This is a genomic window from Nocardioides sp. QY071 (assembly GCF_029961765.1).
In the GTDB taxonomy this organism is placed as follows: Bacteria; Actinomycetota; Actinomycetes; order Propionibacteriales; family Nocardioidaceae; genus Nocardioides.
Genome location: NZ_CP124681.1, coordinates 2,773,616 through 2,829,373 on the forward strand (window position 1 = coordinate 2,773,616; position 55,758 = coordinate 2,829,373).

Annotated in this window: 56 protein-coding genes and 1 tRNA gene (2 of these 57 only partly in view); 19 read left to right on the forward strand and 38 right to left on the reverse strand. The window is 72.6% G+C overall.

The features are described from left to right. The 3 genes from arc to QI633_RS13360 form a co-directional block, all read right to left on the reverse strand. Positions 1–829, reverse strand: partial view of a proteasome ATPase gene (arc, locus tag QI633_RS13350; RefSeq protein WP_141798744.1) — the 5' portion only. 935 nt of this gene lie to the left of the window's left edge; the window shows 829 of its 1,764 coding nt (coding positions 1–829); it begins with the start codon at positions 827–829; its stop codon lies beyond the left edge, outside the window. Between the two features lie 130 nt (positions 830–959). Further along, a complete protein-coding gene (locus QI633_RS13355) occupies positions 960–1,841 on the reverse strand; it encodes a tRNA (adenine-N1)-methyltransferase (RefSeq protein WP_186348247.1) in 882 nt (293 codons plus the stop codon). A 101-nt stretch (positions 1,842–1,942) separates the two neighbouring features. After that, complete coding sequence (locus QI633_RS13360; RefSeq protein WP_282429269.1) at positions 1,943–3,073, reverse strand: site-2 protease family protein; 1,131 nt, start codon at positions 3,071–3,073, stop codon at positions 1,943–1,945. A gap of 75 nt (positions 3,074–3,148) precedes the next feature. On the opposite strand from QI633_RS13360, the gene QI633_RS13365 reads away from it, so the two are divergent. Then, positions 3,149–4,063 (forward strand): PD-(D/E)XK nuclease family protein, encoded by a 915-nt coding sequence (locus QI633_RS13365; protein ID WP_141798742.1) that lies wholly within the window; start codon positions 3,149–3,151, stop codon positions 4,061–4,063. Here QI633_RS13365 and QI633_RS13370 read toward each other — a convergent pair. Together QI633_RS13370 and QI633_RS13375 are read right to left on the reverse strand one after the other, a co-directional pair. Beyond that, positions 4,026–4,679, reverse strand: coding sequence for an HAD family phosphatase (locus tag QI633_RS13370; protein ID WP_260805966.1), 654 nt, complete (start codon positions 4,677–4,679; stop codon positions 4,026–4,028). The two genes, QI633_RS13365 and QI633_RS13370, sit on opposite strands and share 38 nt — an antisense overlap. 9 nt (positions 4,680–4,688) lie before the next feature. After that, positions 4,689–6,143 carry a PLP-dependent aminotransferase family protein gene (locus QI633_RS13375; protein ID WP_282429270.1) on the reverse strand — a complete coding sequence of 485 codons (1,455 nt, stop codon included), beginning with the start codon at positions 6,141–6,143 and terminating at the stop codon, positions 4,689–4,691. Positions 6,144–6,403: 260 nt separating this feature from the next. Between QI633_RS13375 and QI633_RS13380 the strand changes: the two genes are divergently transcribed. Further along, entirely contained in the window at positions 6,404–7,066 is a 663-nt protein-coding gene (locus tag QI633_RS13380) for a LysE family translocator (RefSeq protein WP_282429271.1), read from the forward strand. 9 nt (positions 7,067–7,075) lie between these two features. Here QI633_RS13380 and metH read toward each other — a convergent pair whose 3' ends face one another. After that, a complete protein-coding gene (gene metH, locus QI633_RS13385) occupies positions 7,076–10,777 on the reverse strand; it encodes a methionine synthase (protein WP_349016732.1) in 3,702 nt (1,233 codons plus the stop codon). Between the two features lie 146 nt (positions 10,778–10,923). Between metH and QI633_RS13390 the strand changes: the two genes are divergently transcribed. Further along, positions 10,924–11,772, forward strand: a complete 849-nt coding sequence (locus QI633_RS13390; protein ID WP_141798739.1) for a PAC2 family protein — start codon at positions 10,924–10,926, stop codon at positions 11,770–11,772. A 111-nt stretch (positions 11,773–11,883) separates the two neighbouring features. On the opposite strand, the gene mshC is transcribed toward QI633_RS13390, so the two are convergent. Genes mshC through QI633_RS13410 form a run of 4 tightly spaced genes read right to left on the reverse strand, consistent with a single transcriptional unit; the run spans position 11,884 to position 15,183 of the window. Then, on the reverse strand, positions 11,884–13,119 hold the full coding sequence (mshC, locus tag QI633_RS13395) for a cysteine--1-D-myo-inosityl 2-amino-2-deoxy-alpha-D-glucopyranoside ligase (protein WP_141798738.1): 1,236 nt from the start codon (positions 13,117–13,119) through the stop codon (positions 11,884–11,886). Between the two features lie 22 nt (positions 13,120–13,141). Continuing rightward, complete coding sequence (locus tag QI633_RS13400) at positions 13,142–13,882, reverse strand: SCO1664 family protein (protein ID WP_260805963.1); 741 nt, start codon at positions 13,880–13,882, stop codon at positions 13,142–13,144. Then, on the reverse strand, positions 13,879–14,445 hold the full coding sequence (locus QI633_RS13405; protein ID WP_141798737.1) for a DUF3090 domain-containing protein: 567 nt from the start codon (positions 14,443–14,445) through the stop codon (positions 13,879–13,881). Before QI633_RS13405 ends, QI633_RS13400 begins: the two co-directional genes overlap by 4 nt. 9 nt (positions 14,446–14,454) lie before the next feature. Then, positions 14,455–15,183, reverse strand: a complete 729-nt coding sequence (locus QI633_RS13410; RefSeq protein WP_141798736.1) for a histidine phosphatase family protein — start codon at positions 15,181–15,183, stop codon at positions 14,455–14,457. A 30-nt stretch (positions 15,184–15,213) separates the two neighbouring features. On the opposite strand from QI633_RS13410, the gene corA reads away from it, so the two are divergent. Next, on the forward strand, positions 15,214–16,194 hold the full coding sequence (corA, locus tag QI633_RS13415; protein WP_141798735.1) for a magnesium/cobalt transporter CorA: 981 nt from the start codon (positions 15,214–15,216) through the stop codon (positions 16,192–16,194). Positions 16,195–16,296: 102 nt separating this feature from the next. Here corA and QI633_RS13420 read toward each other — a convergent pair whose 3' ends face one another. After that, entirely contained in the window at positions 16,297–17,139 is an 843-nt protein-coding gene (locus QI633_RS13420) for an undecaprenyl-diphosphate phosphatase (protein WP_260805962.1), read from the reverse strand. An 87-nt stretch (positions 17,140–17,226) separates the two neighbouring features. On the opposite strand from QI633_RS13420, the gene QI633_RS13425 reads away from it, so the two are divergent. Continuing rightward, on the forward strand, positions 17,227–18,180 hold the full coding sequence (locus tag QI633_RS13425) for an aldo/keto reductase (protein ID WP_282429273.1): 954 nt from the start codon (positions 17,227–17,229) through the stop codon (positions 18,178–18,180). Between the two features lie 47 nt (positions 18,181–18,227). Next, a complete protein-coding gene (locus tag QI633_RS13430) occupies positions 18,228–18,410 on the forward strand; it encodes a DUF5703 family protein (protein WP_174245278.1) in 183 nt (60 codons plus the stop codon). A gap of 14 nt (positions 18,411–18,424) precedes the next feature. On the opposite strand, the gene QI633_RS13435 is transcribed toward QI633_RS13430, so the two are convergent. From QI633_RS13435 to QI633_RS13445, 3 genes are all read right to left on the reverse strand, one after another. Continuing rightward, the gene (locus tag QI633_RS13435) at positions 18,425–19,645 is read right to left on the reverse strand and encodes a methyl-accepting chemotaxis protein (RefSeq protein WP_282429274.1); all 1,221 of its coding nucleotides are present in this window, start codon (positions 19,643–19,645) and stop codon (positions 18,425–18,427) included. After that, positions 19,642–20,196 (reverse strand): PAS domain-containing protein, encoded by a 555-nt coding sequence (locus tag QI633_RS13440; protein ID WP_282429275.1) that lies wholly within the window; start codon positions 20,194–20,196, stop codon positions 19,642–19,644. The genes QI633_RS13435 and QI633_RS13440 overlap by 4 nt, the downstream gene beginning before the upstream one ends. A 92-nt stretch (positions 20,197–20,288) precedes the next feature. Further along, positions 20,289–21,632, reverse strand: a complete 1,344-nt coding sequence (locus QI633_RS13445) for a M20/M25/M40 family metallo-hydrolase (protein ID WP_141798730.1) — start codon at positions 21,630–21,632, stop codon at positions 20,289–20,291. A gap of 40 nt (positions 21,633–21,672) precedes the next feature. Between QI633_RS13445 and QI633_RS13450 the strand changes: the two genes are divergently transcribed. Beyond that, on the forward strand, positions 21,673–22,368 hold the full coding sequence (locus tag QI633_RS13450) for a hypothetical protein (protein WP_141798729.1): 696 nt from the start codon (positions 21,673–21,675) through the stop codon (positions 22,366–22,368). Here the strand turns inward: QI633_RS13450 and QI633_RS13455 are convergent. From QI633_RS13455 to QI633_RS13470, 4 genes are read right to left on the reverse strand one after another with little or no spacing between them, the layout of a single operon-like run. Continuing rightward, a complete protein-coding gene (locus tag QI633_RS13455; RefSeq protein WP_141798728.1) occupies positions 22,331–22,840 on the reverse strand; it encodes a YbaK/EbsC family protein in 510 nt (169 codons plus the stop codon). The genes QI633_RS13450 and QI633_RS13455 overlap by 38 nt on opposite strands. Beyond that, complete coding sequence (locus tag QI633_RS13460) at positions 22,837–23,457, reverse strand: LysE family translocator (protein WP_141798727.1); 621 nt, start codon at positions 23,455–23,457, stop codon at positions 22,837–22,839. The genes QI633_RS13455 and QI633_RS13460 overlap by 4 nt, the downstream gene beginning before the upstream one ends. A 9-nt stretch (positions 23,458–23,466) precedes the next feature. After that, positions 23,467–25,143: a GMC family oxidoreductase gene (locus tag QI633_RS13465; RefSeq protein ID WP_282426063.1), complete on the reverse strand. Its 1,677-nt coding sequence runs from the start codon at positions 25,141–25,143 to the stop codon at positions 23,467–23,469. Next, positions 25,140–26,609, reverse strand: a complete 1,470-nt coding sequence (locus QI633_RS13470) for an NAD(P)/FAD-dependent oxidoreductase (RefSeq protein ID WP_282426064.1) — start codon at positions 26,607–26,609, stop codon at positions 25,140–25,142. The genes QI633_RS13465 and QI633_RS13470 overlap by 4 nt, the downstream gene beginning before the upstream one ends. 70 nt (positions 26,610–26,679) lie before the next feature. Between QI633_RS13470 and QI633_RS13475 the strand changes: the two genes are divergently transcribed. The 3 genes from QI633_RS13475 (at position 26,680) to QI633_RS13485 (ending at position 29,400) form a co-directional block, all read left to right on the forward strand. Then, complete coding sequence (locus tag QI633_RS13475) at positions 26,680–27,651, forward strand: AraC family transcriptional regulator (RefSeq protein WP_282426065.1); 972 nt, start codon at positions 26,680–26,682, stop codon at positions 27,649–27,651. A gap of 70 nt (positions 27,652–27,721) precedes the next feature. Then, a complete protein-coding gene (locus QI633_RS13480) occupies positions 27,722–28,786 on the forward strand; it encodes a serine/threonine-protein kinase (protein WP_282426066.1) in 1,065 nt (354 codons plus the stop codon). Then, positions 28,783–29,400 (forward strand): hypothetical protein, encoded by a 618-nt coding sequence (locus QI633_RS13485; RefSeq protein WP_282426067.1) that lies wholly within the window; start codon positions 28,783–28,785, stop codon positions 29,398–29,400. The genes QI633_RS13480 and QI633_RS13485 overlap by 4 nt, the downstream gene beginning before the upstream one ends. A 23-nt stretch (positions 29,401–29,423) precedes the next feature. Here the strand turns inward: QI633_RS13485 and QI633_RS13490 are convergent, their stop codons facing one another. The 5 genes from QI633_RS13490 to QI633_RS13510 form a co-directional block, all read right to left on the reverse strand. Next, a complete protein-coding gene (locus QI633_RS13490) occupies positions 29,424–29,996 on the reverse strand; it encodes a DUF488 domain-containing protein (protein WP_141798721.1) in 573 nt (190 codons plus the stop codon). 84 nt (positions 29,997–30,080) lie between these two features. Then, positions 30,081–30,169: transfer RNA gene (locus tag QI633_RS13495), tRNA-Leu, on the reverse strand. A gap of 72 nt (positions 30,170–30,241) precedes the next feature. Continuing rightward, a complete protein-coding gene (locus QI633_RS13500) occupies positions 30,242–30,871 on the reverse strand; it encodes a class I SAM-dependent methyltransferase (protein ID WP_282426068.1) in 630 nt (209 codons plus the stop codon). Positions 30,872–30,874: 3 nt separating this feature from the next. Continuing rightward, positions 30,875–31,123, reverse strand: a complete 249-nt coding sequence (locus tag QI633_RS13505) for a hypothetical protein (RefSeq protein ID WP_141798719.1) — start codon at positions 31,121–31,123, stop codon at positions 30,875–30,877. A gap of 88 nt (positions 31,124–31,211) precedes the next feature. Beyond that, positions 31,212–32,156, reverse strand: coding sequence for a helix-turn-helix domain-containing protein (locus QI633_RS13510; RefSeq protein ID WP_141798718.1), 945 nt, complete (start codon positions 32,154–32,156; stop codon positions 31,212–31,214). A gap of 108 nt (positions 32,157–32,264) precedes the next feature. On the opposite strand from QI633_RS13510, the gene QI633_RS13515 reads away from it, so the two are divergent. From QI633_RS13515 to QI633_RS13525, 3 genes are all read left to right on the forward strand, one after another. Beyond that, entirely contained in the window at positions 32,265–32,633 is a 369-nt protein-coding gene (locus QI633_RS13515; RefSeq protein ID WP_282426069.1) for a DUF4267 domain-containing protein, read from the forward strand. 62 nt (positions 32,634–32,695) lie between these two features. Continuing rightward, on the forward strand, positions 32,696–32,971 hold the full coding sequence (locus tag QI633_RS13520) for a Fe-S cluster assembly protein HesB (RefSeq protein WP_282426070.1): 276 nt from the start codon (positions 32,696–32,698) through the stop codon (positions 32,969–32,971). Between the two features lie 38 nt (positions 32,972–33,009). Further along, positions 33,010–33,603 carry a LysR family transcriptional regulator substrate-binding protein gene (locus tag QI633_RS13525; protein ID WP_282426071.1) on the forward strand — a complete coding sequence of 198 codons (594 nt, stop codon included), beginning with the start codon at positions 33,010–33,012 and terminating at the stop codon, positions 33,601–33,603. 21 nt (positions 33,604–33,624) lie between these two features. On the opposite strand, the gene QI633_RS13530 is transcribed toward QI633_RS13525, so the two are convergent. Both QI633_RS13530 and QI633_RS13535 read right to left on the reverse strand, forming a co-directional pair. Next, the gene (locus QI633_RS13530; RefSeq protein WP_282426072.1) at positions 33,625–34,482 is read right to left on the reverse strand and encodes a patatin-like phospholipase family protein; all 858 of its coding nucleotides are present in this window, start codon (positions 34,480–34,482) and stop codon (positions 33,625–33,627) included. Next, complete coding sequence (locus QI633_RS13535) at positions 34,479–35,036, reverse strand: nucleosidase (RefSeq protein WP_141798713.1); 558 nt, start codon at positions 35,034–35,036, stop codon at positions 34,479–34,481. The genes QI633_RS13530 and QI633_RS13535 overlap by 4 nt, the downstream gene beginning before the upstream one ends. A gap of 23 nt (positions 35,037–35,059) precedes the next feature. On the opposite strand from QI633_RS13535, the gene QI633_RS13540 reads away from it, so the two are divergent. Then, positions 35,060–36,085: a galactokinase family protein gene (locus tag QI633_RS13540; protein WP_282426073.1), complete on the forward strand. Its 1,026-nt coding sequence runs from the start codon at positions 35,060–35,062 to the stop codon at positions 36,083–36,085. A 281-nt stretch (positions 36,086–36,366) separates the two neighbouring features. Here the strand turns inward: QI633_RS13540 and QI633_RS13545 are convergent, their stop codons facing one another. From QI633_RS13545 to QI633_RS13555, 3 genes are all read right to left on the reverse strand, one after another. Further along, positions 36,367–37,584, reverse strand: a complete 1,218-nt coding sequence (locus QI633_RS13545) for an acyl-CoA dehydrogenase family protein (protein WP_282426074.1) — start codon at positions 37,582–37,584, stop codon at positions 36,367–36,369. Beyond that, positions 37,584–38,954 carry an acyl-CoA dehydrogenase family protein gene (locus QI633_RS13550; RefSeq protein WP_282426075.1) on the reverse strand — a complete coding sequence of 457 codons (1,371 nt, stop codon included), beginning with the start codon at positions 38,952–38,954 and terminating at the stop codon, positions 37,584–37,586. The genes QI633_RS13545 and QI633_RS13550 overlap by 1 nt, the downstream gene beginning before the upstream one ends. 71 nt (positions 38,955–39,025) lie before the next feature. Further along, on the reverse strand, positions 39,026–40,462 hold the full coding sequence (locus QI633_RS13555) for a hypothetical protein (protein ID WP_282426076.1): 1,437 nt from the start codon (positions 40,460–40,462) through the stop codon (positions 39,026–39,028). Between the two features lie 162 nt (positions 40,463–40,624). On the opposite strand from QI633_RS13555, the gene QI633_RS13560 reads away from it, so the two are divergent. From QI633_RS13560 to QI633_RS13570, 3 genes are read left to right on the forward strand one after another with little or no spacing between them, the layout of a single operon-like run. Further along, entirely contained in the window at positions 40,625–42,025 is a 1,401-nt protein-coding gene (locus QI633_RS13560; protein ID WP_282426077.1) for a hypothetical protein, read from the forward strand. A gap of 20 nt (positions 42,026–42,045) precedes the next feature. After that, a complete protein-coding gene (gene def / locus QI633_RS13565; RefSeq protein ID WP_141798707.1) occupies positions 42,046–42,651 on the forward strand; it encodes a peptide deformylase in 606 nt (201 codons plus the stop codon). Positions 42,652–42,675: 24 nt separating this feature from the next. Then, on the forward strand, positions 42,676–43,593 hold the full coding sequence (locus tag QI633_RS13570) for an alpha/beta hydrolase (protein WP_282426078.1): 918 nt from the start codon (positions 42,676–42,678) through the stop codon (positions 43,591–43,593). Positions 43,594–43,596: 3 nt separating this feature from the next. Here the strand turns inward: QI633_RS13570 and QI633_RS13575 are convergent, their stop codons facing one another. The 5 genes from QI633_RS13575 to mdlC form a co-directional block, all read right to left on the reverse strand. Beyond that, positions 43,597–44,088, reverse strand: coding sequence for a carboxymuconolactone decarboxylase family protein (locus QI633_RS13575; RefSeq protein WP_282426079.1), 492 nt, complete (start codon positions 44,086–44,088; stop codon positions 43,597–43,599). Continuing rightward, complete coding sequence (locus QI633_RS13580) at positions 44,088–45,203, reverse strand: dihydrodipicolinate reductase (protein WP_282426080.1); 1,116 nt, start codon at positions 45,201–45,203, stop codon at positions 44,088–44,090. The genes QI633_RS13575 and QI633_RS13580 overlap by 1 nt, the downstream gene beginning before the upstream one ends. A gap of 96 nt (positions 45,204–45,299) precedes the next feature. Continuing rightward, positions 45,300–46,688 carry an aldehyde dehydrogenase family protein gene (locus QI633_RS13585; RefSeq protein ID WP_141798703.1) on the reverse strand — a complete coding sequence of 463 codons (1,389 nt, stop codon included), beginning with the start codon at positions 46,686–46,688 and terminating at the stop codon, positions 45,300–45,302. Next, positions 46,685–47,932: an aromatic acid/H+ symport family MFS transporter gene (locus QI633_RS13590; RefSeq protein ID WP_282426081.1), complete on the reverse strand. Its 1,248-nt coding sequence runs from the start codon at positions 47,930–47,932 to the stop codon at positions 46,685–46,687. The genes QI633_RS13585 and QI633_RS13590 overlap by 4 nt, the downstream gene beginning before the upstream one ends. Positions 47,933–47,946: 14 nt before the next feature. After that, positions 47,947–49,545, reverse strand: a complete 1,599-nt coding sequence (gene mdlC, locus QI633_RS13595) for a benzoylformate decarboxylase (RefSeq protein WP_282426082.1) — start codon at positions 49,543–49,545, stop codon at positions 47,947–47,949. An 89-nt stretch (positions 49,546–49,634) separates the two neighbouring features. On the opposite strand from mdlC, the gene QI633_RS13600 reads away from it, so the two are divergent. Continuing rightward, complete coding sequence (locus QI633_RS13600; RefSeq protein ID WP_282426083.1) at positions 49,635–50,528, forward strand: LysR family transcriptional regulator; 894 nt, start codon at positions 49,635–49,637, stop codon at positions 50,526–50,528. A 64-nt stretch (positions 50,529–50,592) separates the two neighbouring features. Here QI633_RS13600 and QI633_RS13605 read toward each other — a convergent pair whose 3' ends face one another. After that, positions 50,593–51,408 carry an RNA methyltransferase gene (locus QI633_RS13605; RefSeq protein ID WP_282426084.1) on the reverse strand — a complete coding sequence of 272 codons (816 nt, stop codon included), beginning with the start codon at positions 51,406–51,408 and terminating at the stop codon, positions 50,593–50,595. Positions 51,409–51,418: 10 nt separating this feature from the next. Continuing rightward, positions 51,419–52,651, reverse strand: coding sequence for a uroporphyrinogen-III C-methyltransferase (gene cobA / locus QI633_RS13610; protein WP_282426085.1), 1,233 nt, complete (start codon positions 52,649–52,651; stop codon positions 51,419–51,421). A 71-nt stretch (positions 52,652–52,722) separates the two neighbouring features. Here cobA and QI633_RS13615 point away from each other — a divergent pair, with 71 nt between their 5' ends. Next, positions 52,723–53,250 (forward strand): YbhB/YbcL family Raf kinase inhibitor-like protein, encoded by a 528-nt coding sequence (locus QI633_RS13615; RefSeq protein ID WP_141798698.1) that lies wholly within the window; start codon positions 52,723–52,725, stop codon positions 53,248–53,250. Between the two features lie 209 nt (positions 53,251–53,459). On the opposite strand, the gene QI633_RS13620 is transcribed toward QI633_RS13615, so the two are convergent. The 3 genes in view from QI633_RS13620 to QI633_RS13630 are tightly spaced (at most 60 nt apart) and all read right to left on the reverse strand, a layout consistent with a single transcriptional unit that may run on beyond the window. Then, on the reverse strand, positions 53,460–54,611 hold the full coding sequence (locus QI633_RS13620) for an acyl-CoA dehydrogenase family protein (protein ID WP_141798697.1): 1,152 nt from the start codon (positions 54,609–54,611) through the stop codon (positions 53,460–53,462). A gap of 60 nt (positions 54,612–54,671) precedes the next feature. After that, positions 54,672–55,319, reverse strand: a complete 648-nt coding sequence (locus tag QI633_RS13625) for an FMN reductase (RefSeq protein ID WP_141798696.1) — start codon at positions 55,317–55,319, stop codon at positions 54,672–54,674. Beyond that, positions 55,316–55,758 carry the final stretch of an LLM class flavin-dependent oxidoreductase gene (locus tag QI633_RS13630; protein WP_282429306.1) on the reverse strand. It continues 712 nt past the right edge of the window, so the window shows 443 of its 1,155 coding nt (coding positions 713–1,155); its start codon lies beyond the right edge, outside the window; it ends in the stop codon at positions 55,316–55,318. The genes QI633_RS13625 and QI633_RS13630 overlap by 4 nt, the downstream gene beginning before the upstream one ends.

A 55,758-nucleotide genomic window follows, 5' to 3' on the forward strand; every position in this document is an offset into this window, starting at 1 on the left:
AGCCGGGAGGACCGTAGAGCAGGATTCCCTTGGGCGGCTTGAGCTCGTGCTCGGCGAACAGCTCGGGATAGAGGTACGGCAGCTCCACGGCGTCCTGGATCGCCTCGATCTGGTTGCCGAGGCCACCGATCGTGTCGTAGGTGATGTCGGGGACCTCTTCGAGGACCAGCTCCTCGACCTCGGACTTCGGGACCTTCTCGTAGACGTAGCCGGCGCGGGAGTCGAGCAACAGCGAGTCGCCGGCGCGCAGGGTCTCGGTCAGCAGCGGGTCCGCGAGCCGGACCACGCGCTCCTCGTCGGCGTTGGCGATGACCAGGACGCGCTCACCGTCGGCCAGCACCTCCTTGAGCATGACGACCTCGCCGACCGTCTCGTAGTCGAAGGCGGCGACCACGTTGAGGGACTCGTTGAGCATGACCTCCTGGCCACGACGCAGGGTGTCGAGCTCGACGCTCGGGCTCACGGTCACCCGCAGCTTGCGGCCGCCGGTGAACACGTCGACGGTGTCGTCCTCGTTGCGCTGCAGGAACGTGCCGAAGCCCGCCGGTGGCTGTGCCAGCCGGTCGACCTCCTCCTTGAGCTTGAGGATCTGGTCGCGGGCGTCGCGCAGCGTGCCGGCGAGCCGCTCGTTCTGGGACGTGACGGCCGCCAGGGACCGCTGGGCCTCGGCGAGTCGGGCCTCCAGCGAACGGGCCGCGCCGGTCGGGCTGTCGACCAGACGACGGCGCAGGTCGCCGACCTCCTCCTCGAGGTAGCGCACCTGGTCCTCGAGCTCCTCGCGGCTCGGGGAACGGTGTCCGCCTGTCGTGCCTTCTCCCATGCTCGTCATGGCACACCTCCTTGGTCCGACACTACTCGGGCGGGTGTTACAAGGAAGTGATTAACGGCCTTTGGGCAGAAACACCATGTTTCGAGCCGGAAATGTTGCGGTTTGGGACCAAACCGCAACCTTGGTGCGCTCAGTCGTCGGCCGGCGTCTCGGGTACGCCGGGCGGCCGCGGACCGGTGTAGTCGGGGCCGTACGCACCGGGTGCGGGACGGCGCTTCTTGAGGGGCGCCCGCTCGCCGGGAGCCATCCGGCGGGCGGTGACGAGGAACGCGGTGTGGCCGATCATCTTGTGGCCGGGGCGTACGGCGAGGCCCTCGACGTGCCAGTCGCGCACCAGCGACTCCCACGGGGCGGGCTCGGTGAACCCTCCGTGCACCCGCACCGCCTCGACGAACTTGGAGAGCTGGGTGGTCGTGGCGACGTAGGCGCACACGATGCCGCCGGGCAGGAGGGCGTCGGCAGCGGCGTCGAGGCAGTCCCACGGGGCGAGCATGTCGAGGATGATGCGGTCGCACCGTTCCCCCGACGCCGGCAGCGCCTCGGCCAGGTCGCCGAGGGTCAGCTGCCAGGCCGGGTGGTCGCCACCGAAGAACTGGGTGACGTTGCGGCGGGCGACGTCGGCGAACTCCTCACGCCGCTCGAAGGAGGACACCTTGCCGTGCGGTCCGACGGCGCGCAGCAGCGAGCAGGTCAGCGCACCGGAGCCGACGCCGGCCTCGACGACGTGGGCGCCGGGGAAGATGTCGGCCATCGCGACGATCTGCGCGGAGTCCTTGGGGTAGACCACCGCGGCGCCTCGGGGCATCGAGACGACGAACTCCGAGAGCAGCGGCCGGAAGACGAGGTACTCGCCGCCCACCGACGAGGTGACCGCGAAGCCCTCCTCGCGCCCGATCAGCTCGTCGTGCTCGAGGTGGCCCTTGTTGGAGAAGAACCGCTTGCCGGGGACGAGCTCGAAGTTGTGCTTGCGGCCCTTGCCGTCGACAAGGCGGACCCACTCGCCGGCACGCAGGGGGCCGCGGTGGACGCCGGACCAGGCTTCGGGGGCTACGTCGCCGGCAACGTCGGCGGCGGGGCTGTGGGGCGCATCGGTCACCGGCGCAATCTACCGGCTCAGGGTCGCACGGCGCGGATCAGGTCGGCCGCGGCGAGCACGCCGTACACCCGGCCGTCGTCGTCGAGCAGGACGTACTCGGACGCCGGGGTGGACCGGACCGTGTCGAGCAGCGCGGCCCCGGTGATCCGCACCGGCAGCGTCAGGCCCGGTTCGAGCGTGCGGGCGACGGTGGAGACGGCGACCCACGGCGCCCGGTCGGCGGGCACGGCGCGCGCGGCGGTCTCGTCCACGACGCCGACCGGTCGCCCGTCGGCGGTCGCGGTGACGATGCTGCCCGCGCCGGCCTCCCGCGCCTGGCGCATCGCCTCGGCCAGGGGAAGGTCGCTGGGGACGGTCAGCGCGCGGCGCGCGAGGTCGCTGGCGACCACGCCGCTGAACTGGCGGGTGATGCCCGCGACGGCGAGCGCCTGGCTCGCGCCGGTCCACAGGAACAACGCCACGACCAGCAGCACCAGCGGGTTGACGACGGACCCGTCGCGGGAGGACCACAGCGCGAACAGCCCCACGAGCACAGCCGTGCCCCGGCCGGTCCAGGCTGCGACGGCGGTGCCGGTGTGGACCCGGCCGGTCATCGCCCAGACGCCGGCCTTGAGCACCCGGCCGCCGTCGAGGGGCAGGGCGGGGACGAGGTTCAGCACGCCGATCATCAGGTTCGCGCCGGCGAGTCCCTCGATCACCAGCCGCAGCAGTCCGTCGGGCGTGACGAACCAGGCGGCCAGCGCGGCCGCGCCGACCGCGATCGAGGTGATCGGGCCGACGACGGCGATCCAGAACTCCTGGCGCGGGCGCCGGGCCTCGCCCTCGATGGAGGTGGCGCCGCCGAGGAAGTGCAGCGTGATCGAGTGCACGGTGAACCCGAACCGGCGGGCCACGACGGCGTGCGAGGCCTCGTGGAGCAGGACCGCGAGGTAGAGCGCGATCGCGAAGGCGACTCCGACGACGTACGTCCACGCCCCCAGCCCGGGCTGCACCTGCTCGACCCGCGGGCTCATCACCACCGCGATCAGCCCGGCGATCAGGAACCACGAGCTGGACACGAGCACGTCGCTGCCCGCGATCCGGCCGATCCGGAACATCCCCCGGGGCAGGGGCGCGCGCCCCTGGGCGGATCGTTGGCTTCCGGACACACCACGAGGCTATCCGGGATTCGGCTGCCGGACGTCCTCGGCGCGGTGTCGGAGGGCTGCCCTACTGTCGAACGCATGACGAGCACACCAGCAGCCCCCGGCATCGAGCCGGCCGATCCGTCGGAGCGGGGCGGCACCCGCGTCGACGGTGTCGAGGTGCTCGGTGCGCTCTCCCCGTCGCGGGTCGGCGACTTCCTCAACTGCCCGCTGCTCTACCGTTTCCGCAGCATCGACCGCCTCCCCGAGCCCGCCTCCCCCGCTGCCGTCCGCGGCACGGTGATCCACCGGGTGCTCGAGCAGCTCTTCGACCTGCCCGCCGTCGACCGCACGCCCGAGCGCGCCGGCCGGATGCTCGCCCCGGCCTGGGAGGAGCTGCAGGAGCTCGAGCCGGCGGTCACCGTCATGTTCCCCGAGGACGGCCCCGAGATCACCGCGTGGCTCGCGTCCTGCCACGACACCCTCGCCAAGTACTTCGACCTCGAGGACCCCACCCGCCTCGAGCCCGCCGACCGGGAGCTGTACGTCGAGACACTCACCGACGCGAAGCTGCTGCTGCGCGGGGTGATCGACCGGGTCGATGTCGCGCCGGACGGGGCGATCCGGGTGGTGGACTACAAGACCGGCCCATCGCCGGGCGAGATGTTCGAGGGCAGGGCGCTCTTCCAGCTCAAGTTCTACGCCCTCGTGCTGTGGCGGATGCGGGGCGTCGTGCCGAGGATGCTGCAGCTGGTCTACCTCGGCAACAGCGAGGTGCTGCGCTACGAGCCCGACGAGCGCGACCTGCTGGCCACCGAGCGCAAGGTGCTGGCCGTGTGGGACGCGATCCGGGCGGCCACCGAGCGACAGGCGTTCGAGGCGCGCAAGGGCGCCGGCTGCAAGTGGTGCGCCCACCAGGCGCTGTGCCCGGCCTACGGCGGCACCCCGCCGCCGTACCCGCTCCCGCGAGACGCCGTCAGACCGGACGCAGCGAGCCCAGCTCCTGCGGAGTGACCCCCTCGAGGGTCTCGCGGAACACCCGGCCGGGGCCCGGCAGGACCGGCACGTGGTTCGGTACGACGAGCACGGTGCACCCCGCCGCGGCCGCCGACGTGGCGCCGGTCGGCGAGTCCTCGATCGCGACGCAGTCGGCCGGGTCGACGCCCAGCGCAGCGGCCGCGGTGAGGTACGCCTCGGGGTGGGGCTTGCCGTTGTCGACCATGTCGCCGGTGACGATCACCCGGAAGGTCTCGGGTGGCAGGTGCTCGAGGATCGGCGCGACGAAGCGCTGGTAGGACATCGTGACCAGGCCGCACGGCACCCCGGCGTCGTGCAGGGAGAGCAGCAGCTCGCGGGCGCCCGCGCACCACGGTACGGCGTGCCGGACCTGGTCGACCACGCCGTCGAGCAGCAGCTCGACGACCTCCTCGGCGGACTGGGTGAGGCCGAGCTTGGCCTTGATGTACTCCCCCGACACGATGAGGTCGTTGCCGACCAGCTGCATCGCGTCCTCGTGGGTCCAGGTACCGCCGTGCTCGGCGGCGATGGCCTCCTCGGTGGCCATCCAGTAGGGCTCGGTGTCGACGAGGGTGCCGTCCATGTCCCACAGGACCGCAGCAGGCAGGTTCACGGGACCAGCCTAGGAGCCGGAGCGCCGGGTCAGCTCATCCGCGGCAGCGGCCAGGCGCCGTACCGCCTCGGTCATCAGCGCCGGCTCGAACGTGAACGGCAGCCGCAGGTGGTCGTCCCAGGCCCCGGTGGGATCCGTCTCGCGGCCCGGCGTGACCTCGACGCCGTGACGCAGCGCGACCTGCGCGAGCACCGAGGCGTCGTAGCCGGGCAGCCGGATCCACAGGGCCGTGCCGCCGTCGGGGACCCGCCAGGCCCAGTCCGGCAGGTGCGTGCGGAGCAGCGCCGTGGCGTGCTCGAGCCGCTCGAGGGCGACGGCGGTGCGGTCCGCGGTCAGCGCGGCGAGCTGGGGCAGCATCCGGGCGGCGACGGCCTGGTCGAGCAGCGGGGTGCCCATGTCGGCATTGGCCTTGAGGTAGCCGAGCTGCTCGATGTCGCCCGTGCTCGCGCGGACCCAGCCGACGCGCAGGCCCGCCCACAGCGCCTTCGACAGCGAGCCGAGGCTGAGCACGCGGGCGCCGGGTGGGGCGGAGGCGGCGATCGGCGGCGGGACCGGGCCGGGGTGGGTGAGCGCGGTGGAGTAGGCGAGGTCCTCGACGACGGGTACGCCGTGCTCGGCGGCGAGGCGGGCGACGTCGCGGCGCCGTACCGCCGACATCAGGGTGCCGGTCGGGTTGTGGAAGGTCGGCATCACGAACAGCGCGGCGACCCGGTGGGCGGCGAGGACCTCGCGGAGCGCGTCACCCCGGAGCCCGTCGTCGTCCATCGGCACGCCGACCAGCCGGGCGCCCAGAGCACTGAAGGTGTCGAAGCAGCCCGGCCAGCTCGGTGACTCGACCGCGACCGTCGCACCCCGCTCGACCAGCAGCTGCGAGACGAGGGCCACCGCCTGCTGGGTGCCCGTGGTGACCAGCACCTCGTCCGGGCTCGTGGTCACGCCGAGGGCGGTGTGGTGGTCGGCGACCGCCTGACGCAGCGCGGGCAGGCCGCGGGGCGCGTAGCCGACGTCGTCGAGCAGGGCTGGCAGGTCCTCCTCGACGACGTCCGCGATCGCCGAGGCGATCCGCGCGTCGCCGGGCTCGAGGGCGTACCTCATCGTGATCAGGCCGTCGGGCGCCCGGTCGAAGCGTCGTACGGCGGCCGCGGACAGTCCCCGCTGCAGTCGCCGGGTCACCGCGGCCGGCTCACGGTCGGCGGGTGCGGCGACCCGCGTGCCACTCCCCTGCCGGCTCTCGACGACGCCGCGGCCCCGCAGCTCGTCGTACGCCGCCACCACGGTCGCCCGGCTGACGTGCAGCGCTGCCGCGAGGTCGCGCTCGGACGGCAGGCGGTCCCCCGCGAGGAGCAGCCCGTCGCCCACCGCCGACGACAGCGCCGCGGCGAGCTGGCGATAGAGCGCACCGGTGCCGGACATCGCGTCGCCGAGCACGCGGGCGAGCTCGCCGGGGTCGCGAAAACGATCCACTTGCGCCTCCATTGGCCCGGGTCCGGCAGGGCGGTCGGCGCCCACGCTAGTGGGTATCGCCGGAAGTTGTTCGGGGGTGGCCCGTGCTCCGAGTGCGTGCATCGCAAGGCGCAGGCGCGACGCCAGACCGGGTTGTCTCGCGAGCGTCTGCAACGCCGCGAGGTGCGTGCTCGGGGTGCGGGACACCCGAAGAACTTCCGGCGATGCCCACTAGTGGGCGGGCAGCAGTCCGAGCCCTTGCCACCCGAACGGAGCACCCCGTGAGTCCCGCCCTCGAACCCACCCAGCTGCTGGCCTTCGCGGCCGCGTCCGTCGTCCTGGTCGGCATGCCCGGCCCGAACATGATCTACATCACGACCCGCAGCCTCGCCCACGGCACGCGGGCCGGCGTGGTCTCGGTTCTCGGCGTCGAGACCGGCACGGCGGTTTACGCCGCCGCCACCGCGCTCGGACTGTCCGCGTTGATCGCCGCGAGCCCGACCGCCTTCACCGTGATCCGCTACCTCGGCGCGGCGTACCTCGTGTACCTGGCCGCCCGGGAGCTGACCCGGCGCCGGCACGGCGATGCCACCGCGGATCCGGACGGCCCGGCCCGGCTCGGTCGGGTGTACCGCGACGGCCTGCTGATGAACCTGCTCAACCCGAAGGTCGCCTTGTTCTTCCTGGCCTTCCTCCCCCAGTTCCTGACCCGCGGCGCGAGCGGCCCGGCCGCCCAGGCGGAGGTGCTCGCCCTCGGCCTGGTCACCGTCGTGGTCGCCCTCGCGGTCGACCTCGCGTACGCCGTCGTGGCCGGCGCCCTGGGCCAGCGGCTCCGGCGCCGGCCGCGCCGGACTCCACGGCACCCCGCGCTGCGGCGGCTGCCCGTCGCGGGCGTCTACCTGGCGATCGCGGCGGCCGCCGTCACGCACGGTGCGGCGGCGTGAGCCGTCGGCTCAGTCCTCGGGGTTGTAGCCGAGGTTCGAGCCGAGCCAGCGCTCGGCCTCCTTCAGCGTCCAGCCCTTGCGGGTGGCGTAGTCGGCGACCTGGTCCTGGGCGAGCCGCCCCACGACGAAGTACTGCGACTGCGGGTGGGAGAAGTACCAGCCGCTGACCGCCGCGCCGGGCCACATGGCCATCGACTCGGTGAGCTCGATGCCGGTGTTCGCCGTGGCGTCGAGCAGCGCGAAGAGCGTCTCCTTCTCGGTGTGCTCGGGGCAGGCCGGGTAGCCGGGTGCCGGGCGGATGCCGACGTACCGCTCGCCGATGAGAGCGTCGTTGTCGAGGTCCTCGTCGGGCTGGTAGCCCCAGAACTCCTTGCGGACCCGCTCGTGCATCCGCTCGGCGAAGGCCTCGGCGAGCCGGTCGGCGACGGACTCCAGGAGGATCGCGCTGTAATCGTCGAGAGCCGCCTTGAACTCCATGATCTTGGCCTGGCTGCCGAGCCCCGCAGTGACGGCGAAGCCGCCGACGTAGTCGGTCAGCCCGGTGTCGTTCGGCGCGACGAAGTCGCCCAGGGACCGGTTCGGGATGCCCTCGCGGTGCTCCCCCTGCTGGCGCAGGTTGCGCAATGTCTGGATCACCGTCGTGCGCGACTCGTCGGCGTACACCTCGATGTCGTCACCGACCGCGTTCGCCGGGAAGAAGCCGATCACGCCGTTGGCGGTGAGCCACTTCTCCTTGATGAGCTGGTCGAGCATGGCCTGCGCGTCGTCGTACAGCTTGCGCGCCGCCTCGCCCGAGGCGGGGTTGTTGAGGATGTCGGGGAACTTGCCCTTCATCTCCCAAGCGTTGAAGAAGGGCTGCCAGTCGATGTACTCGCGCAGTTCGCTCAGGTCGTAGTCGTTGAAGACCCGCACGCCCTGCTGAGTCGGGACTGGCGGGACGTAGCCTTCCCAGTCGATCGGCGTGCGGTTGGCGCGCGCCTTCTCCAGCGTGATCGTCGGGCGCTCCTGCTTCTGCGCGTGGCGCTCACGGAGCGCCGCGTAGTCAGCCTCGGTCGCCTCGAGCAGCGCGGGACGCTGCTCGTCCGAGAGCAGTGCAGCCGCCACCGGCACCGAGCGGGAGGCGTCCTTGACCCACACCACGGGGCCGGTACGACGCGGCGCCACCTTGACGGCCGTGTGCGCCCGCGATGTCGTGGCGCCACCGATCAGCAGCGGGATCTCGAGGCCCTGGCGCTCCATCTCCACGGCGAAGTTGACCATCTCGTCGAGCGAGGGGGTGATCAGCCCGGACAGGCCGATGATGTCCGCGCCGTGCTCCTTGGCCGCGTCGAGGATCTTCTGCGCAGGGACCATGACGCCGAGGTCGATCACCGTGTAGTTGTTGCACTGCAGCACCACGCCGACGATGTTCTTGCCGATGTCGTGGACGTCGCCCTTGACGGTCGCCATCACGATGGTGCCGTTGGTCGACTCGGCGTCACCGGGCTGCTTCTCGGCCTCGATGAAGGGCAGCAGGTAGGCCACCGCCTTCTTCATCACCCGCGCCGACTTCACGACCTGCGGCAGGAACATCTTGCCGGCGCCGAACAGGTCGCCGACGACGTTCATGCCGTCCATCAGCGGGCCCTCGATCACCTCGATCGGGCGACCGCCGCCGGCCGCGATCTCCGCGCGCAGCTCCTCGGTGTCGGCCTCGACGTCGGCGTCGATGCCCTTGACCAGGGCGTGCGTGATGCGCTCGCGGACGGGCAGGCTGCGCCACTCGGCGGCCACCGGGTCGAGGTCGTCGCCCTTGGTGTTGAAGCGTTCGGCGATCTCCAGCAGGCGCTCGGCCGCGTCCTCGCGACGGTTGAGGACGACGTCCTCGATCCGCTCGCGCAGCTCCGGGTCGATCTCGTCGTAGACGACCAGCGCACCGGCGTTGACGATGCCCATGTCGAGGCCGGCCTTGATGGCGTGGAACAGGAAGACGGCGTGGATCGCCTCACGCACCGGGTTGTTGCCCCGGAACGAGAAGGACACGTTGGAGATGCCGCCGGAGATGTGGACGCCGGGCAGGTTCTCCTTGATCCACGCGCAGGCCTCGATGAAGTCGATGCCGTAGGTGGCGTGCTCCTCGATGCCCGTGGCGAGCGCGAAGCAGTTGGGGTCGAAGATGATGTCCTCGGCCGGGAAGCCGACCTCCTCGGTCAGGATCCGGTAGGCACGGCCGCAGATCTCCTTGCGCCGCTCGAGGTCGTCAGCCTGCCCTGCCTCGTCGAAGGCCATCACGACGACCGCTGCGCCGTACTTGCGGCACAGGCGCGCCTCGCGGACGAACTTCTCCTCGCCCTCCTTCAGGGAGATCGAGTTGACGATCGGCTTTCCCTGGACGTTCTTCAGGCCGGCCTCGATGACCTCCCACTTCGAGGAGTCGATCATCACCGGGACGCGGCTGATGTCGGGCTCGGCGGCGATCAGCCGGGTGAACCGGTCCATCGCGGCGACGCCGTCGATCATGCCCTCGTCCATGTTGATGTCGATGACCTGCGCCCCGACCTCGACCTGCTGCAGGGCGACCGACAGGGCGGTGTCGTAGTCCTCAGCCTTGATCAGGTTCCGGAAGCGCGCCGAGCCGGTGATGTTGGTGCGCTCGCCGATGTTCACGAAGAGCGAGTCCTCGGTGATGTTCAGCGGCTCCAGGCCGGAAAGGCGGGTGGCGACCTCGACCTCGGCGACCGGGCGTCGCGACTTGCCCTCGACCGCCTTGGCGATCTCGGCGATGTGGGCGGGCGTCGTGCCGCAGCAGCCGCCCACGATGTTGACCAGGCCGGCGTCGGCGAACTCGGCGATGTAGGACGCCTGCCGCTCGGGGCTCTCGTCGTACTCTCCGAAGGCGTTGGGCAGGCCTGCGTTCGGGTACGCCGACACGTACGTGTCCGCGATCCGTGACATCTCGGCCAGGTAGGGCCGCATCTCCGGGGCGCCGAGCGCGCAGTTCAGGCCGACGGCGACCGGCTTCACGTGCCGCATCGCGTTCCAGAAGGCCTCGGTCGTCTGACCGGACAGGGTGCGGCCGGACGCGTCGGTGATCGTGCCCGAGATGATCACCGGCCAACGGCGTCCACGCTCCTCGAAGAGCGTCTCGACGGCGAAGATCGCGGCCTTGGCGTTGAGCGAGTCGAAGATCGTCTCGATCAGCAGGATGTCGGAGCCGCCGTCGACGAGGCCGTTGGCCGCCTCGAGGTACGCCTCCACGAGCTGGTCGTAGGTGATGTTGCGCGCGCCGGGATCGTTGACGTCGGGCGAGATCGTGGCGGTGCGCGTCGTGGGGCCGATCGCGCCGGCGACGTACCGCGGCTTCTCGGGGCTCGCGAAGTCGTCGCAGGCCGCGCGGGCCAGCCGCGCCGACTCGTAGTTGAGCTCGAACGACAGCTCGGCCATGTCGTAGTCGGCCATCGAGACCTGGTTGGCACTGAAGGTGTTGGTCTCGATGATGTCGGCGCCGGCCTCGAGGTACTCGCGGTGGATGCCGGTGATGATGTCGGGCTGCGTGAGCGTGAGGAGCTCGTTGTTGCCCTGGACGTCGGTGGCCCAGTCCTTGAAGCGCTCACCGCGGTAGCCGGCCTCGTCGGGACGGTCGCGCTGGATCGCCGTGCCCATGGCCCCGTCGATGATCAGGATGCGCTCGGAGAGGGCACGAGTCAGCGCCTCGGTGCAGTCGGGGCGCAGATTCTGCTCGAAGGCGGTCACGGGTGGTCCTTCCAGTGTCGGAAGGCGTCCTTGCAGCTTTCGCCGAGCGTGGCGGACTGGTGTCCGTTGCAACGCCTCTCGGCTGATGCCGATGTTACCCATGTTCTCGTGACTAGGCTGGTGGAGTGATGGAGATCGAGACGGTCCCCGAGCTGGTCCGGCCCGTGGTGATCGCTGCCTTCGAGGGCTGGAACGACGCCGCCGAGTCCGCGACCGCGGTCGTGGACCACCTGATGAGGGCCTGGGACGCTCGGGTCGTGGCGGCGATCGACCCGGAGGACTACTACGACTTCCAGGTCAACCGGCCCACCGTCGGCATCGACGACAACGGCTTCCGCAAGCTGACCTGGCCCAGCACCCACATCGCGGTCGCCTCTCCCCCGGACCTGGACCGCGACGTGATCCTGATCCGCGGGATCGAGCCCAACATGCGCTGGCGCGCGTTCACCGCCGAGATCCTGGCCGCCATCGACGACCTCGGCGGCGAGCTGTTCGTGACCTTGGGCGCCCTGCTCTCCGACAGCCCTCACACCCGGCCCATCCCCGTCTCGGGGTCCACCACCGAGGCCGACCTGATGGACCGGCTGGTCCTCGAGCAGTCGACCTACGAGGGCCCGACCGGCATCGTCGGCGTCCTCCAGGACGCCTGCGCCCGGGTCGACATCCCGGCGGTGTCCTACTGGGCCGCCGTCCCCCACTACGTCGCCCAGCCGCCGTGCCCGAAGGCGACGCTGGCACTGCTCACCCGCCTCGAGGACCTGCTGGAGATCCGGATGCCGCTGGGCGACCTGCCCGACGAGGCGCGGGCCTGGGAGCGCGGGGTCGACGAGCTGGCCGAGGAGGACGAGGACATCGCCGACTACGTCCGCTCGCTCGAGGAGTCGCGGGACACCGCCGACCTGCCCGAGGCCTCGGGTGAGGCGATCGCGCGGGAGTTCGAGCGGTACCTCAAGCGGCGGGGTGAGGACTCCTAGCCAGGCTCGGGGCGCTCCGAATGTTGCGGTTTGGTCCCAAACCGCAACATTTCGCGCTGAGGACGTGCAGTCTCTGCCCGATCGACGACTGGTCTGACCAGCGGAGCGAGACTACAGCGCGAGCCCGAGGGCGGCGTCCAGCACCGGCAGCAGTACGACGGCCGCCTCGGCGTCGCTGGTGTCGGCGAGTCCGTCCGTGCCGAGCGTGGCGGCGACCCAGGCGTCGACGGCGGCGGTCGCCCGGGGCGCGTCGAGGTCGTCGGCGAGGGCGGCGAGGACCTCCTCGACGACCGGACCCGCCGGAGCACCGGCACCCAGGGCGAGCGCACGGCGCCAGGCGGCGACGTCGTCGACGGCCTGCCACAGGTGGGCGTCGGTCCACTCCCAGTCGGTGCGGTAGTGGTGGCGCAGCAGCGCGAGGCGGATGGCCATCGGGTCGATGTCGCTGTTGCGCAGCGCGGAGACGAAGACCAGGTTGCCGAGCGACTTGGACATCTTCTCGCCGTCGTAGGCGACCATCCCGGCGTGGCTGTAGACCTTGGCGAAGGGCTCACCGGTCGCGACCTGGACGTGGCCCGCGCACATCTCGTGGTGCGGGAAGACCAGGTCGCTGCCGCCGGCCTGGACCTCGAAGGCGCCGCCGAGGTGCTCGAGCGCGATCGCGGCGCACTCGATGTGCCAGCCGGGCCGGCCGCGGCCGAAGGGGCTCTCCCAGGCGGGCTCCCCCTCGCGCTCACCACGCCACACGACACAGTCGAGAGGGTCCTTCTTGCCGTCGCGGTCCGGGTCGCCGCCGCGCTCGGCGAAGAAGCGCAGCATCGTCTCGCGGTCGTAGTTGGACTCCTGGCCGAAGGCGGGGTCGGCGGCGACGGAGAAATAGAGGTCCTGGTCGACGCGGTAGATCGAGCCGGCGGCCTCGAGGCGCTCGATCAGCGCGATCACCAGCGGGATGGACTCGACGGCGCCGACGTACGCGACCGGCGGGAGGACGCGCAGCGCCTCCATGTCTTTGCGGAACAGCTCGGTCTCGCGCTCGGCGAGCTCGACCCAGTCGACCCCGACCTTGTCGGCGCGCTCGAGCAGCGGGTCATCGACGTCGGTGACGTTCTGCACGTAGGTGACGTCGTGGCCCGCCGTGCGCCAGGCACGGTTGAGCAGGTCGAAGGCGACGTAGGTGTTGGCGTGGCCGATGTGCGTGGCGTCGTACGGCGTGATCCCGCAGACGTAGAGGCGCGCGGCGCCGTCGGGACGGCTCTCGACCTTGCCGCCGGTGGCGGTGTCGTGGAGGACGACCTGGGGGCCGGTGACCGGGAGCACCGGGAGACCCGGGGCGTTCCATGCGCGCATGCCTTGATGTTAGGGGTTGCCTCTAGAACGGCGGCCACGGGATCGCCGGCCAGCTCCCCGAGGGCCCGGGCAGGACGCCGGCGGCCAGCAGTCGTTCGGTACGACGCTCCAGCGCGCGGATCTCGTGCTCCGCGAGGTGCGTCCCCAGCCGCTCGCCCAGCTCGCCGCGGACGGCGGCCAGGACCAGGGTGACGACCTCGGTCTCCTCCGCGGTCAGCGGCGAGCCGGCCCAACCCCACAGGACGGTGCGGAGCTTGGCCTCGTGGTGGAAGGCGACGCCGTGGTCGACGCCGTAGCGGTGGCCGCCGGTCATCGCGAGCACGTGGCCGCCCTTGCGGTCGGCGTTGTTGATCAGCACGTCGTAGACCGCGAGCCGCCGCAGCGCGAGCGAGTCCTCGTGGACCAGGGTGACCGGACGGTCGCGGTCGTCGAGTCCCTCGACCACCTCGAGCCAGCCGTCCGGAGCGGCCCCGGAGCGGACGAGCGTGACCGCCTCGTCGTCGGGGTCGACCTCCTGCCACTCCTGGACCATGCCGGGGCCGTGCGGTCCCTCGCCCCACCAGGTGCGCGGGACCAGGTCCCAGCCGGTCGCCTCGGAGACCAGGTAGGCGCCCACCTCGCGGTCGGCCAGGGTGCCGTCCGGGAAGTCCCACAGCGGCCGTTCCCCCGCGACCGGCTTGTAGACGACCTCGCGCCCGTCGAGCTCGGCCAGGAAGGTCGCGTTGGACGCCGGCATGATCCGGCCGCGGATCTCCAGGGTCACTGCTCAGCGGTGGGCTCGCGCCGCCTGAAGCCGTTGGCGCGCACGCACAGGTGGCCGTCGGGGTCGATCGGCTGGCCGCAGAACGGGCAGGTCGGGCGCCCGGCCCCGACGACGTGCTCGGCGCGTCGTACGAACGCCCGGGCCTGCCCGGGCTCGAGGCGGACCAGGAGCAGCTCGGCGGGGTCCTCGCCGTCGGTGAGCTCCACCGGCTCCTCGCCGACCGGGAACACCTCGACCACGACCCGCTCGTCCTCGGGGTCCCACGACAGGGTCATGGTGCCGGCGCGGAACTCCTCCTCGATGGGCAGCTCGAGCGGCTGGTCGTCGGCCAGCCCGAACGGCGCCATCGCAGGCACGACGCCCTGGGTGCGCCCGTCGGCGATCACCTCGTCGAGCAGCTCGTCGATCCGCTCGGCCAGCGCGATGACCTGCTGCTTCTCCAGCGCCACCGAGACCAGCCGGGTGCCGGCGCGGGCCTGCAGGAAGAAGGTGCGGCTGCCGGGCTCGCCGACGGTGCCGGCGACGAAGCGCTCGGGCGGGTCGAATCCGTGGACGATCGGCATGCCCCGAGCCTAGTGGTCGACCGGGCCGGGTCCGGCGCCGCCGCCGACGACCGCGCCCGTGGCCTTCCCGCGACGCTTGCGGCCGGGCCTGGGCGCCAGCCAGGACAGGTCGCCGTCGTGGGTGTTGGTGGCGAGGACGTAGGGGCGGTCGGGTGCGTAACGGATGACCGACACCGAGGCCGGGTCGACGTTGATCCGCTGGAACAGGTCGAGGTGCATGCCGAGGGCGTCGGCGAGCACGGACTTGATGATGTCGCCGTGGCTGACGGCCACCCAGACCGCGTCGGCCCCGTGCTGCTCGGTGACGGCGGCGTCGAGGCGTCGTACGGCGGCCACCGCGCGGTGCTGCATCGCGACCATCGACTCGCCGCCGGGGAACACCGCCGCGGACGGCTGGCGCTGCACGGTCGTCCACAGCGGCTCGCGCAGCAGCTCCTTGATCGGCCGGCCCTGCCACTCGCCGTAGTCGCACTCGGCGAGCGCCTTCTCCGTGACCGCCCTCGTGGTGGCGTGGCCACTCGCGCGCTGCGCGTCGCCGATCGCCTTCGCGGTCTGCTTGCACCGCTCCTGCGGGCTGGTCACGAGTGCGACGACCGGGACCGAGCCGATCCGGGCGCCCGCCCGGGCCGCCTGCTCGGAGCCGAGGTCGTCGAGCCGGACGCCCGGCGTACGCCCGGCGAGGAGCCCGGACGCGTTCGCGGTGGTCCGGCCGTGCCGGACCAGCAGCAGTGTCGCCATGCCGGGGAGCCTAGCCACTAGCGTGGGAGCGTGATCGTCGACAGCGCTGTGTACCGGCACGGTGTCCGCGTCCCGGTGGACTGCCATCTCCACGACTACGCCGCGCTGCGCGCCGCGGCGAACGCCGAGCACGACTTCGTCTGGGTCGGGCTCTACGAGCCGAGCCACATCGAGCTCGGCGAGATCGCCAAGGCCTTCGACCTCCACCCGCTCGCGGTGGAGGACGCGGTGGTCGCGCATCAGCGGCCCAAGCTGGAGCGCTACGAGAACAACCTGTTCCTGGTCCTCAAGACGCTCTGGTATGTCGACGAGGACGACGCCGTCGAGACCGGCGAGATCAACGTGTTCATCGGCGCGGACTTCGTGATCACGGTCCGCCACGGCCGCGGCTCGGCGCTCAGCGACGCCCGGCACGACCTCGAGAAGAAGCAGGCCGTTCTCGACCACGGGCCGTCAGCGGTGATCTACGCCGTGTGCGACGCCGTCGTCGACGGCTACACCTCGGTGGTCGCCGAGCTGCAGACCGACGTCGACGAGGTCGAGGCCTCGGTCTTCTCCGACAGGCGCACCCAGGACGGCGACCGGATCTACGTGCTCAAGCGCGAGCTGTCCGAGGTACGCCGGGCGGTGCTCCCCCTGCGCGAGCCGATGCGTCGATTCGCCACCGGGACCGTCGACCTCGTCGAGGCCGAGGCGGCGCCGTTCTTCCGCGACGTCAGCGATCACCTCGCCCAGGCCGCCGAGGAGATCGACACCCTCGACTCGCTGCTGTCCTCCGCGTTCGACGCCCACGTGTCCCGCATCGCCATGCAGCAGAACGACGACATGCGCCGGATCTCGGCGGGCGCGGCGCTGGTCGTCGTACCGACGCTCATCGCCGGGGTCTACGGCATGAACTTCAGGCACATGCCCGAGCTGGCCTGGACCTTCGGCTACCCGTTCGCGCTGTTGCTGATGGCCTCGACGGTGGCCGGGCTGTGGGTCCTGTTCAAGAGGTCCGGCTGGTTCTGAGGCCGTAGGTTGTTGCGGTTTGGGACCAAACCGCAACAATTCAGGCCGTCGACCTGCGGTTTGGGACCAAACCGCAGGTGGTCAGACCAGTTGGCGCGCCCCTCAGGCCGTCAGCACCCCGGTGGCCAGCAGCACGAGGACGGCGGCGCCCAGCACGACCCGGTAGACCACGAACGGCGTGTACGACTTGGTGGTGACCCACTTCAGCAGCCACGCGATGGCGGCGTACCCGACGACGAACGAGATGACCGTCGCCACGATCGTCGGCCCCCAGCCATAGCTGGCCTCCCCCGAGTGCGCGACGCCGACGTTCCCGATCTCCTTGAGCTCGAAGACGCCCGCGCCGACGACGGCGGGGATGGCGAGCAGGAAGGCGAAGCGGGTCGCCGCCTCGCGCTCGTAGCCGAGGAAGCGACCCATCGAGAGGGTGGCGCCGGATCGGGAGACGCCCGGGATCAGGGCCAGCGCCTGGGCCCCACCCATGAGCGCCGCGTCGCGCAGCGACATCTGCTTGATCGCCTTCTCGTTCCTGCCGACCCGGTCGGCGAGGCCGAGGACCAGGCCGAGGACGATCAGGGTGCACCCGATGATCCACAGGTTGCGGAAGTCGCGCTCGATGACGTCCTTCAACAGCACGCCGAGGATCACGATCGGCAGCGAGCCGACGATGATGTACCAGCCCATCCGGGCATCCACGGCGCCGCGGTACTCCGGCTTGAAGAGCGACAGGACCCACGCCCTGGCGATGCGCCAGATGTCCTTGCGGAAGTACACGAGGACGGCGAGCTCGGTGCCGATCTGGATCACCGCGGTGAACGCCGCGCCGGGGTCGCCCCAGCCGAACAGCTCCGGGAAGATCCGCAGGTGCGCGCTGCTGGAGATCGGGAGGAACTCGGTCAGCCCCTGGAGCACGCCGAGGAACACTGCCTGCAGGAAGTCCGCCACGAGGGGCCATCCTAGGGAGTGCCTGGTCGGGTCCATCATCGGCGTGCCCGGCGCGCCGCGCTGCGCCGGCCGGATACGTTGTGCCCCATGCAGCAGCGGTACGTCGGCGCCAGCGGCCTCCAGGTGTCGCGCCTCGCCCTCGGCACGATGACGTGGGGCAAGGACACCGACGAGCACGAGGCGCGCGACCAGCTGACCGCGTTCGTCGAGGCCGGCGGTACGACGATCGACACCGCCGCGGGCTACACCGACGGTCGCTCGGAGGCCCTGCTCGGGTCGCTGCTCGGCGACGTCGTGCGCCGCGACGAGGTCGTGCTCGCCACGAAGGCCGGCATCTGGCGGCGCGGCTCGGACCGGGTCACCGACACCTCGCGCGGCGCCATGCTCCGCGGCCTCGACACCTCGCTCAAGCGCCTCGGCACCGACCACGTCGACCTGTGGCAGGTCCACATCTGGAGCGACGACGTGCCGCTCGAGGAGACGCTGGGGGCGCTCGACCTCGCGGTGTCGAGCGGGCGGGCGACGTACGTCGGGATCTCGAACTTCAACGGCTGGCAGACCGCCCGGGCGGTGACCCTGCAGGAGGCCGCCGCGGGGCGGGCGCGGATCGCCTCGACCCAGATGGAGTACTCCCTGGTCAACCGGCGCGTCGAGCGGGAGGTGCTGCCCGCGGTCGAGGCACTCGGACTGGGCCTGTTCCCGTGGTCGCCGCTGGGGCGCGGGGTGCTGACCGGCAAGTACCGCACGGGCACGCCGTCCGACTCCCGCGCCGCCTCCCCCGTGTTCGCCGGTTTCGTCGACGCCTACCTCGACGACCACAGCCGCGGCATCGTCGAGGCCGTGGCCCGCGCTGCCGACGGTCTCGGCTGGACCCCGCTCGAGGTCGCCCTGGTCTGGGTGCGCGACTCCCCCGGCGTCACCGCGCCGGTCGTCGGCGCCCGGACCGCCGCCCAGCTCGCGGGGGCCCTCGGCTCGGAGGCGAAGGCCCTGCCTCCCGAGATCAGGGCCGCTCTCGACGACGTCTCCGGAGGTGCCGCATGAACGTCTCGCTGCTCCGTCCCGGCGTGATGCGCGGCCTGGGCCGCGGCGTGGAGTGGGAGTTCGAGCGGATCACCTTCGACCGCGCGTTCTCCCGCAACATGGTCGCCAAGCTGCTCGTCGAGCGCGCCGAGCACGGCGGCTGGGAGCTCGACCGGGTGCAGATCGGCCCGGACGGCCGGCGCCGCGTGGTGCTGCGGCGCAAGATCATCCGGGCCGTCCGCACGGCCTGACTCCCCCCGGCAGGTCAGCGGATCTGCTGGAGGAAGCCCGCCACGTGGGTGCGCAGGTCCGCCGAGAGGCGCGAGAGCTCCAGCGAGGCCCCGGTCATCTCGGTGGCGCCGGTGCTGGTCGCGATGGTCGCCTCCTCGATCGCGGTCACGTCCTCGTTGACCCCGGACACCGCGCCCGCGGCCTCGGAGGTCGTTCGGCTCAGCTCGGCCGCGGCGTGCCGCTGCTCGCCGACGGCGCCGGCGATGGTGCCGACGTTGTCCCCCATCCCGCGGACGGCGGCCCCGATCGTCTCGATCGCGGTCACCGCAGCCCCGGCGGCCGCCTGGATCGCGTGCACCTGCTGCTCGATCAGGCTGGTCGCGTCGGCGGTCTCGGACGCGAGCGTCTTGACCTCGGAGGCGACGACCGCGAATCCCTTGCCGTACTCGCCCGCGCGGGCGGCCTCGATGGTCGCGTTGAGTGCCAGGAGCCGGGTCTGGCTGGCGACCTGGCTGATCACGCCGACCACGTCGCCGATCTCCTGCGAGGCCGTCGAGAGGCTCTGCACGGTCGTCATCACCTGCTCGGTCTCCTCGACCGCGCGGACACCGGCCACGTTGGACTGGCTGGCCTGCTCCTCGATCGCCCGCACCGTGCTCACGAGCTGCTCGACGGCGGCCGCGGCGACGGTGACGGCATCGGCGGCGGTGTGGGAGTTCTCGGAGACCTGGGCCGCGCGGACCGCCGTACCCTCGGCGTTGGCGGCCAGGGTGCGCGAGGACGCCTCCATCTCGGCGGCGGCCGCAGCCACCTGGTCGGAGAGGCCGAGCACGGCCTCCTCGAAGCCGTCCGCGAGCTCGAGGCGCTGCCGCTCCTGGGTGGCGAGCTGCTCGTTGGCCTGGGCCATCGCGCCGATCGCGGTGTTGATCGTGACGGCCCCGGCCTTGAACGAGCCGAGCATGCCGCGCACCAGGAACCGGCGGTAGAACCTGCCCTCCGCGGCGAACTCCAGGGACGCCGACGACTCCCGCACGTAGGCGTCGGTGCGGTCGAGCAGGTCGTTGACCGCGGACCGGGCGGCGTCCAGCTCGGGGTCGTCGCCGAGGACCGGGACCCGCGGCTCGAGGTCCCCGGCGGCGGCCGAGCGGCACACGGCGGTGACGGCCGTGAGGGCGGCCCGGCAGCGCACGAGCTCCTCGCGCAGCGCGTCGACCTCCTCGTTGCCCACGCTCTCCGGGGCCAGGACGGCGGTCATGCGGCCACCGCCTGGACCGGGCCGTTGTTGAGGGACCAGACCCACTCGTCGTAGGACGCACCGGCCTCGGCGAGCTCCTGTTCGAGCAGGCGACAGCCCGCTTCGACGGCATCGCGGGCGTTCGGGTGGCGGCGCTCCTCGGTGACCAGGCGCTGGTAGAGCGCGGTCACCGCGGCCAGCGCGGTGGCGTCCGCCGTACGCCGGTTCGAGTGGTAGCCGACGATCGAGCCGGTCGCGTCGAAGGTCGGGGTGACGTGGGCGAGCACCCAGTAGTGGCTGCCGTCCGCACTGAGGTTCATGACGTAGGCGAAGATCTCCTGGCCGGCCCCGATCCGGTCCCACAGCAGCCAGAACACGCTCCGGGGCATGTCGGGGTGCCGGATGACGTTGTGCGGCTTGCCGACCAGCTCGGCCTCCGGGTAGCCGCTGATCTCCACGAACAGGTCGTTGACGTAGGTCAGCCGTCCCTGACGGTCGGTCTTGGACACGATGATCTGGTCCGGGTGGAAGGTCTTCTCCACGCCGGTCGGCGCGATCGCGGTGCGAGCCACGGTGCCACTCCCCTCTCCCGTCCGCTCGGACGGCTCAGAGGGAGGATCGGCCGAGCCCGGGCCGGGTTGAGGCGGCTGAGCGAGTCTTTGCCTCAGGCCTGGTCGAGGAACCGGTCCATCACCCGCGCCCCGAACTCCAGCGCGTCGACCGGGACCCGCTCGTCCACGCCGTGGAAGAGGGCGGTGAAGTCGAGGTCGTCGGGGAGCCGCAGCGGGGCGAACCCGAAGGAGCGCATGCCGAGCTTGGAGAAGTGCTTGGCGTCGGTACCGCCGCTCATCAGGTACGGCGCCACCAGGGCCTCGGGGTCCTCCGCCAGCAGGCTGCGGGTCATCGCGTCGACCAGCTCGCCGTCGTACGGCGTCTCCCAGGGCGCCTGCCGCGAGACGAAGTCGATGTCGACGCCCTCGCCGGTCAGCTCGGCCAGGGTCGCGAAGAACTCGTCCTCGAAGCCCGGGAGGAAGCGGCCGTCGACGTGGGCGGTCGCGTCGGTGGGGATGACGTTGACCTTGTAGCCGGCCTCGAGCATGGTCGGGTTGGTCGAGTTGCGCAGCACCGCGCCGAGCATCCGCGCGGCGCCGCCGAACTCCTCGACCAACGCCGGCGCGTTCTCCGGCGTCGCCTCGACCCCGGCGAGCTCGCCGACCGTGGCGAGCAGGGTCTGCATGGTGGGCGTGAGCCGCACCGGCCAGTCGTGGGCGCCAATCCGCGCGACCGCGGAGGCGAGCCGGGTGACCGCGTTGTCGTCGTTCATCATCGAGCCGTGGCCGGCGCGGCCACGGGCGCTCAGGCGCATCCAGGCCATGCCCTTCTCGGCCGCCTCGATCAGGTAGAGGCGGCGGCCGCGAACCGTCGTACTGAACCCGCCGACCTCGCCGACCGCCTCGGTGCAGCCCTCGAACCACTCGGCGTGGTTCTCGACGAGCAGCTGGGCGCCCTCGTGGCCACCGGCCTCCTCGTCGGCGGTGAAGCAGAGCACCACCTCGCGCTCGGGTGCGCGTCCGGCGCGCTGGCGGGCGCGGACGACCGAGAGCAGCATCGCGTCGAAGTCCTTCATGTCGACCGCGCCGCGTCCCCAGACGTAGCCGTCGTGCACCTCGCCACTGAACGGGTGCACGGCCCAGTCCTCCGCCGCCGCGGGCACGACGTCCAGGTGGCCGTGCAGAAGCAGCGCGCCCCGCTCGGCCGTGGCCCGGGATCCGGCGCCGCCCCAGCGGGCCACGACGTTCGCGCGGCCCGGCTTCGTCTCGATCACCTCGGCGGCGATCCCGACCTCGTCGAGCAGCGCCGCGACGTGCTCGGCGGCCTTCCTCTCGCCGGTGCTCTCGCCACCGCCGTAGTTGGAGGTGTCGATCCGGATCAGGTCACGACACAGGTCGACGACCTCGGCGGCGACATCGTGCTCGGGCACCGGCGTGGGGGTCGTCGATTCGGCCATGCGGCCATCGTTGCACGCGCCTTCCCACTAGCGTTCTGCCGTGGCCCCTCGCAAGTGGAAGCAGTACCGCCCCGACGACACTCCCGACCCGGATGGTGCGCCCGCGCAGCCGCCCACGCACAAGCCGTACACGCCGCCGAAGCAGCCGAAGCGGGTCCGCAGCCTCGAGGAGCGGACGGTGCGCAAGCAGCGGATCCATCCCGTCGGGCTGCTGATCGCGGTCGGCGGGGTGGTCGTCGCGCTCGGTACGGCGGCGGTCTTCGCGATCGCGGGCAGCGAGGACGCCCCTGCCGCGGGCCGGCCGCAGACCGACAAGGGCTTCGACGCGCTGGTGGCCGCGTTGCAGGAGGAGCGCGGCTCGACCCTCGTGCGGCGCGCGGTCATCTACCCGGAGTACGCGAGCGTCGCGACGCCGTACAAGCCCGACGACCCGGCCGACGAGCGCCAGCTCGACTACTACTGGGACGGCGAGCTGAACGAGCCGTCGAAGACCACCGGCGACGAGGAGTCGTTCGACCTGGCCACGGTCGACAGCCTCGTCCTCGACGGCCTGTGCCCGCAGGTGCGGAAGCTGGTCGAGGACGCGACGAACTGCTACCTGATCATCGAGAAGCCGGATCCCGAGGACGAGACGCCGGCGTGGATCTCGGCATACGCGAGCAACGAGTTCAACCAGACCGCCTACGTGGAGTACGACCTCAGCGGGACCCAGGTCGAGGTCCACCCGGCGACGTGACGTCGGCGACGGTGGCGCCGAGCGCCGCCACGAGCGCGTCGCCGTCGACGGTGAGCGCGACGCCGTACCCGCCACCGCCGATCGACACCGGCCCGGTGACCCGGCTGTCGGCGATCACGGGCAGCGCGCTCAGCGCACCGAGGGGCGTGATCGTGCCGCGGACGTAGCCGGTGACCTCGCGGGCGGCGTCGGCCGAGGGCATCGAGAGCCGGCTGACGCCGAGCAGGGCGCGCAGCAGCGGCCAGGAGATCTCCCGGTCGCCGGGCACCAGCACGAACCGATGATCGCCCTCGGCCACCCGGACGACCATGGTCTTCACGATCTGGCGCGGCTCGATCCCGCGCACCGCGGCGGCCTCCTCCAGCGACCCCACCGGCCCGTGCCGGGTGACCTCGAACGCGAGGCCCAGCGCCTCGGCGGCCGCGATCGCACGGCCGGACCGGTCGGTCCCTTCGGTGGCGGGGTCGCTCATGCCTCGACCGCCAGCGCCGTCGCGAACCCGAGCATCACGACGCCGGTCGCGCCGTCCACGCTGCGCCGGAAGGACGGCCGGGTGAGCGCGGAGGCGGCCTTGCCGGCGATCCACACCACGGCCAGCAGCACGATCGCGCCGATCACGACCAGCGTGAGCGCGTAGGCCAGCAGCACCGGGATGCCCTGGTCGGTGCCGACGAACTGCGGCAGCACCGCGAGGTTGAAGGCGAGCACCTTGGGGTTGGTGATGTTGCAGACGAAGCCCTGCCGGAACGCCGTACGGGCACGGACCACGCCCGTCCCCTCGCCCACCGACCACACGCTGCCGTCGCGACGCAGCGCGTCGCGCAGCGCATTGACGCCGAGCCACACCAGGTAGGCCACGCCGGCCCAGCGGACCGCGAGGAACACCGGCTCGGCGTGCGCCAGCACCGCCCCGAGCCCGGTCGCGGCGAGCACGCCCTGCAGCGCTCCTGCGGCGGTGATGCCCGTCGCGGTGGCGACGCCGCGGGCGCGGCCGCCGACGACGGTCGCCCGCAGGGTCAGGAAGGTGTCGGGACCGGGTGCGGTGGCCAGCAGGGCCGCGAACACCACGAAGGACAGGTACGCGCTCACGCAGCGATGCTAGGAGACCCGGTAGGCCGCCGGGGCGTCCGAGGGCACCTGCGGACGGTGCGGTGCGACCGGTTCGACCCGGCGGTACGACGATCCCGCCGCCGGCCGTGGGTCGGCCTCGCCCTTGTTCGGCCACATCGCGACGGCCCGCTCGGCCATGGCCGTGATGGTCAGGGACGGGTTGACACCGAGGTTGGCCGCGACGGTGGACCCGTCGATCACGTGGAGGCCGTCGTACCCGTGCACGCGGTGGTACGGGTCCACCACACCGCTCGTCGCGGACTCGCCGATCGGGCAGCCGCCGATGAGGTGGCCGGTCGCGGGGACGTTGACGAGGTCGGCCCAGGTGCCGCCCGGGATGCCGTCGACCTCCTCGGCGACCTTGCGTGCGACGTCGTGGCCCTGCGGGATCCAGACCGGGTTCGCGGCGCCGGTCCCCTGCCGGGTGGTGAGGGTCCGGCCCCACGGGCGACGGCGCAGGTACGTCGTCAGCGAGTTGTCGAGGCTCTGCATCACCAGCAGCACGATGGTCTGCTCGGACCAGCCGCGCGGGTCGTGCAGCCGGGGCAGGTCACGCCGCCGGCGCCACATCTCCCGCAGGCCGGCGAGGGCACGGTTGCGGCCGTCGGCGGGCACGTCGGTGAGCGTGGCCATCAGCAGCCCGAGCAGGTTGCTGCCCCGGCCGTAGCGGACCGGTTCGACGTGGGTGTGGTCGTCGACGTGCAGCGAGGACGTGATCGCCACGCCGCGCGAGTAGTCGACCTCGTCGCCGCGGGCCCGGACGCCGAGGATCGCCTCGGAGTTGGTGCGGGTGAGCTCGCCGAGACGCGGGGAGAGCGCGGGCAGGCTGCCGCCGTCGCGGAGCCGGTGCAGCAGGCGCTGGGTCCCGAGCGAGGCCGCGGCGAACACCACCTGGTCGGCGGTGAAGGTGCGCCGGCCGCGGCGCACCTTGCCCTCGGTGCGGCGGGTCGTGACGTCGTACCCACCACCCGGGCGCGGCCGGACATCGCTCACCGTCGTCATCGGGTGCACGACCGCGCCCGCGGCCTCGGCGAGGTGCAGGTAGTTCTTGACGGTCGTGTTCTTGGCGCCGACCCGGCAGCCCGTCATGCAGGCGCCGCAGTCGGTGCAGGTGGTGCGCTCGGGGCCGGCGCCGCCGAAGAACGGGTCGGCGACCCGCTCGCCCGGGCTCTCTCCGAAGAGCACGCCGACCGGCGTCGGCCGGAAGCTGTCGCCGACGCCGAGGTCCTGTGCGACGGCCTTCATCACCAGGTCGGAGGGCGAGCGCCGCGGGTACGGCGTCACGCCGAGCATCCGCCGCGCCTGGTCGTAGTACGGCGCCAGCTCGTCGGCCCAGTCCGTGATCCCGGCCCAGTGCGGGTCGTCGAAGAACGCGCGCGGCGGCTCGTAGAGCGTGTTCGCGTAGACCAGCGACCCGCCGCCCACCCCCGCCCCGGTGAGCACGAGGACGTCCTTGAGCAGTGTCATCCGGAGCAGGCCGTAGCAGCCGAGCGCCGGGTTGAACACGTAGTCGCGCACCTTCCACGAGGTGGTCGGGAGCTCGTCGTCGGAGAAGCGCCGGCCGGCCTCGAGCACGCCGACGCGGTAGCCCTTCTCGGCCAGCCGGAGCGCGGTGACGCTGCCGCCGAAGCCGGAGCCGACCACCACGACGTCGTAGTGGGTCATCGGGTCGCTCCTTCCTGGGCAGGGAGGTCGGCGCGGAAGTCTCCGGGGTCCAGGCGGGCGGTGCGCTGCTGGTACTCGCGCACCGTGCCGGGCCAGTTGGTCGTGATCCGGCCGCTCGGGTCGCGGTACCAGCTCGTGCACGAGCTCCACACGCTCTCGGCCAGCCGGCGCTGCATCTCGGTGTCGTACGCCGTCGCGCGGTCCTCCCGGACCTCGACCGGGCCGTGTCGCCCGAGGGAGGTGACCGCCTGCGCGACATACCCGGCCTGCGCCTCGAGCATCCCGATGATCGAGCTGCCGCCGAGGTTGGTGTTGGGGCCGTAGAGGACGAAGAAGCTGGGGAAGCCGGGGACGGTGATGCCGAGGTGGGCGCGGGCGCCGCCCTGCCATGCGTCGGCGAGCAGGCGGCCGCTCCGTCCGCGGATGTCCATGGGAGCCAGGAACTCGGTGGCAGCGAAGCCGGTGCCGAAGACGATGACGTCGGCCTCGTGCAGCCTGCCGTCGGCGGTCCTGATGCCGCGGGACTCGACGGCCTCGATCCGGTCGGCGACCACGTCCACGTGGGGGCGGGTGAGGGCTGGGTACCAGTCGTTGGAGAAGAGCAGCCGCTTGCAGCCCAGCGGGTAGTCCGGCACCAGCCGCGCCCGGAGGGCGGGGTCGCGCACCTGGCGGCGCAGGTGCAGCTGCCACGCCTTGTGCAGCACGCCGACCAGACGGCCGTCGGAGTCGAGGGTCCGGTTCAGCTGCTCGGACAGATGGAACACCCCCTGCCTGGTGAGGCGGTGCAGCCGCGGGTGCGCCGCGAACCGGCGCTGCTGCCGGGGCGAGTACGGACCGTCGGGCTTCGGGACGACGTACGGCGCCGAGCGCTGGAACACGCTCAGCGAGGCGACCCGGTCGACGATCGCGGGCACCACCTGGATCGCGCTCGCGCCGGTGCCGACGATCGCGACGCGCTGTCCGGTGAGGTCGACCCCGTGGTCCCAGGTCGCCGTGTGGAAGGACGGGCCCGTGAAGCTCCCGAGGCCCGGGAGGGCCGGGATCGAGGGACGCGAGAGCTGGCCGACCGCGGAGACGAGGACGTCGGCGCGCAGCTCCTCTCCACCGGCCAGGCGGACCGTCCACTGCCGCCCGACGTCGTCCCACGCCGCGCCGGTCACCTCCGCGCCGGTGCGGACCAGCTCGCGCAGGCCGCTGGCAACGGCGTGGGAACGGAGGTAGTCGAGGATCTCGGGCTGGCGGGCGTAGCGGTGCGACCAGTCGTGCTTGCGCGCGAAGGACCACGAGTAGAGCACCGACGGCACGTCGCACGCCGCCCCCGGGTAGGTGTTCTCCCGCCACACCCCACCGACGTCGTCGGCGCGCTCCAGGACCGTGACGTCGCTGACGCCCGCCTCGCGGAGGTGGTGGGCAGCGGCGAGACCGCCGAAGCCGGCGCCGATGACGATCACGGAGGGATGGGCCATGAGCCCACGCTAGGAACCGGAGGTGGACCGCTGCCAGCGACGTCCGGCCAGGAGATCCATAATTCCGGCCATGATCTCCACGTCCTTCGAGCCGGCCGCGGCCCGTGACTGGCAGTTCCCGCGTCACGTCGCCGGGACGGCACTGCTCGTGACGGTCGGCGCGGCGGCCGGCGCACCGGTGACGGCGCTGCTGCGCGGCAGCGGCCTGGGCGCGCGTGACGTCGCCGACCCGCAGCGCGAGGTGACCGCGGACCAGGAGCTCCGGGTGGTCCGCAACCTGCTCGCCGCCGCTCCTGGCGTGACCGGCGGGCAGGTCGGTGCGGCCTACCACGCCTCCACGTTCGGTCCGCTCGGCTTCGCCCTGCTGAGCAGCCCGACACTCGGGGACGCCGCCAACCTGGCGCTGCGCTTCATCGACCTCAGCTTCACGTTCACGATCCCGTCGGCGAGCGTCGAGGACGACGAGGTGGTCGTGCGCGTCGACCACCGTGGTGTCCCCGACGACGTCCGCCGGTTCCTGGTCGAGCGAGACCTGACCGCGATCTGGACGGTGCTGCGGGAGATCTGCGGCAACCCGCGAGGCCTCGTCGCCACCGGCGATCCGGCCGGCGGCGAGCTCCGCTTCGCGAGCACCTGGCTGGCCCACCCGCTCCCCCAGGCCAACACCCACGCCTGCGCACTCGCCGAGGCCCTGTGCCGCGACCTCGTCTCACCGCGTCGCGGCCGCGACGCCTTCACCGGGCAGGTCAGGATCCTCGTCGCCCAGCACCTCGAGGCGGGCGCCCCGATGGCCGACGTCGCCTCCGCCCTCGGGCTCAGCGAGCGCTCGTTGCGCCGCCGCCTGGCCGCCGCGGGGACGTCGTACCGCACCGTGCTCGACGACGTCCGCGCCGTGGCCGCCGAGGACCTGCTCGCCGACGGGCTGCTGCTGGACGAGGTCGCGCGGCGACTCGGGTACGCCGAGGCGTCGAGCCTGGTCGTGGCCCACCGGCGGTGGACCGGGCGCACGCCGCGCCGTCAGGCGTCGAGCGCACGCAGGTAGCCGCCTCGTCCCTTCCGGCCCCGCCCGGGTTCGCGATACTGATGCGATCGGCCACGGGTACTGCCTGAGCATGGGTATCGAGTCGGCCACCGTCCTCGACGACCGCTACCGGCTGCTCGACGAGCTGGGCCACGGCGGGATGTCCGACGTCTTCCGCGCCTTCGACGACGTGTTGAAGCGCGAGGTGGCCGTGAAGGTCCTGCGCGAGGTCGAGGATCCCGTGCTCCGGGCACGGTTCGTCGCCGAGGCCCAGCTGCTCGCAGGACTCAACCACCCCGGACTGGTCACGCTGCTCGATGCCGGCATCCGGTCCGACCGGCCCTATCTCGTGATGACTCTGGCCGAAGGGCCGACCCTCGCCGGCCAGCTCAGCGCGGGAGCCCTGCCGCCGAGGACGGTCGCTGAGATCGGGACACAGCTCGCCGCAGCGCTCGCCTACGCCCATGAGCAGGGGGTCACGCATCGCGACGTCAAGCCGAGCAATGTGCTGCTGTGCGCCGACTCGCGGGCGCTGCTGGCCGACTTCGGGATCGCACGCCTCGCCGGCGACCTCGAGCAGCACACCCGGTCCGGCGAGACGGTCGGCTCTCCGGCCTACCTCGCGCCCGAGCAGGCCGCGGGCGAGGCCATCACTCCGGCGGCGGACGTCTACTCCCTGGGCCTCGTGCTGCTCGAAGCACTCACCGGGGAACGGGCGTTCCCAGGTCCGCCGCTCGAGTCAGCCGTACGCCGGCTCTGCACCCAGCCGGCGCTCCCGGCGTCGCTACCACGCGCCTGGCGAGACCTGCTGCAGGCGATGACCGCCCGTGACCCCGACGCCAGGCCGACCGCCGAGGACGTCGCCTCGGCGCTGGCCGCGGTCGCGAACGACCTGGTGCCGCCCGCCCCTGAACCGAGCGAGAGCACCCAGCCGATGGCCGTGCCGCGTCCCGGCGAGCCCGCGTCCCGCCACCGACGCCGCTGGCTCCTGGCTGCCGCGCTGCTGGTCGCGTTGGCCCTCACCGCCCTGGTGCTCGTCGTGACGTCGCGCGACCCAGCGCCCACCTACGGCCGCACGGACGTTCCCGCGGGCGTTCCGGAGCAGTATCAGGCACCCTTGCAGGACCTCCACGACGCCATCGAGGAGCCGCAGTGAGCCGGCGCATCCGAGTCGCGCTCGCCGCCGCCGCCCTCGTCCTCCTGCCTGCACTCGGCGTCGCGGGCTGCGGGGCGGCGCAGCGGACCTCTGCCGCGGACGACGTGCCTGCGCTCCGCGCGTCGCTGAGCAAGGTCGATCACGCGATGGCCGCGCGGCACTACCCGGCGGCACAGGAGGCGCTGCTCCAGCTCATCGCCGAGGTCCGGCGCGCACGCGCTGCCGGGGACCTCGACGCGGCAGCGGCGAGGGACATCCTCGCCGCGGCGCGTGCGCTGCTGGCGGGCCTGGGCGTCGACGCCCCGGCGGCTGACCCTCCGACACCCGCGGTCGGTGAGAGTCCGGGGAATGACGCGACTCCCCGCCCGACCAGGACCCCGCGCAGGGAGTCGTCGCCCGGACCCATCCCGACACCGACCTCGACACCGACCTCGACACCGACTCCCGGTCCGCTGCCGTCAGAAGCGCCCACGTCGGCGTCCTCGGACCCGGCAGGTCCCGGGGCCCCCGCGTCGAGCCCGGGGGCCGACGGCACGACGCCCTCCCCGTCAGGAGCCGCCACGCAGGCCGCCACGCAGGCCGCCACGGCCAGTACCACGGCGAACGCACCGTGACCGAGTGCGCGCCGCGGGTGTGACTACGCGGCGGGATAGGTCACCGTACGGTCGGGGCCCACCTCCGGCTCCGCACCCCACCGGCCCAGCACGTGACGTCGTGGCGCCTGGCCGACGCTGAGGTGCCACACCGTCCAGCCGCGTGCGACGACGTCGTTCGCGATGAGCAGCCGGTGACAGCGCCACGGCATCGGCTCCCCGCAGAGCAGGACCGCGTTCCGGGCACGCGCCAGCTCCTCGAGCTCCGCGCGTCCCTGTGCGTAGGGTGCGGTGAGCGTGTAGTCGGCGTAGTTGTGGAAGCTCTGGTTGCGCCACCCGGCGTTGAGGGCCGGATCGACGTCCTGGCGCCGGCGGCGCCCGGCCAGCTCAGGCACCCGGAGGTAGTCGATGCCGGCCTCGCCCAGCCACCCCGGCATGGCGTCACCGTCGAACTGCGGACTCCGACGGGACCCCGGCAAGGCTCGAACGTCGACCACCAGGTCCACCTGCTCCGCGAGCAGCGGTTCGAGGAACGCCGCTTCCGGACACGTCCAGTGCCCGATCGTCCACAGCGTCTCGCCGGTCGTCGCCGGCGTCCCTGGCCCGTGGTCACCCATCAGACCGGTCTACACCACCGGTGGTCGGCCGGTCGGCGCGATGCATGAAATGCAGAACGGCGGCCCTGGGGCCGCCGTTCTGTCTGGTGTCCGAGGGGGGACTTGAACCCCCACGCCCTAATACGGGCACTAGCACCTCAAGCTAGCGCGTCTGCCAATTCCGCCACCCGGACGAGTGCTGGGAAACCGTAGCAAAGGCTGCGCGCAGACACGGAATCGGCACCCCTTTTTTCCGCTACGTGGGCTCACTGCGGGCGGACGAGCTGCACGACCAGGCCGCGGCCCGGCTCCGCCTCGCTGGCGACCACGGTGAGGGTGTCGGGGAGCTCGGCGCCGAGTGCCTCGGCCTCGGCGTACGAGCCGAGCTGGAGCAGGGCGGCTCCGTCGGGATGGAGATGGCGCTCGATCAGCCGCACGCAGTCTCGTGCCCGGTCCAGCCCGTCGGCACCGCCGTCGATCGCCAGGACCGGGTCCGCGGGGAAGCACCCGACGAGCTCGCTGCGCACCCAGGGCGGGTCGGCGACGACCAGCGCGAACACCTCGTCGGAGCTGAACTCCTCCAGCGACACGGTGCGCACGTCGACCAGCGCCGCGCGGCCCGCCGACTCCGCGTTGAGGCGGGCGTAGGCACAGGCCACCGGGTCCACGTCCACGCACACGAGGCGGCGGTCGGTGCCGTGCACGGCCAGCAGGCCGAGGTGGCCCACGCCGCTGCAGAGCTCGAGCACGGGTCCGGGTGGTACGACGGACAGCAGGTCGTGGGCCCACAGCGCCTGGGTCTGCGTCCATGCCCGCGGCGCCAGCACCCGCTCGTCGTAGCTGATCGTCAGGGAGCCGAAGGGAACGCTGTGGCCCCTCGTGGGGCGGCGGGTCACCGGTCAGCCGACCGTCTTGCCGTCGGGACACTCCCGGCAGGCCCACCACTGCACGAGGACCGAGCCGTCCGGAGCGAGCGTGACCGGCCCCCGGACGTGCTCGGTGGTCGTGCCGCAGGACAGGCACTCCAGACGCCGCACCTGCTGTGGACTGCCGGCCGTCCGGCCGTGGGGGACGAGACGCGCGGCGACCACGCGGGGGTCCGGCGCCGGCGCAGCACTCCCGCAGCCGCTCGAGGGGGATTGCTGCATCCCTCCACGCTAGGCACCGGCTGGTCCGTCCGATATCCGCTGCGCGCCAGTCTCCGTGGCCGTCCAGCGAACCCGGGCACGGAGCTGGTCACCCCCGGCGACGCGTGGCGCCGGGCGTCTCGTCGTACGCACGCCGGTAGGCCTGCCCGAACCTGCCCTGGTGCGTGAACCCCCACCGCAGCGCGATGTCCGTCACGCTCGCGCCGTCACCCGAACCCGCGGCGGCGAGGTCGCGGTGCGCCCGGGCGAGGCGGACGTCGCGCAGGTACGTCATCGGCGTGGTGTCCAGGTGACGCCGGAAGGCCAGCTGCAGCGACCGGACGCTCACGTGGGCGGCCGCCGCGATCTCGACCGGAGAGAGGTCGAGATCGGCGTTCGCGTCGATGAAGGCGATCGCCCGGCGTACGGCGGCCGGGTGGGCGTCGCGACTGTCGGCGAGGCTCGGACCGGCGACCGAGGTGTTCGAGAACGCCTCGAGCAGCTGGGCCGCGAGGTAGCGCGTCGCCGTCCCGAGCACCAGCGGGCTGGCCACTGCGTCCGGGTCGGACAGTACGACGTTGTCGAGGTGGTCGATGGCGGCCCGGACCCGACGTGCGGCGGCCGCGTCGACCGGACGGTGGCCGGTGAGCTCGACCGTGTCGTGACCGGGCGCCGGGGAGGCCACCTGGGCCAGGACCGACGGGTCGAGCATGGTCACCGTGTAGCTCGCCCGGTTGATCGTGCCGCCGTAGGCGCGCTGCGGTGGCGCGAGCGAGAACAGCTCGCCGGCGCCGAAGCTCTCGGCCGTCGTGCGCTCCGGTCCGTGGTCCTCGACGGTGCCGGACGCGACGTCGCACAGGCTGATCATCTGCAGCGGCTCGACCTCGTAGGACATGACGAACCCGAGGTCGACGCGGTCCACGCTGATCGCTGGGGCGGCGGCCCGCGCGATCCGGGTCGACGCGGTGGTCGTGGTGCTCCCGATCCGCATGGGCGCGTAGTTCTCGCTCAGGAACTGCTCGGTCTCCTCGAGACCGTCACTCTCGAACAACATCGTCGCCGCGCCTCCTGCACACTTCTCCACGGACCCTAGTACCCGCTACGGACAGTCATGACCTCCCAGGTCATGGGCAGCGGCCGCGACCGGTCGGACGATGGCCGCATGACATCGAGCCTGGACGTCCTGGCGTGGGGGCGAATCGGACTGGGGGCGGCGGCGCTCGCCGCGCCCGGCACGACCAGCCGCACGTTCGGGATCACGCCGACCCCGGAGGTGGCGTACCTGACCCGGATCTACGGTGCCCGCGCGATCGCCCTCGGGGCGGCGTACCTCCTCGGCGGAAGGGCTGAGCGCGACCGCCTGCACCTGCTGGGGCTCGGCATCGACGTGTCCGACACGGTGACCGGCCTGGGGCACCTGGTACGACGCGACAGCAGCCCGCGCGCGATGGTGCTGGTGACGGCGCTGACCGGGAGCTATGCGGCGGTCGGTGCGGTGCGCGCGCTGGGCCGACACGCCCGGCGCCCTTGAACGAGGTGCGGGCACCTGCAACGGTGGGAAAGGTCTCTGACCTCGAACCGAGAAGGCAAGCCATGCTCACCCTCACCGAGAACGCCTGCACGATCGTCAAGCAGATGACCGACGCCCCCGACGTCCCGGACTCCGCGGGACTGCGCATCACCCAGGCCGAGGCCGGCTTCGCCGTGTCCGCTGCCGACCAGGCCGAACCCGGCGACAAGGTGGTCGAACAGGACGGTGCGACCGTCTACCTCGACGAGGACTCCGCCACCAAGCTCGACACGATGACGCTCGACGCGGGCATCGACGACTCCGGCACGCTGCAGTTCGGGCTTCTCGCCCAGGCCTAGATGTAGGCCCGTCGGGCTCGCTCTGGGATCGTGGGCGCATGCAGGACCTGCGCATCGCCTTCGTTCCCGGAGTGACCCCCGACAAGTGGGCGCGGGTGTGGCGCGAGCGCAACCCGCGGATCCGGCTCCACCTCCTCCCGGTCGAGGAGGAGCAGCAGCGTGGCGTCCTCGACGACGGCGACGCCGACATGGCGCTGGTGCGGCTGCCGGTCGACCTCGAGTCGCCGTCGCCGCTGCACTGTGTGCGCCTGTACGACGAGGTGCCGGTCGTCGTCGCCGGGCGCGAGCACTTCGTGGCAGCCTCCGATCCCGACACGCCGATCCCCCTGGCCGACCTCGCCGAGGAGCAGCTCGTGCTGCCGCACCCGTCGGGGTGGACGCCGTCGGTGGAGCAGCTGCCGTTCCCCGCGATGGACGTCAAGGACGCGATCGAGGTCGCGGCCTCGGGCAGCGGGATCGTGATCGTGCCGATGTCGGTGGCCCGCCTGCACCACCGCAAGGACGTCGTGCAGCGTCCGGTCGAGCTCGACCCGACCAGCGTGGCCCTCGTGTGGCTGCGGGACGCGGACAGCCCGGTCCACCAGGACTTCGTCGGCGTGGTGCGCGGCCGCCGCGCCAGCAGCAGCCGCTGACCCGCTCGCCCCTGCGTCGGCTCAGCCCCAGGTCGCGCCGACCCGCGCCGCCAGCTCCCGCCCCTGGTCCCGACCGGAACGTGCCGCCGGTGCGCGCAGCGAGAGGTCCATGGCACTCGCGCCGAGGTGCTCGGTGGCCGGGAAGAGCGTCTCCACCCGGCTGCCGCCCGCGCGCAGCCCGGCGACCTGGGACGCGAGGTCGAGGCCCCACTCCTGCGGGGCACGCGACCGGCCGCCGAACGGCGAGAGCACCAGGACGTCGTCGTAGCCGGCCGCCAGGTCCGCGTTGTCGGCATTGGCCCGGAAGCCGCCGTCGATGTAGGACCGGCGCCCGATCGGGTACGCCGGCCCGCTCGAGCAGCTCGCCGCCACCGCGTCGACGAGGTCGACCCCGCTGTCGCGCTCGAAGCCCACGGGCTCGCCGGTCGCGGCGTCGACGGCCGTGATCAGCAGCCGCTGTGCCGGCCAGGCCGGGCTCGGCAGGCGGGTCGCGACCGTGGCTCGCCAGCGCTCGGCCCAGGACTCCCCCGACCCCGCCGCGAGGTCGAGCGCCGCGGCGCCCAACCGCCGGCGCATGTCGGCCGCGTCGGTGGCGGCGGCGATCAGGCGCGCCGTCCGCTCCATCTGGTCCGCCACGGGTCGCGCCGCTCCGGGCCGTGCGGGACGCTGCGGGACCGGTGCCTCCAGGACCGCCGTGAGCAGCTCCGCCGCGGAGCTGCTGGTGACCTGGGCGGCGGCGGTCGAGCCGGCCGACGTACCGATCATCAGGTCGGCGGTCGTGACGTCGACGCCCGCCTCGAGCAGCCCGGCCACGACGCCGACCAGCCAGGCGTTGCCGGTGGCGCCGCCGCCACCGAGGACGAGTGCTCGCGTGCTCATGACAGGTGGCTCGCCGCCCATTCGCCGAGGACCCGGGCGCTGCGGTCGACGAGGGTGGCCCACTCCCACGCACCCGCGTCGGCGTTGTCGGAGACGTGCTTGACCAGCCGGACGGGTACGCCGAGCTCCTGGGCGACGTACGCGACGGCGTAGCCCTCCATGTCGACGAGCTGGGCCTGTTCGGCCAGCCGGGCCCGCACGACCGGGTCGGTGACGAAGACGTCGCCGGTCGCGAGGACGGTCCCGCCCGGCCCGACGACGATCCGCTCGCGCGGGTCGTAGCCGAGCGCGCGGATCGCGTCGGCGTTGATGTCGTGGTTGAGGACGGTGCCGATCTCGTAGAGCCCCGACTCGGCCGACAGCCCGTCGTGCAGACCGCCGGCGGTGCCGAGGTTGACGACCTCCAGGTCCGCGAGGTCGCTGCGGACCGCCAGGTGGCGGGCGAGGGCGGTCGCCGCGGCGGTCTTGCCCATGCCCGTGACCAGCACCTCGAGACCGGCGGGGACGTGCGCGACCTCGGCGCGGGTGGCGGCGACGATGAGCGGACGGGGCACGGCGGTCACCCTAGTGTGGCCCCGTGCACTCCCCCCGCCCGGCTGTCGTGGCCCGTGCCCCCGGCCGGGTCAACCTGATCGGCGAGCACACCGACTACAACGGCGGCCAGTGCCTGCCGTTCGCGATCCGGCTCGCCACCACCGCCACCGTGACGCTCCGCGCCGACGACCAGCTGCGGATGACCAGCACCGAGGCGGCCCCGGGTGACGCCCTCTGGCAGCGGTACGTCGTCGGCGTGGTCGCCGAGCTCCGCGCGGCCGGCTGGACGGTGCCCGGCCTCGACATCGGGCTCGCCTCGACCGTGCCGCTCGGCGGCGGCCTCTCCAGCTCGGCCGCGTTGGAGTGCGCCGTCGCCACCGCCGTCGCGGGCCTGCTCGGCATCCCCCTCGACGCCGACACCCGGCGGCTGCTGGCGGGTGCCTGCCGCCGGGCCGAGACCGACCACGTGGGTGCCCCGACCGGCGGCATGGACCAGCTCGCCAGCATGCTCGGCGCCGAGGGCCACGCCCTGCTCGTCGACTTCGCCGACCCGGGCGGACCGGCCACCACCCCGGTCCCGCTGCCCGTGACGGCGGCCGGGCTCGCCCTGCTGGTCACCGACACCGGCGTCCGGCACTCGCTCGCCGACGGCGACGGCGGGTACGCCCAGCGCCGGCGTGAGTGCGAGGCGGGCGAGCCGCGTCGGCTACGCCACGTCACGACCGAGAACGACCGCGTCCGCGCGGCGGTCGAGGCGATCGACGACGGCGAGTGGGACCGCCTGGGTGCGTTGATGACGGCGTCCCACGCGTCCCTGCGCGACGACTTCGAGGTCTCCGTCCCCCAGCTCGACCTGGCCGTCGAGACCGCCAACGGCGCCGGCGCCCTCGGCTCGCGGATGACCGGCGGCGGGTTCGGCGGCTGCACGATCACTCTCGTCGCGGCGGACCGGGCGGCCGTCGTACGGGAGGCGGTGGACGCGGCCTACGCCGAGCGCGGCTGGGCACGCCCGGTGCACCACCTCGTCGAGCCGGGTCCGGGAGCGGAGGTCCTCAGCACTGCGGGATGAGGCAGAACGCTCCGTCGGAGAACCCGGCGGGCCGGATGCCGAGCACCTCGGCGAACCCGCCGGTTCCTCGTTGCATTCCGACCTTCTTCGTCCGACCTCGCCCACGTGTCACGTGGCTGTTCCGGCATGCGGTTTGGTCCCAAACCGCAACATCCGGGCCTCCAGACCTGCGGTTTGGGACCAAACCGCAACTGGTCAGACCAGCCCACCGACCGTCACCAACGCCTCGGGCCCGCCCCCGCCTCAGCGAGAACGGGCCCAAAGCACCCCGGCTGGTCAGCTCACTTCAGCTCGGCGCTCGACAGGCCGAGCACCCGCCTGGCGACGATCAGCTGCTGGATCTGCTGGGTGCCCTCGAAGATGTCGAGGATCTTGGAGTCGCGCGCCCACTTCTCGAGCAGCTCCTCCTCGCTGTAGCCGATCGAGGCGCACAGCTCGACGCACGACAGCGTCACGTCGGAGCCGACCCGGCCGGCCTTCGCCTTGGCCATGGAGGCCTCGAGCGAGTTGGGCTTGCGGTTGTCGGCCATCCACGCGGCCTGGAGGGTGAGCAGGCGCCCGGCCTCCCAGTCGGACTCGAGCTGGAGGAACTTCGCCGCCGCCGCACTCTGCAGGATCGCCGGCTTGTCGTAGTCGACCTCGATCCCGGCCTCCTTGAGCAGGTCGCGGGTCAGGTCGAGCGAGGCACGGGCGCAGCCCACGGCCATCGCGGCGACCAGCGGCCGGGTGTTGTCGAAGGTCGCCATCGCGCCGGCGAAGCCCTGCTCGACGTTGATCTCCGGTGAGCCGAGGAGGTTGTCCTTCGGGACCCGGGCGTCGGTGAACGTGATCACCGCGGTGTCGGAGGCGCGGATGCCGAGCTTCTCCTCGAGCCGCTCGACCTTGACGCCCGGCGTGCCCTTCTCGACCACGAACGACTTGATCGCCGCGCGGCCCAGGGACTTGTCGAGGGTCGCCCACACGACGATGCAGTCGGAGCGCTCACCGGAGGTGACGAAGATCTTCTCGCCGTTGATGACGTACTCGTCGCCGTCGAGCACCGCGGTGGTGGAGATCGCGGCCGAGTCGGAGCCGAACGACGGCTCGGTGATCGCCATCGAGGCCCAGCGGCCCTTGAAGCGCTCGAGCTGCTCGTCGTTGGCGACCGAGGCGATGGCCGAGTTGCCGAGGCCCTGGCGGGGCATCGACAGCAGGAGGCCGGTGTCGCCCCAGCACATCTCGGCGACCGAGGTCACCGAGGCCAGGTTGGCGCCGTTCTTGACGCTCTTCTTGTCTGAGTCGTCGCTGTCACGACGTACGCCGGTCGCGCCGGCACCCTCGCTCGCGCCGGACTCGGAGAGCCCGTCGATCATCGCCGCGAGCATGTCGAGCTCCTTGGGGTACTCGTGCTCGGCGATGTCGTACTTGCGAGAGATCGGTCGCAGCATGTTCATCGCGACCTGGTGGGCCTGGTCGACCAGCGCCCGGTGCTTCTTCGGAACCTCGAGGTTGATGGCCATCAGACCAGCACCGTCCCTTCCATGATGCCGATGGCACGCAGGTCGCGGTACCACCGCTCGACCGGGTGCTCCTTGACGAACCCGTGGCCACCGAGCAGCTGGACGCCGTCGAGGCCGATCTGCATGCCCTTGTCGGTGCACGCCTTGCGGGCCAGGGCGACTTCGCGGGAGAAGTCCTTGCCGGCCGCGGCGCGCGAGGCGGCGCGGTAGGTCAGCAGCCGCATGCCCTGCAGCTCGATCGCGATGTTCGCGACCATGAACGCCACCGACTGGCGGTTGGCGATGGGCTCGCCGAAGGCCTCGCGGCCCTTGACGTACGGCGTCACGTAGTCGAGCACGGCCTGGCCGGTGCCGACCGCGAGGGCGCACCAGGCGAGACGGGACAGGCGCACGCACTCGGTGTACGTCGACCCGTCGGTCTCGCCCAGCACGGCATCCGCCGGGACCTTGACGTCCTCGAGGACCAGCTTGGTCATCGACGCGGCGCGCACGCCCATCGCCGGGTCGCCCTCGACCGAGAGGCCCTCGGTGGAGGACTCGACGAGGAACAGGACGGGCTTGCCGTCGAGGCTGGCGCCGACGACGAACAGCTCGGCGCTGTCGCCGCGGGCCACCAGGCTCTTGGTGCCGTTGAGGACGTAGCCGTCGCCGGCCTTCTTCGCGGTGGTCGACGGGGTGAGCACGTCGAACAGGACGGTGGGCTCGGTGAGCGCCAACGCGGCCGCCGGCACGGTGCCGTCCTCGGCGCTGAACGCCGGGAGGTAGGTCTGCTGCTGGGCGTCGGTGCCCCACAGCCCGATCGCGGTGGCGACCGAGCCGGGCGCCAGCGTCGCGACGGCCAGGCCCAGGTCGCCCTTGGCGAGGGCCTCGGCGACGAGGGTGCCGGCCATGGCCGAGCGCTCCTCGGAGACGCCGCCGAGCGACTCGGGCAGGCCGAGGATCGGCAGGCCGATCTCGAGGCTGGCCTTGAGCAGGTCGTCGGGCGCCGCGCAGGCCTTGTCGGCCTCGGCCGCGGCGGGCCGGACGACCTCGTCGGCGAACTCGGTGACGACGTCGACGAGCATCTGCTCGTCCTCGCCCGGGGTGAGGTCGAAGACGCCGCTCGCGGCGGCGTTGGTCGGCCGGGTGCCGGGCTGGCCGCCCTTGCCGGCCTTCGCGAACGTGCGGCTCGCGTTGGTCATGGTCTTGAACCCGGTCCGGGTGACGGAGAAGACCGCCTGCTCGGCCGGCTTGCGGAGGCGGACCTTGTCGAGGAGGTCGGTCTGGGCGAGCCGGTTGAGGCCGGCGACGAGGTAGCCGATCGGGTCACGGCTCTCGCTGCTCGGGACCCCGTGCTTGCCGCCCGGCTTGAGGTTGCTGATCAGGGACATGACACTAAATGTAACTATGAGTTACACATTGCGCTACAGATGGTCCCAAATCACCGCGTGTGATCTGGGCGTCAGTCGATCCGGACCCCGATCGTCGTGCGCGGCAAGGTCAGCAGCACACTGCCCGTCCCGCCCGTGCTCGTGCGGGTGGTGACCCGCCGGGTGCCCTCGATCACCAGCGTCCCCGACGTGAACGACGCCGGTACGACGAAGGCCGGGTCCGGCGTGGGCGTGTCCGGGGAGAGGTCCCGGCGAGGGAACGCCGTCCCGTCGTCCGCCTCGAGGTGCAGCTCGGCGAGCTCGAAGCCGCGCGGGCGCGGGTCGTCGGGCGTCGTGTAGGTGACCTCGACCGCGAGATAGGCCTGGCCCGGGTCCCGCAGTCCACGCGGGCCGTTGAAGAAGAACAGCCGCGCCAGGCCGACGTGGACCGAGCGCACCGCGTCGGGGCCGAGCGGTGCGTCCGCGGTCGGACGCAGCACGAGGTCCGCGTCGAGGTCGGCCTGCGGGTCGGGCCGGGTGAGGACCGCGATGTTGCGTCCGGTCGCCGTACCGTCGACCAGCGAGACCCGCTGGTCGTAGCCGTCCGCGTCGAGGCGCAGCTCGACGCTCGCGCCGTCCGGCACCGCGACCACGTACGACGGTCCGCCGGCCGGCAGCGGCACTGCCATGCCGTCGACGACGACCGCCAGACCGGCCGCGGCCCACGGGGCGCACGGCTGGTCCTGGCACGGCCCGTCGGCGAGCGTGAACCTGCGCAGCCGACTGCCGGGCGCGGAGAGCAGCACCCCGATCTCGTCCTCGGCCTGCTCGACCGCACCCAGGTCGCCGACCCGCACGCCGGCAGTGCGTCCGGCCAGAGTCGCGGCGACGACACCGGCACCGGCCGGGTCTCCGGTGCCCACGACCGTCCCGGCCGGCACCACGCGCAGGTCCGGCGGCGCGGCGCGCCGGGCCGGACCGGACCGTGGTGTGCCCTCGCCGCGCGACACGACCACCGCCAGCACGATGAGCGCGACGACGACCAGGACGGCCACCGCCACCAGGGCCGCGACCTTCAGGCCGCTCCGCGCTCGTGAGCGCTCCACCTCGCGCGACGGCGGCGCGAGCGACAGCGGCAGGAGCGGGCCGGCCAGGACGGTGCGCTCCTCGGGGAGCACCGTGCGCGGCTGCGAGCCGGCCACCTCGTCCTCGCTCACCTTGCCCAGCGCGAACAGCAGCGCCGCGAGCGCCCAGCGCGCGCTCATCACGTCCGCTCCACCGCGCAGCCGGGCCAGCCGGAAGGCCTGCGCGTCGAGGGTGTGCCGGGGCTGGGCCCCCTCGGCGAGCTGGGCCAGCACGCGGGCGAGCGTGCCGAGCCGGATGGCGTCGGTGAGCAGGTTGACCTGGCCGTCGGTCGTCCGGCCGGCCGGGGCGTAGTCGTCGAAGGCCGCGCGGAAGTCCTGCGGGTCGTCGAGCACCGCCGGTCCCAGCCGGGCCACCAGAGCGGCCAGCTCGTGGTGGGTCTCCACCCGAGCACCATCGCACCGGCGCCCGTCGTACGGCCGGTCCCGACCGATCTATACCGAGTTCGGGGGACGGCACGGCGGCTCCGGCGACCGTACGTTCGGCTGCACGGGACGATCACCGGTCGCAGACACCTGGGGGCGACGATGCGCAGGATCCTCGTGACAGTGACGGCGGCACTCGCCGCGCTCGGCGTCGTGCCGCCACCGCCCGCGCTCGCGGCCGCGCAGACGGTGGTGGTCAACGGCTACGCCTTCCCCCACGGCGTGCTGGAGTACGTCGCGGACCCGTGCCCCGGTGGCGTGCTCCGGGCGCCGTACGCCGCCTACCGCCGCGACGACGTCCTCGGCGACCACGCGATCGGCCTCGCGTTCGGCGGGCAGAGCGGCGGCATGGCCGGCGTCGCCGTGTGGGTGGCGGAGCCGAGCACCCTGCTGGACGCGTCCCTCGCGACCTACCACCCGAGCGTCTCCCCCGGCTTCGCCCGCGACGGCCAGATCGTGATCAGGCTCTACCTCGATGAGGGGCCGGACCCGCTCTGGCTGGAGGGCCGCTACGACGTCTCAGGCCTGGGCGGCCGGCACGCGGGCGACGACGTCGCCGACATCGCGACGGACTGGTACTGGTCCGACGACGCGACGCTCGCCGACGAGGACCGCACGCTCGCGCAGGAGGCCGACGACTGGGGGTCACCCGGGCGGGCCCGGATCGCCTTCGAGCTCGGCTGCCGCGGCCGCGACTTCTTCTTCGACGACCTCCGCATCCGGACGACGACCGGCGCGACGACGTACGACTTCGAGGGCGTGCCGTCCCAGGCCTTCATCTCGGCGGCACCGACCCACCACAGCAGCGACCTCGAGCGAGGGATCACCCGCCTGGACCTCGTCAAGGGACAGGACCACTACCTGCTGGCCGACGCCAAGACACCCGGTGACGGCGTGTGGTCGCCCGGGTACGTCCCGGGAACGGCGACCCTGTGGGCACGCCCGTGGGGTGCTCCCGACTTCTCCCCCGTCGCGAGCGGCGGCTTCGGGACCGACACCTACGCCCAGTTCCACGTCCAGCCGGACCGCCAGACCGAGTACCAGGTCCGCACGAGCGGCGACGACACCTTCGAGGCCAGCACGTCCGCGACCCTGCTGGTCACCGTGGCGCGGCAGGTCGACGCCCGCGCGCCCGCCACCCGGGTCCGGCAGGGTCAGCCGATCCGGGTCAAGGGCCGGGTCGCGCCGGGTGACGCCGGCCTCCGGGTGACGCTCCAGCGCAAGGTGGGCAAGCACTGGCGCACCGTCGACCGGGCCAGGACGCGGGCCAACGGCAGGTTCGCGCTGCGGGTGAGGGCGAGCAACACCGGGCGGTGGACGGTCCGGGTCGCCGTGGCCGCCGCGAAGGGCAACGGGGCCAGCGTCACGCCCGGCACCCGGATCCGGGTGCTGCCACGTCCCCTGCCGCAGCCCCAGCCGGTCCCGCAGCCCGTCTACGTCCCCGTGCCCGTCACGCACGTCCCCACCGACGCACCGAAGGGCACCGTGCCCCCGTCGGCCCACCACCGGCTCACCCCGCACTAGCGCTCTCCTAGCATGGGCCCATGCCCGAGGACCTCGACGACACGACCCCGGAGGCCGTGCTGGCGCCGTACGGACCGCTGCCCCGCAACGGGCGGGTCCGCCCGATGACCCGCTGGGGCACGCCGGTCATGCACCGCCCCCAGGCCCGGGTCGAGGTCTACGACGCCGCCCTCACCGCGCTGGCCGCCGACATGGTCGCGAGCATGTACGCCGCCGACGGGGTCGGCCTGGCCGCCTGCCAGATCGGCGAGGACGTCGCGATGTTCGTCTTCGACTGCCCCGACGCCGAGGGCACGCGGGTCGTCGGGGTCGTGTGCAACCCGGTCCTGGTCGAGCCCGAGGGCGTGTCCCGGCGCCTCGACGACAGCCCCGAGGGCTGCCTGTCGTACCCCGGCGCGTTCGTCGACTGCGCCCGGCCGGACTACGCGGTGGTCGAGGGCACCGGTCTCGACGGCGCCCCGGTGCGCTTCGAGGGCGACGGTCTGCTCGCCAAGTGCCTGCAGCACGAGACCGACCACACCCTCGGCACCGTGTTCGGCGACCGGATCTCGGCGAAGGCGATGAAGAAGCTGCGCAAGCAGCACGACGCCGCGGCCGAGGACTACCCGCCGGAGTGGCCCACCTGAGCCGTGGGGCACTAGCGTCAGGCCATGCCCGTCGACCCGTCCCTGGCCGGTCTCCTCATGGCGATCGAGGCCGGCACCCCCATGTCCGAGCTGTCCCCCGCCGAGGCCCGCACCGTGTTCCGCGCCCTGACCGTGGGCGGACGGCCGCCCGAGAGCCTGGCGCCCGTCGGCTCGATCGCCGAGGACGAGGTGGCCGGTGGCGCCGGTCCGCTGCGCGCGCGGGTCTACCGTCCCGAGGGTGACGGCCCGGTGCCGACCGTGGTGCTCTTCCACGGCGGCGGCTGGGTGGTCGGCGACCTCGACACGCACGCCGCGATGGCCCGCTCGATCTGTGCCGGCACCGGCTCCGTCGTCGTCGCCGTCGACTACCGCCTCGGGCCCGAGGCCCGCTTCCCCGCAGCCGCCGAGGACGCGATCGCCGCGGTCCGCGACGTCCAGGCGCGCATCGGCGAGTACGGCGGCAGCGAGGTCCTCGCCCTCGCCGGCGACTCCGCGGGCGGCAACCTGTGCGCGGTCGCGGCCCAGCACGTCCCCGGGATCGCGGCCCAGCTGCTCGTCTATCCCGCGACCGACGTGCTTGGCGACTACGTCTCGCGCAAGGAGAACGGGACCGGGTACTTCCTCGACGACGCGACCATGGTCTGGTTCGTCGGCAACTACGTCGAGGCAGACACCGACCTCAGCGACCCACTGCTCTCCCCGCTGCGCGGCGACCTGACCGGGCAGCCGCCCGCGGTCGTTGTCACGGCGGAGTTCGACCCGCTGCGCGACGAGGGCATCGCGTACGCCGACGGGCTGGCCGCGGCCGGCGTACCCGTGCGCCAGACGACCTACCCCGGGTTGATCCACGGCTTCTTCGACATGGGCCCGTGGTCGCCTGCCTGCCAGGCCGCGGCCGACGACACCGTCGCGCAGTTCGCGGAGCTGCTCCGCCAGGCCTGACGCTCAGGCCTGACCGGCGTGGCTCGGCAGGACGCACGCCGCGTCCAGGCCGAGCACCCGGTTGAGCCGACCGAACGCCAGCCACGACCCCAGGCACATCGACAGCTCGACGATCTCGCGGTCGGAGTAGTGCGTGCGCATCCGCTGCCAGAAGCCGTCGTCGATGCCATGGTGGTCGAGGGCGTAGCGCTCGGCGTACTCCGCCGCCAGGCGGGTGCGGTCGTCGAAGTCGCGCGTGGTGCGCCAGTCCTGGACGGCCCGGTCGAAGGTGCCCTCGACCCTCTGTCCGTCGCGCTCGGTGCGCCAGTCCTGGCAGAACAGGCAGCCGTTGACCTGCGCGATCCGCAGCCGGGCCGCCTCGAACTCGCGCAGGCCGAGCGTGCTGTGCTCGTAGACGCTCATCGCGAGCGTGGACGCGGCGGGGCCGATGCCCGGCACCAGCTCGCCCCACACGTAGGTGATCGGGTCCTTGCCGTCGGGGATCTCGAGGAACATCAGGCCTCCTCGCCGATCGTGCGCAGGTACGTCGACGGCACGAGCGGCACGTCGAGGCCGTCGTACAGGCCCGGCGTGGCGGTGCGCAGCCACGGGATCGCGTTGACCAGCCGGTTGGCGGCGGTGGCGTTGCCGCCGGCGGCGCGGTTGCCGCCCTCGTCGGTGGCCTCGACGTTGATCTCGATGCGCGGGCGGCCCTCGATGATCACCCGGTGGGCGCCGTCGCCGCCGTCGGGCGGCATCGGCCAGTCCGTGGCGCAGGCCGCCGCGATCCGGGTGACGTGCTCGACGACGATCTTCGGCTCGCCACCGACGATGCCCTGCACCTCGAACCTCAGCCCGCCCTGGGTGCCGGCCTCGAAGTCACCGAGGGCGGTGGTCGCGGACGCGTCGAGCGCCCGCCGCTCCACCGTCTCGCGCAGCTCGTCCACCTCGACGCCCAGCGCCCGGGCTATCAGCCGGATCTGCCCGCCCCAGACCATCGAGGGGATCCCCTCGGCCACCATCGGCGGCTCGTAGTCCATCGGCTGGCCCATGCCGACGATGTAGCGGACCGAGTCCTCGGCGTCGTACGTCGAGTAGTCGAAGATCTCCTGGCAGCGCACCTGCTCGATCTCCGAGGCCAGGCCGCTGACGAGCGCGGGCAGCAGGTCGTTGCCCCAGCCCGGGTCGATGCCGCTGACGAACAGCGCGCTGCCGCCGTCGGCGCAGGCCTTGCTGAGAGGGTCGGTCAGCTCGGCGGGCGCGCTGCGGTGGTCGTAGAGCGCGTAGACCGAGGGCGTCACGACCACGGCGCCGTTCGCCAGCGCTCGCGCGATGTCGACGACAGCCTCGTCGGGCCGCAGCTCGCCGGACGCCGTGTAGGCGACCGCGCCGCCGCCGTCGAGGGTCGCCAGGGCCGCATCGACGTCGGCGGTCGCTCGGACGCCCAGGGTGCGCCCCAGCTCGGCGAGGTCGCCGGCGTCGCGCCCGACCTTCGCCGGGTCGCTGACGATCACCCCTGCCAGGCTCAGCCCAGGGTGCGCCGCGACCGCCCGGATGGACGCGCGGCCCATGTTGCCGGTGCACCAGACGACCACCGGGACCGCTTGGTAGAACGTGTTCTCATCCGCCATGGACGGGACACTAGGCGGCCCGGAGCGCGAGCGGTAGTGCGACAGCGTGTCAGTTTTTGAGAGATCTTCACGAACTCGACGATCCCGCGGGATCCGTCAGAAGGGATAGCGCTCGATCTCCGCCTGCATCGTGACCCACTGCAGGTGACAGAAGGTGTCCAGGTTCGCCTCGGCGCCGCCGAAGTGCCCGCCGCTGCCCGAGGCCTTGATGCCGCCGAACGGGATGACGGCCTCGTCGTCGACCGTCTGGTCGTTGATGTGGACCATGCCCGACTCCAGCCGCGCACTGAGCTCGAAGCCACGCATCGCGTCGCCGGTGAGCACGCCGACCGAGAGCCCGTAGGGGTCGTCGTTGACGAGCGCGACCGCCTCCTCGACGTCGTCGTAGGCGATGACCGGGGCGACCGGGCCGAAGATCTCTTCGCGCGCGGCCGGGTGGTCGGGCCGGACGTCGGCGAGCACCGTCGGGCGGTAGAACAGCCCGTCGTAGGTGCCGCCCGCGGCGAGTCGGGCGCCGGCCGCGACGGTGTCGGTGACCAGCCCGTGCACCTTGTCACGCTGGCCGGCGTCGATGAGCGGGCCGAGCGCGACGTCGCCGGCGAACGGGTCGCCGACGCTCAGCGCCCCGGCCTTCGCGGCCAGCAGATCGGCGTACTCGTCGGCCAAGGCCCGGGGCACCAGGTGGCGACCGGTGGTCATGCAGATCTGGCCCTGGTGCAGGAACGACCCCCAGGCCCCGGCGGAGGCGGCTCGGTCGAGGTCGGCGTCGGGCAGCACGAGCAGGGCGTTGTTGCCACCGAGCTCGAGATGGACCTTCTTGAACATCGGCGCCGCCGTCGCCGCGATGGCGCGTCCCGCGGCCGTCGAGCCGGTGAAGCTCAGGCAGGGCACGTCCGGGTGGGCGACCAGCCGCTGTCCGGCCTCCGCTCCGCCGGGCAGCACCTGCAGGACGTCGTCCGGCAGCCCGGCCTCGTGCAGGATCTCGGCGAGGGCGACACCGCCGGCGACCGCGGTACGCGGGTCGGGCTTGAGGACGACGGCGTTGCCCAGCGCGAGCGCCGGGGCCACCGAGCGCATGGACAGGATCGCCGGGAAGTTGAACGGCGAGATGACGCCGACCACGCCGACGGGCACGTGCCGGGCGAGCGACATCCGGGGTCGGGTCGAGCGGAGCATCCGGCCGTACGGCGCCGACGCCGTCGCCGCAGCCTCACGCAGCTCCGAGACGACCAGCCCGTGCTCGAAGGCGGCCTTGCCCGGCGCGGAGCCGGCCTCGCGCTGCAGCCACGGGACCAGCCGCTCGGGTTCGGCCTCGGCGATCGCGGCCGCCCGGAGCAGGACCGCGGCCCTCCGGTCGTACGGCAGGTCGGCCCAGGCCCGCTGCGCGAGCCGGGCCCGCGCGACCGCCTGGTCGACGTCGGCGGCGAACGCCTCCTCGAGCGAGGCGAGCACCTCGCCGGTGGACTTGTCGGTGACGTCGATCATGCGGAGACCTCCTGGGTCGGGACGGGAGTGGTAGTGCGTTCGAACCGCTGCGGGATCACCACGATGGCGACCGCGGCGAGGACGGCGACGAACGCGAAGACGTAGAACCCCCACGGGTAGGCCAGGTCGGCGGTGACCAGGGCGCCGGTGATCGCGGGGCCGACGATCGAGCCCAGTCGTCCGACACCGGAGGCCAGGCCGAGGGCCGTGCCGCGCAGGTGCGGCGGGTAGTAGCGGGTGATCCACGCGTAGACGAGCACCTGGGCGCTGAAGACGAAGACCCCGGTCAGGAACACCGCGCCGTTGAGCACGAGGGTCGGCAGGTGCACGCTCAGCACGGCCAGCAGCACGGCGGCGGCGGCGAACCACCCCAGTGTGCTGCGCCGGATGCCCCGGGCGTCTCCGACGATGCCGGCCAGCACGAGTCCCGCGATGCCGCCGAGGTTGAGGAGCAGCAGCAGGGTCAGCGAGGCAGCGATCTCGTAGCCCGCCTCGCGCATGATCGTCGGCAGCCAGCTGTTGAGGCCGTAGACCAGCAGCAGACCCATGAAGCAGGCGGCCCAGGTGGCCAGGCTGGCGGTGCGGTACGGCGACCGCAGGATCTCCGAGGCGCGCGGCGCCGGCACCGCCGACTCCCCCTGGCCGGTGGTGGCACCGCGGCGAGCCAGGGCAACGACGTTGGTCTCGGGGAGCTTGAGCCACATCAGCGGCAGGATGACGAGCCCGGCGACGCCGCCGATCACGAACAGCAGGTGCCACTGCGGCACGACGGCCAGCGCGACGAGCGCGGTCAACACCGCGCCCACGTGGTAGCCGGTCATGGTCAGCGTGGTGGCGCGAGCCCGCTGGGTCTCCGGGGTCGCCTCGCTCATCATCGTGAGCGCGGCGGGCATGCAGGCGCCGAGGCCGAGTCCGGCGACGAGGCGCAGCGCGCCGAAGGTCTCGGGGTTCGTCGCGAGCGGAACGGCGAGGGTGAACACCGAGAACAGCGCGATCGAGGCGAGGATGCAGCGGCGCCGGCCCCACCGGTCCGAGAGCGGGCCGACCAGTATGGCGCCGACCATGATCCCGACCAGGGAGATCGTGGTGACGAAGGTGGCCGAGGCCTTGTCCATGCCGACGTGTCCGCCGTCGAGGATGGTCGGCAACGCGGCGCTGAGGGCGACGATGTCGAAGCCCTCGAGGGTGACGGTCGCCCAGCAGAGGGCGCGGACCCAGGTCTGGGTCCGGTCGGGTGCGGTCATCGGTGCTCCTGGGATCAGTGCGGCGTGGTGAGGGTGGTGTCGACCTGGATCAGCCGGGGTCCGTCGGGCTCCCGGGCGAGCTCGCACTCGAGGGCGGCGACGTCCTTGACCCGGGTGCCGGGCACGCCGTACCCCTCGGCGACGGGGACCAGGTCGAGGTCGGGGATGTCGAGGCCGGGGACGTCGGGGGTGCCGAGCAGTCCCGCGAACCAGCGCAGCGCGCCATAGGTGCCGTTGCGCAGGATCACGATCGTGAGCGGCAGCCTCAGCTGGGCCGCCGTCCACAATGCGGTGATGCCGTAGTTGGCCGAGCCGTCGCCGATCACGCCGACCACCCGGCGCTCGGGGCGGGCGAGCGCGACGCCGACCGCAGCGGGCAGGCCGAAGCCGAGCCCGCCGGAGGCCGGCCAGTAGAAGCTGCCGGGGGCGCGCAGGTCCATCTGGGCCCAGAAGTCGGCACTCGTCGACGTGGACTCGACGACGTAGGCGGTGTCGGACGGCTGGGTGCGGCGCAGCGCCGCGAAGACCTCGGCGGGCTGCAGCCGGCCGGCCTCCCCCCGCGCCGGCTCCGGGCAGGCCACCCAGCGCCCGTCGTCGGGGCCGGCCTCGTCCGGGACGCCGAGGTGCTCGGCGAGCAGCGCGACGACGGCGGCGGGCTCGGCGAGAAGCGTGTCGCCGAAGGGCGCCCGGGCCGCGGCCGCGTCGTCGTCGGTGACCTGCACGAGCGCGGTCCCCTCGGGGAGGTAGGCCGCGGGCTCGTGCTGGTGGTAGCGGAACACCGGCGCTCCGAGCACCACGACCAGGTCGTGGCCGCTCAGCGCGTCGTGGATCGCGCGGATGCTGGCGGGGAGCACGCCGCGGCACAGGCGGTGCCGGTTGGGGAACGGCAGCCGGTACGGCGACGGGGCCACCGCGACCGGCGCGTCGAGGTGCTCGGCGAGGCGGACCAGCAGGTCCATGGGGACCGTGCCGTCCAGGTCGGAGCCGAGCACGAGCAACGGCGAGCGGGCGTCGGCGAGCCGTGCGGCCAGGTCCTCGACGACGGCCCGGTCGGCGCCGTGGGCGCGGCGCACACGCCGGCCCACCACGAGCTCGGAGCCGGCGGGCGCCGGGCGCTCCCAGTCGTCGTACGGGACGGAGACGAAGGAGGGGCCGCGCCGGCCCGCGGTCGCGCTGTGGATCGCCTCGGCGAGCGTGCGCGGGACGTCGTCGGCGCTCAGCGGCTCAGCGGCGAAGCCGGTCAGCGGCCGGGTGAGCTGGGCGGCGTCGACGTTAGCGAGCATCACGTCCTGGCCCACGGTCGAGCGGACCTGCTGGCCGGCCAGGAGCAGCAGTGGCGAACGGGAGACGGCGGCGTTGCTCAGTCCACCCATCGCGTTGCCGGTGCCCGACGCGGCGTGCAGGCTCACCACGCCGAGGCCGCCGCCGGCCTGGGCGTAGCCGTCGGCCATGCCGATCGCCGCGCCCTCGTGGAGCGCCAGGACGTAGCGCACGCCCTCGGGCAGTCCGGCGAGGAACGGCAGCTCGTTGGAGCCGGGGTTCCCGAAGATCATGGAGACCCCGGCCTGCCGGAGCAGGGCGTGGCTGTGGTCGCGGATCGTGGCGGTCGTCACACGGGACCGTAGGGTCGCGTCCTCATCGATGACCAATAGAATCGGCGGTGACGCCACATCGACGGGATCGATATCCAGAGGAGGCCGGAGTGGAGCTGAACGAGGTGCGGACGTTCGTGACGCTCTACGAGACCGGCTCGGTCACCGGCACCGCCGAGCGGCTCCACGTCACCCAGCCCACGGTGAGCTACACCCTCGCCAAGCTGCGACGACGCTTCGGCGACGACCTCTTCACCCGCTCCCGCACGGGCCTCGAGCCGAGCACCCAGGCCAGCGCGATGTATGGCCCCCTGCGGGAGGCCCTGCTGACGATCGAGCGCACCACGGGCGGCGCCGACACCTTCGACCCGGCGACGACCGACCGCGTCTTCACCGCGCTGCTCTCGGAGTTCGGCGAGCTGTCCTTCCTACCCCTGCTGCTTCCCGAGCTGGCCCGGCACGCGCCTCAGGCGAGGCTGCGGGTCGAGAGCCTCTCGGCCGAGGACGTCGTCGAGCAGCTGGTCCGCGGCCGCGTCGACCTCGCCCTGACCGGCGCCTTGATCGACGACGAGCGGCTGGAGCGCCGTCCCTTCATGAGCGTCGGCTGGGCGATCATCGCCGCCGCCGACCACCCGCGGATAGGGCAGCCGGTGATCGAGGCCGAGCAGTTCGCGGCCGAGCGGTTCATCCACGTCCGCAGCCGTGCCGGGCATGACGGGCCCACCCGGCTCCTCGACCAGGTCGGCCTACGCGGCCAGGTCGAGCTCGAGCTGACCAGTTACTCCTCGGCGCCCTATGTGGTCGCCGCGACCGAGCTCATCTCCATCGTGCCGCGCCACATCGCCGAGGTGTTCGCCCGGCGCCACGACCTGCAGGTCGTCGAGCTGCCCTTCTACGTCACGCCGATCGACGTCGCCGCCTACGTCCGGCGCACCCCCGGAACGGCCCAGCAGTGGCTCGCCGATCTCGTCGTCGAGACGCTGTCGCAGCGGCGGCTCTCCTAGGGCGTGTCTCCCAAGTCAGCGCCGTCGCGAGCCGTGCAGCAGGCGGGGACTTGGGAGACACGCCCTAGCGCCGAGCGGTGACGTAGCACGCGACAGCCGTCGCGGCGGCCACGTTGAGCGAGTCGACACCGTGCTCGATGGTGCGCGCCATCGGGATGATCGCGCGCCGGTCGGCCGCCTGCTCCCAGCGTGCGGACAGCCCGTGGCCCTCGGAGCCGAGGACCAGCGCGACCTTGTCCCGGCCGGTCACCGCCTCCTCGATGGGCACGGCGTCCGCGGCCAGGGTCAGGGCGACGGTGGTGAAGCCGCGCTCGGTGAGATCCGGCAGGGCGTCGTACCAGTCCGGGAGCCGGGTCCAGGGCATCGCGAACACGGCGCCCATGGCGACCTTGATCGCGCGGCGGTAGAGCGGGTCCGCGCAGCGGGGCGCGAGCAGGACGGCATCGAAGCCGAGCGCGGCGCCGCTGCGCAGGATGGCGCCGACGTTGGTGTGGTCGACGAGGTCCTCGAGGACCAGGATCGTGCGCGCTCCGGCGAGGACCTCGTCGAGGCCCGGCAGCGGACGGCGCTCGAGCGAGGCCAGGGCGCCGCGGTGGACGTGGAAGCCGGTGACCTCCTCGGCCAGGTCCTCGGACAGCACGTAGCAGGGAGCGTCGGAGCGGTCGAGCACGTCGGCGAGGCCGTCGAGCCAGCGTGGCGCCATCAGGAAGGAGCGTGGTGCGTAGCCGGCCTCGACGGCTCGTCGTACGACCTTCTCCCCCTCGGCGAGGAACAACCCGTGCTCAGCCTCGAGGTGCTTGCGGAGCTCGACGTCGCGCAGGTCGCGGTAGTCGCCCAGCCGCGGGTCGGCGGGGTCGGTGATCTCGACGAGCTCGGCCATCGGGCTGCGCTCAGAAGGCGTCGGGGTGGGCCACGGCGACGACCTCACCGATCACGATGATCGCGGGCGGCTTGACGTCCTCCTCGGCCAGACGCGTGGCGAGGGTGCCGAGCGTGGCCAGGACGGTGCGCTGGGTGGGCATGGTGCCGTCGCAGATCACCGCGACCGGCGTGCCCTCCGGACGGCCGCCGGCGACGAGCGCCTTCGCGATGTGCGGGGCGTTCTCGACGCCCATCATCACGACCACGGTCCCCTGCATCTGCGCGAGCGCGCCGTAGCTCACCAGCGACTCGGGATGCCCCGGGGGGAGGTGGCCCGAGACGACGGTGAACTCGTGGGTGACACCGCGGTGGGTGACCGGGATTCCGGCGATGCCCGGGACCGAGACTGGCGAGGTGAGGCCGGGGATCACGGTGACGGGTACGCCGGCCGCCCGGCACGCGATGATCTCCTCGAAGCCGCGGCCGAAGACGAAGTTGTCGCCACCCTTGAACCGGACGACCCGCTTCCCGGCCTGCGCGCGCTCGACGATGATCCGGTTGATCTCCTCCTGCTGGGCCGAGCGGCCGCGCGGCAGCTTGGCGACGTCGACCAGCTCGACGTCGCTGGGCAGGTCGCCGAGCAGCTCGCGCGGCGCGAGCCGGTCGGCGACGACCACGTCGGCCGCCATCAGCGCCTTGCGCCCCGCGATGGAGATCAGCTCGGGGTCGCCCGGTCCCCCGCCCACCAGCGTGACGCCGGGCGTGCGCTCCGGCGTACCGGCGCGGTGGTGGGGCGCGGCGATGGTGCCGTCGCGCAGGCCGGCGACGATCTCGTCGCGCACCGAGGCGGAGCGCCGCGGGTCACGGTTGCCGACCACGGCCACGGTGATGCCGGCCTCACGACCGACCGCCGGCGTCCACGCCGTACCGAGCGTGGCGTCGTCGGAGCGGACGCAGAACACCCGCTGGGCCTCGCACAGCGCCGAGACGTGGTCGTTGACGGCCCGGTCGTCGGTGACCGCGATGACGTACCACGCGCCGTCCACGTCGGAGTCGGCGAACGCCCGCTCGTGCCAGGTGATCTCGCCCGAGCCGACCAGACCCTCGATGGCCGGGGTGACCGACGGCGAGACGACGTGGACGTCGGCGCCGACGGCGATCAGCTGCGGCACCCGGCGTTGGGCCACATGACCCCCGCCGACGACGAGCACGCGGCGCCCGGCGAGGCGCAGACCGGAGGGGTACGGCGGGAAGTCGCTCACGCCGACCATTCTCCCGGCATGCACCGGGGCGCCCCTGACACGGGACCAGTACCCGGACTAACTTCGGTGACATGAGTCTCGATCGCCCGGTCACCCCGGACCCCTACCCCCTGCTCCCCGCCGCTGCGTCCTTCGCCGTGACGAGCGAGGACGTCACCGCCGGACAGCCGCTCAAGGCCGACCAGGTCTACGACGGCGGGAACACCTCGCCGCAGCTGAGCTGGGAGCCTGGCCCCGAGGGCACCCAGAGCTACGTCGTGACCTGCTTCGACCCGGATGCGCCCATCCCGAGCGGGTTCTGGCACTGGGTCGCCGTCGACATCCCGGCCGACGTGACCAGCCTCGACACCGGGGCAGGCGCGTCCGACGCCACCCTGCCCGAGGGCGCCTTCCACGTCCGCAACGACTTCGGCACGCTCGACTTCGCCGGCGCCGCACCGCCCCAGGGCGACCAGGTCCACCGGTACTTCTTCGTCGTCCACGCCGTCTCGCAGGCGCAGCTCGGCGTGGACAGCTCCGCCACGCCCGCCGTCGTCGGCTTCAACCTGGCGTTCAAGACGCTCGGCCGGGCGATCCTGCACGGGACCTACCAGCACTGATCCGAGCGCGGGGACTCTCCGAGGGACGAGGAGAGTCCCCGAAGAGCGAGGAGGTCGAGGAGCGTCGGCGAGCTCGCGCCGCGAAGCAAGCGAGGTCGCGACGCGTCACGAGACCAGGTGAGGTGCTGCCGGAACTGTCCGTGGAGAGTTCCGGCAGCGCGGCCAGGCGTCTCGTGACGGTTGCTGCGCAACCTCCTCGACGTCCGGGGTCACAGCCCCATCGACTTAGCGATGATCAGCTTCATCACCTCGGACGTGCCGCCGTAGATCCGGGTGACCCGGGTGTCGGCGTAGAGCCGGGCGATGGGGTACTCGTTCATGTAGCCGTAGCCGCCGTGCAGCTGCAGGCAGCGGTCGATGACCCGGCCGGCGACCTCGGTGCAGAACAGCTTGGCGGAGGCGGCGTCCACGGCGGTCAGCTCGCCGAGGTCGTGGGCCTCGAGGGCCCGGTCGCACACGGCCTGGGCGGCGTCGACCTCGCTCTGGCAGGCGGCCAGCTCGAACTTGGTGTTCTGGAAGGAGGCCACCGTCGCACCGAAGACCTTGCGCTCCTCGACGTAGGCCTGGGTGAACCGGATCGCGGCGGCGGCCTGGGCGTAGGCGCCGTACGCGATGCCGAGGCGCTCCTGAGGCAGGTTCTGGCCGAGGTAGGAGAAGCCCTCGTTCTCCTCACCGAGCAGGTCGGTGGCGGGGACCATCACGTCGGTGAACGACAGCTCGGCGGTGTCGGAGGTGCGCAGGCCGAGCTTGTCGAGCTTGCGCCCGACCGCCCAGCCCTCGGACTTCGTGTCGACGCAGAACAGGGAGATCCCGAAGCGGCGGTTGCTCTCCAGCGGCGGGGACGTGCGGGCACACACGATGACGCGGTCGGCGAGCACACCGCCGGTGATGAAGGTCTTCGCCCCGTTGAGGACGTAGTGGTCCCCGTCGCGCTTCGCGGTGGTCTGCATGCCGGCGAGGTCCGAGCCGGTGCCCGGCTCGGTCATCGCGATCGCCCACATCTCGGTGCCGGCGACGAAGCCCGGCATCCAGCGCTTGAGCTGCTCGGGGGTGCCGAGCTTGAGGAGGTACGGCAGGCACAGCTCCACGTGCACCCCGGACCCGCCGAGGTTCACGCCCGCCCGGGCGCACTCCTCGGTGAGGATCGCGGAGAACTTGAACGAGTGGATCCCGGCGCCGCCGTACTCCTCGGGGACCTCGATGCCGAAGACACCCAGGTCCCCGAGCTTGGTGTAGAGCTCGCGCGAGACCTGGCCCGCGTCGTACCACTCCTGGTAGTGGGGGACGACCTCCGTCTCCAGGAAGGCACGGATCGTCCGGCGGTAGTCCTCGTGGTCCTCGTTGAACACTGTGCGGCGCATGCGCTCATGCTGCCACCGGCGTCAACGGGCCGGACCAGCGGACCGGACCAGCGGACCGGGTCAGCGGACCGAGCTGCCGCCCGCCTCACGCAGGAGCTGCTCGAACGGCGTGGGCGCCGCGAGCTCGTCGTCGACGGTACGACGCCGCGGCGCCCTCTCCGGCGCGGAGCCGCCCCCGAGCAGCGCCGCCAGCTCGCCGGCCGCGCGCTCGACCCGCTTGTCCAGGGAGCCGTCGTCGGTGGCGCCGAAGTCCTCGCTCGCCGCGAACACCCCGGTGGGTACGACGACCGCCCGCAGGTAGGCGAGCAGCGGACGCAGCGCGTGGTCGAGGACCAGGCTGTGCCGGGCGGTGCCGGCGGTGGCCGCGATGACGACGGGCTTCCCGTCGAGCATGCCGTTCTCCAGGACGTCGAAGAAGGTCTTGAAGAGCCCCGAGTACGACGCCGAGAACACCGGCGTCACGACGACCAGTCCGTCCGCGTGCCGCACGGCCTCGATGGCCTGCGCGAGCTCGCCGGTGGCGAAGCCGGTCAACAGGTGGTCGGCCAGCGCGTGGGCCAGCGGTCGGAGCTCGACGTGCTGGACGTCGACCTCCCGGCCGCGTGCGCCCACGGCCCGCGCGACGGCGTCGCCGAGCTTGTCGGCGAGCAGCTTCGTCGACGACGGGACGGAGAGTCCCGCCGAGACGACGACGATCCTGGTGGTCATGCCTGGACCTCCTCAGCCTCTTCGGCACGGTCGGTGGTGCCGGTCATGGTGTCCTTCGCGTGGACCGTGACGTCCTTCGCGCCGCCCGACGCCGCGACGAGCGAGGCGTGGGTCGGGGCGTCCGGGACGGTGTCGGGACGACCCTCCGCGAAGCCCCTGCGCATCTCGGGCAGGATCTCGCCGAGCAGGTCGAGCTGCTCGAGGACCGTCTTGAGCGGCAGCCCGGCGTGGTCGACCAGGAAGAGCTGGCGCTGGTAGTCGCCGGCGTACTCCCGGAACGACAGGGTCCGCTCCAGCACCTGCTGGGGCGAGCCGACGGTCAGCGGCGTGTGCTCGGTGAAGTCCTCGAGCGACGGGCCGTGGCCGTAGACCGGGGCGTTGTCGAAGTACGGGCGGAACTCGCGTACGGCGTCCTGGCTGCTCTTGCGCATGAAGAACT

Coding starts and splice junctions, on each gene's coding strand:
- QI633_RS13525 (WP_282426071.1), top strand. CDS start 33,010: ATGCAGGACCTGCGCATCGCCTTCGTTCCCGGAGTGACCCCCGACAAG.
- QI633_RS13580 (WP_282426080.1), bottom strand. CDS start 45,203: ATGGCGGATGAGAACACGTTCTACCAAGCGGTCCCGGTGGTCGTCTGG.
- QI633_RS13585 (WP_141798703.1), bottom strand. CDS start 46,688: ATGATCGACGTCACCGACAAGTCCACCGGCGAGGTGCTCGCCTCGCTC.
- QI633_RS13515 (WP_282426069.1), top strand. CDS start 32,265: ATGACATCGAGCCTGGACGTCCTGGCGTGGGGGCGAATCGGACTGGGG.
- QI633_RS13480 (WP_282426066.1), top strand. CDS start 27,722: ATGGGTATCGAGTCGGCCACCGTCCTCGACGACCGCTACCGGCTGCTC.
- mshC (WP_141798738.1), bottom strand. CDS start 13,119: ATGCGCGCATGGAACGCCCCGGGTCTCCCGGTGCTCCCGGTCACCGGC.
- QI633_RS13505 (WP_141798719.1), bottom strand. CDS start 31,123: ATGCAGCAATCCCCCTCGAGCGGCTGCGGGAGTGCTGCGCCGGCGCCG.
- QI633_RS13550 (WP_282426075.1), bottom strand. CDS start 38,954: ATGTCCCTGATCAGCAACCTCAAGCCGGGCGGCAAGCACGGGGTCCCG.
- QI633_RS13590 (WP_282426081.1), bottom strand. CDS start 47,932: ATGACCGCACCCGACCGGACCCAGACCTGGGTCCGCGCCCTCTGCTGG.
- QI633_RS13490 (WP_141798721.1), bottom strand. CDS start 29,996: ATGGGTGACCACGGGCCAGGGACGCCGGCGACGACCGGCGAGACGCTG.
- QI633_RS13575 (WP_282426079.1), bottom strand. CDS start 44,088: ATGTTCCTCGAGATCCCCGACGGCAAGGACCCGATCACCTACGTGTGG.
- QI633_RS13570 (WP_282426078.1), top strand. CDS start 42,676: ATGCCCGTCGACCCGTCCCTGGCCGGTCTCCTCATGGCGATCGAGGCC.
- QI633_RS13425 (WP_282429273.1), top strand. CDS start 17,227: ATGCAGCAGCGGTACGTCGGCGCCAGCGGCCTCCAGGTGTCGCGCCTC.
- QI633_RS13520 (WP_282426070.1), top strand. CDS start 32,696: ATGCTCACCCTCACCGAGAACGCCTGCACGATCGTCAAGCAGATGACC.
- QI633_RS13625 (WP_141798696.1), bottom strand. CDS start 55,319: ATGACCACCAGGATCGTCGTCGTCTCGGCGGGACTCTCCGTCCCGTCG.
- QI633_RS13530 (WP_282426072.1), bottom strand. CDS start 34,482: ATGAGCACGCGAGCACTCGTCCTCGGTGGCGGCGGCGCCACCGGCAAC.
- QI633_RS13455 (WP_141798728.1), bottom strand. CDS start 22,840: ATGAGCGACCCCGCCACCGAAGGGACCGACCGGTCCGGCCGTGCGATC.
- QI633_RS13435 (WP_282429274.1), bottom strand. CDS start 19,645: ATGACCGCCGTCCTGGCCCCGGAGAGCGTGGGCAACGAGGAGGTCGAC.
- QI633_RS13470 (WP_282426064.1), bottom strand. CDS start 26,609: ATGGCCCATCCCTCCGTGATCGTCATCGGCGCCGGCTTCGGCGGTCTC.
- QI633_RS13405 (WP_141798737.1), bottom strand. CDS start 14,445: ATGCCGATCGTCCACGGATTCGACCCGCCCGAGCGCTTCGTCGCCGGC.
- QI633_RS13410 (WP_141798736.1), bottom strand. CDS start 15,183: ATGGCGACACTGCTGCTGGTCCGGCACGGCCGGACCACCGCGAACGCG.
- QI633_RS13605 (WP_282426084.1), bottom strand. CDS start 51,408: ATGGCCGAGCTCGTCGAGATCACCGACCCCGCCGACCCGCGGCTGGGC.
- QI633_RS13475 (WP_282426065.1), top strand. CDS start 26,680: ATGATCTCCACGTCCTTCGAGCCGGCCGCGGCCCGTGACTGGCAGTTC.
- def (WP_141798707.1), top strand. CDS start 42,046: ATGCCCGAGGACCTCGACGACACGACCCCGGAGGCCGTGCTGGCGCCG.
- QI633_RS13620 (WP_141798697.1), bottom strand. CDS start 54,611: ATGCGCCGCACAGTGTTCAACGAGGACCACGAGGACTACCGCCGGACG.
- QI633_RS13465 (WP_282426063.1), bottom strand. CDS start 25,143: ATGACCCACTACGACGTCGTGGTGGTCGGCTCCGGCTTCGGCGGCAGC.
- QI633_RS13510 (WP_141798718.1), bottom strand. CDS start 32,156: ATGTTGTTCGAGAGTGACGGTCTCGAGGAGACCGAGCAGTTCCTGAGC.
- QI633_RS13445 (WP_141798730.1), bottom strand. CDS start 21,632: ATGGCCGAATCGACGACCCCCACGCCGGTGCCCGAGCACGATGTCGCC.
- QI633_RS13615 (WP_141798698.1), top strand. CDS start 52,723: ATGAGTCTCGATCGCCCGGTCACCCCGGACCCCTACCCCCTGCTCCCC.
- QI633_RS13365 (WP_141798742.1), top strand. CDS start 3,149: ATGACGAGCACACCAGCAGCCCCCGGCATCGAGCCGGCCGATCCGTCG.
- QI633_RS13545 (WP_282426074.1), bottom strand. CDS start 37,584: ATGGCCATCAACCTCGAGGTTCCGAAGAAGCACCGGGCGCTGGTCGAC.